Here is a 55,500-nt window from a genome sequence, read left to right on the forward strand (position 1 = left end):
GTTCTGGGCGCCTCGCGAAGCCGGGGTACGGGAGTCCGGAGACGTACCCCGTGCGTCCGCGGTGCCGGATGGCGAGGACGTGCCCTGTGTGTCCGGCACGCCCGCTCCCGACGTCGCCTCCGCCTCGGCCGTCGCCTTGGCCTCCGCCTCGGCCCCGGCCTCCGGAACGTCGGGTTCCGGTGTGCCCCGTACTCCTCGCACGAGCGCCGTGAGCTCGGGGATCCGGTCGGCCAGTTCCGCGAGCGGGTCGGCTCCCGGGACGAGCTGGAGTACGTCCCGTGCCGCGCCGTTCTCGTCGCCGAGCGCGCCCTCGCGCAGCGCGGGCACCAGGCCGGCGCTCAGCAGTGAGGACTTGCCCGCGCCCGAGGCGCCCACCAGCATCACCAGGCCGCCGGTGCGTCCCGCGGCGCGCAACTGGGCGACCAGGGCGTCGGTGCTGCGCTCCCGGCCGAAGAACCAGCGGGCGTCCTGCCGGCGGTAGGAGGCCAGACCCCGGTAGGGGCACACGCCACCGGGGACGGCGGCCTCGGCCGGAGGCTGCTCCTTCTCCGTCTCCTCGGCGGTCGCGGCGCCCTCACCGGCCGCGACCGGGTCGGCCAGCGCGCGCTCCCAGAGGCGCTGCCACTGGGGCATGTCGTACAGGCCGGGGGAGACCGGGGCGGGCCGGGCGCGCCGTGCCTCGGGGATCAGGACGTGGAGGACGGCGGCGAGCGCGGCGAACTGGGCGGGTACGTTCCTGGCCCGGCGCCAGTCGCTGATCCGCTGGGCGGACACCCGCACCTGGCGCCCGCGCTCGTCGACCCGCTGCAGTCGGGCGACCGCCTCGGACACACGCTTGAGGGGAGGGTTGCCGGCCTCCTTGTACAGCAGCGCGAGGCGCTCGGCGAAGGCTGTGCGTGCCCCTGAGTCGAGACTCAAGGTCTCCACCCCTTTACTTCCCGCGCACCTGGAATCCGGACCGGAAAACTCACTTTATACGGCTGACCTGCGGCAACGGCGAGGACCGGATGTCGGTACCCTCCTCGCCGCGCACCGCAGCTGGCAGGATCCAGGGCACAGCCCGACGTCACCCGCACCGTTCGGCAGCGGTCCGCACGAGGGGAGGGACCGGTGCCGAACGGTGTGGCGTGCGCGATGGCATGTGCAGTGCGCACCGGTCACGTTCCGCTCCTCGGTTCCCGAACCGGGTTGAGCTACCCCGGGCCCGTCGCCCTCACGCATCGATCCACCATCGGGGCCACTTCCCGATCACCTTTGGCCGGGACTAGTCGCCGGGCGGCCCCGCGCCGCGGCACGGCAGGCCGCCGGACTCTGGTTAGCTGACGGTCCGTCAGTTATGGTCACCCTGCCGTGCCGACACGGAAGGGAAGGCGAGCGCCATGGAGACCCGACAGACCGGTCAGGCCCGTCCCCGGAGCCCGCAGCCCCCGGGGGCTCCCCGCTGGGTCGCGATGTTCCACGACCCGTCCGCACAGTCCTGGCGGGCCGCCGCGGAATCGCCCGACCGGGTGCCCGTGCTGTACGCGTTGGGCGAGATGACCCAGGTCACGCGAGCGCGGGGGGAGGACGTGACGGTCGATCTGTGGGGCCCGAAGGACGGCGCGTGGCACCGCTACGACACCTCCCCCGCTCCCGTGGCCGCCTCCGAGGCGCCCGAGCCGCCGTCTTCCGGCGGAGCCCTCGCACCGACCAGGCTCGCGGAACGCATGGAGGACCGCCGCCACCAGGTCCTCATGGCGGGCCTGAGCAAGGCCGGTCTCTACGACCTCACCCCGGACGACGTCACGGCCGTCCGCGCCCTCGTGGACGGGGCCGACGAGACGACCCTGCGGCGGGTCGCCCACTGGCTGACCGTCGCCGCGGGCCAGCCGACGGCCGAGTAGGGCCTGCCTGGCGGTGGCAGGCCAGGCCGGCCGAGCAGGCCAGGGCCGACGGATCAGCCGAGGCCGGCCGAGCAGGCCAGGCCGCTCGATCAGGCCGGTCCGGCGGGACAGGCATGTCCGGCGGGTCGGCCGAGGCCGGTGGATCAAGTCAGGCCAGGCCGGCTGATCGAGCGAGGTCAGGCCGGCGGGACAGGCGTGTCCGGCGGAACAGGATGTTCAATGGGTCCGGATGTCCGATGGGTCCGGATGTCCGATGGGTGCGGATGTCTGATGGGTCAGGTCTGTCCGGTGTCGACGACGATCGCGGAGGAGCCTTCGGGGTACCCCCAGCCGAAGGACGCGAGGGCCCTGGCCCTGGCCTCCACGACCGCCATCCGCGCCTCCCGCTCGACGGGGTCGACGTGGGCGGCCTGGCCGGTGGCCTGCCCGGCCCACTTGCGGTAGAGCAGGCCGGCCTCCGGGGTGAACCAGCCCCGGCTCACCGCGTTGAGCGCGAGCAGCAGACCGGTGTCCTCGGACGCGGGCAGCGCCATCCAGCCGCCGAGGGCCGCCAGCAGGTCCCGGCGGACGAAGAGGGAGGCCGGGTGGACCTGGGCGAGGAAGCCGTTCGCCTTCCAGTGGTCGAGCACGGCGCCCCGCTCGATCGGCCCGCCCGCGGGATCGCCCGGGAAGCCGACCGTGGAACCGTCCGGCAGCAGGTCCAGGACCCGGGAGGTCGCCCAGCCGAGGCCCGGATCGCCCTCCAGGGCGGCCAGGTCGCGGGCGAGGGCGCCGGGCGTGAGCCGGTCGTCGGCGTCCAGGATCTTCACGTACGCGCCCTCGGCGTGCGCGAGCGCGACGGTACGGGCGACGCCGGGACCGCCGGGGCGCCCCTGGCGGAAGGTCACCCGCGGGTCGTCGGGGACGTACGGGGCGACGGCGTCGGTCGTGCCGTCCTCCTGGATCACCCAGTGCCACTCCCAGCCCTCGGGCAGTTCCTGCTCGCGCAGCGATGTCCACGCCTCGGGCAGATACCGGGCCGAGGGGGCGTGGACCGCTGTGACGACGACGATGCGCCGGTTCACGGCGGCGTCGGCCGCGTTCCGTGTCGTCATGTCGGGCTCACCACCTCTCCAGACAGGTGGTGAACAGCAGCTCCGTGCGGTCGGCGGGCAGTGTCACGTCGGCGATGTTCACGACCCGGTCATCGACGTCGTACGACGTCTTGCGCAGCAGGATCACCGGTGCGCCGGGCGGCAGCTCCAGCTCCCGGGCCTCCGCGGGGTGCGGTGCGCGGGCGGTGAGGCGTTCCTCGACACGGTCCACCTCGATGCCGACGGTGTGCAGCTGGCTCTGCGTGCCGCCGGGCCAGGGCTCGTTCGTCTCGTCCAGCAGCTCGGGGTTGGCGGCGATCATCTCGCGGACCAGATAGGAGGTGACCAGCGCGAAGGGCGCGCTCTCGGCGTCGTACCGGGTCCGGTAGGAACGTTCCAGGAGCACGGTGCCCGCCGGGACGCCGAATGCCTCCGCCAGCGCTCGCGGCGCCGCGAGGTCGCGGTATCGCGCGTGAAAGACCAGGTCAGGAGAGTCCAGGCCGGTGTCGTGCTCGGTCGCACCGGTTGTGGCGCGCACGGTTCTCGGCGCGCGTGCGCGGTCCTTCTCCCACTGGTGCCGGCCGTTGTCGCGGACGACCGGGGTCCGTTCGCAGTTCTGGGGCACGAGGTCAGGTTAATGCGGGGGTGTCGTACGTACGGCGAAGGCCCGGGCGCTCCGGGGAGTCGCCGGGCCTGCATCGCGCGGTCGGTACGCAAGTCGCCGTCACGTCGTGCGGTGTGCTGAGCTGGTTTTCCTCAAGTCGGTGCTGCCAGGCGCCGCCTGGTGATGCCGGGTGAAGTTCCGTCTGTTCGTCACGTCCGTGCTGCTCCGGATGGGGGTGCGGCGGGCTGGGCTCAGCGCTGCAGCGGGATGGAGGGCTCGTCCGGTTCCGCGAGGTCGCAGGCGATGGTGTCCTCGGCCGCTTCCGCGTCGGAGAGGGGACGGTGGCGGCAGCTGGGGGACTTGCCGTGGGCCTCGGCGAGGATGCGCTGCTTCATCGTGGGGGGCAGGGACCGGGTGGAGAACCAGTCCCAGGAGGAGGTCGCCGGCCAGTTCGTCGCCGATGCGCTCCCGGTGGGCGGTCTGCCGGCGGTGCTCTCGCCGCGGGTGGCGGCGGCACCGACGTCGCTCCCGCCGCCGGCGTTTCCCACGTGACGGGCGGTGCTCTCACCGACTCCGCTCGTGGGGCGGGCGCCGGCCTCACCGGCCCTGGTCTCACCGGCCGTGCTCTCACCGGCCGTGCTCTCACCCGCCCTGCTCTCGCCGGCCTTGTTCTCGCTGCCGCCGGTGGTGCCGCCACCGGTGTGCGTCGGTCCGGTCTGCGCCGTCGCGGTCGTGGCGGTCGACGTGATGAAGCCGAGCGCCGTGCACAGCGCGAGGAAGGCGGTGACGATGGCGGTCCACAGCTTCTTGACCCGGTTCTCGGTCATGCCCCTCACTTTCGGGTTGGGCGATTTGCGTACTTTGCTCATGATGTGTATGGGGGCCGGGAAGAGGGGGACCGACGCACACGACGGGGCGATGTTCCGATGAACACCACTCGGACGGGTGCACGTGCGACGACGGTTCATCGGGCTGCCGAAGGCGGGAGTTGAGAGGCCGACGCAGGTCACCGATCGATATCGGTCGGTGTGTATAGTCGGGCGCCAGAGGTCCCTTACGTCAAGGAAAGACGAGGTCGCGCGGTGAAGAAGCTTCTCCTGGTCGCACTGGCCGCCATCGGCGGGCTCCTCGTGTACCGCCAGATCCAGGCGGATCGCGCCGAGCAGGATCTGTGGACGGAGGCGACTGACTCCGTGCCCACGGGTTCGTGAGTACCGACACCAGAGACTGAGATCCAGCCAGACCCCGGCCGCCGCAGCGGTCGGGGTTTTGTGTTTCCGGTTGCGGACTCCCCGGCCCGGGGATAGAGGAGGGCGTTTCGGACGCTCGTACGGAATGCGGGGGTGGAGGCCGGGGCGGCGGGGCAGGATGGGCCACGTTCGGACCAAGGCGAGGGGGCGGGTTTGATGGCCCGGCGGGCGGGGCGGGCGGCGGCTGGGCTGTGCGCCGTGGTCATGGGCGTGCTTCTGGCGGCGACGGTCCCGGCGCCCGGTGCCGTCGCCGCGCCGGAGGTCCCGTCGTACGCCTTCGCCGACGACGTCCGTGACGCCCGCGCCGCGACCGGCACCTCGCAGGCCGCGCGCCTGGAGTCCGGGGAGACGTACAAGAGCGAGCTTCCGGCCGGTGAGAAGGCCTACTACCGCCTCGATCTCGACGCCACCTCGACCGCGTACGTCTCCGTCACCGCGATCCCCCGCCCCGGCAGCACGCCCGCCGTCGGCGACGGCGTCTCGGTCTCCGTCCAGGACGCTCGCGGCGCGAACTGCTCCTACGAGTCGGCCACGATCGGCGCCGCGCGCAGCCCGCAGCCGGTGACGGCCTGGGGCGCGCGGGAGATCAGGCCCGGGAAGGGGCTCTGCCAGAAGGCGGGCACGTACTACGTGGTCGTCGAGCGGACGGACACCGGCACCGGCGAGGGTGTGGACGACCCCTGGCAACTGGAGCTCGCGCCCGTCTCCGAGCCGCCGCTCGTGCGGGACGACGCCACGAGCGTGCCCGAGGCGTGGGACTCCGCGACACCCGCGGCGCCCTCCGGGGAGCCGGTGGTGCGTTCCGGCGGCGCGGGCTTCACCGCGGCGACCGCCGTCGAGCAGGGCGTCTGGCGCGACGAGGTGGTTCCCGGCGAGACCGTCTTCTACAAGGTGCCGGTCGACTGGGGGCAGCAGCTGTACGCCGAGGCCCATCTGTCCGGCGGCACCGCGTCCGGGGCCGACTCCGCGTCCGCGTACGTGGTCGACGCGCTGGAGCTGACCCTCTACAACCCGGTGCGGGCCAAGGTCGAGGCCCGGGGCACCGGCTACGGCGGCAGTGAGAAGTCGGCCTCCCTGGACCCCGTCCCGCCCGTCCGGTACGCCAACCGGTACGCCCCCACCGACCCCGTGAGCAGCCTGCGGTTCGCCGGCTCGTACTACCTCGTCGTCCATCTCGCCGCCCAGGTCGCCGAGCGGTTCGGCGACGGGCCCTACGAGGTGACGCTGCGCGTCCGTCTCGGCGGTGCCGCGCAGGCCGGTCCCGGATACGCGTGGCGGCCGGTGCCGAGCGGGGTGTTCGGCGCCGACACGGGGCTGGGCCCGGCCGGGGGGTCCACCGAAGGTGGGGGCGACCCCGTGATGACGGCGGTCGCGGTGGCCGGCCTCGGCACCGGAAGCGCGCTGCTGCTGTTCCTCGGCGGGTGGACCCTGACCGCCCGCCGGGCTTCCGCCCGGACCCGCGCCGGTCAGATACGGGCCAACGCCCAGAACCCCACGGCGTAACAGGCCAGCGCGAGGAGCAGCAGTGGCACCGCGACCTTGACGGGGGGTCCCGGCCGGCTCCGGCGCACGGCCCGGTGCCCCCGGCGCTGCGGGGCCGCCGGTACCGGGTCCTGAGCGGTGTAGGAGGCGGTGACCGCCTCGCCGTGGCGCCCGGCGGAGGCGGGCAGGGCGTAGGCGGGGTCGCGGGGAGCGGTGGAGAGGTACGGCTGCGGTGTGGGTGTGGGTGTGGCGGTGACCGTCGGCAGCGGGGGCGGCAGGTGGAAGCTGCCGGTGTCCGACATGGAGGGGGTCGGGGTGGGCGTCGGCGTGGGGGTGACCGTGGGGGGATGTGCCGGGAAGCGCGGCGCGCTCGGTGCGGAATGCGGCTCGGGCAGGCGGCCGGCGGTCCACGGTACGGCCCCTGCCCCGGACTGGCCGGCCATGGACCCGCCCCCGGCGGCAGCCGACGGGGCGGCGCCGTGGCCGGCCCAGGCGGAGTGCGGGGTGCTGCCGGGAGGGGCCGGGTGGGGAGCGGCGGCCGGGGTGTGAAGGGGGTGAGGTGTCTGAGGGGACGTTTCGCCCGGGCCTGCCGCGCCGGGGGGTGTGGCGGGCTGCGCGGGCAGGGAATCCGTGCCCGGACGGACCGGGCCGGGGGGAGTGTCCGGCCGGAAGGGAAGCGCCCCTCCGCCGGGGTGGGCCGTCCCGGGGGGCGTGTTCGGCTGGACCGGCGGGAGTCCCGCAGCCGAGTGGCCCGCGGGGGTGGCGGCGCCGGGGTGGGCCGCGGCGGGCGGTGCCGTCGGCCGCGCGGGCGGAGTGCCCTCGGCGGGATGACCCGAGGGAGGAAAGGGGACCGGGCGCGCGGGGTCGGCGGCCGTACCGAGGTGGCCGGGGGCGGGTGTCGTACCGGGGTGGTCGGGGGGCGGTGTCGTACCGGGGTGGCCAGGGGTGGGGGGCGTACCGAGGTGGCTGGGGGTGGACGTCGTACCCGTATGGCCGGGCACCGGAGTCATACCCGTATGGCCGGGCACCGGAGTCGTACCCGCGTTGCCGGGCACCGGAGTTGTTCCTGCGGGGCCGGGTGCCGGGCCCATGGGCGGATGGTCCGGATGGAGTGGGGTTCCCGGGGGGACGGAGAGGGGAGCGGAGTCCGGGTGGGGCGGCGGCGGTGCTCCGCCCGGAGGCGTGGAGGGGGCCGTCCTCCGCAGTGGCTTCAGGGGGCCGTCGGGGGAGAAGCCCTTGGGGAGCGGGCCGAGTTGGTCGAAGATCTCGATGAGTTCGTCGTCGGGGCCGGGCTCGGGGAGGAGTTCGGCGGCGGCCGCCAGCGCCTTGCGCGCACCCGTGGCCGTACGGAAGCGGGCTTCGGGATCGGGCTGCAGCAGCATGGCGACGACCTGCCACAGCGGTTCGGGAATCCCCTTGGGAGCGCCCGGAGTTCCGTGCTCGGTGAAGTACTGGACGAGCGCCTTGGTGTCCGGCTTGGCTCCTTCCAGGAGGTACAGCGCGACCAGGCCGACGGCGAACAGGTCGGCGGGGAAGGCGGGATCGGCGCCCATCATCTGCTCGGGAGCGAGGTAACCGGGCGTCCCCACCACGAGGTTGGTCTCGGTCAGGCGCGGTTCGCCCAGTCGCATCGCGATGCCGAAGTCGGAGAGCCGCAGCCGGGGACGGGCGGTGCCGGTGGCCTCCAGCAGCACGTTGGCCGGTTTGACGTCCCGGTGGACCACGCCCTCCGCGTGCACCGCCGCGAGCCCGGACAGCAGCTGGTCGAGCAGGGTGCAGACGAACGCCGGCGGCAGCGGACCGTAGTCGCCGACGAGATGGACCAGCGAACCCCCGGCCACCAGGTCCATGGTGAACAGGACCTTGTCGTCGTCGGCGGCCCAGCTGGCGGGCGCGAGCACATGCGGGTGGTCGATCCTGAGCGCCTGTTCGCGGACGAACCGCAGCAGGGAGTGGGCGTCCCGCTGCTGGAGCACCTTGGCGGCCACATAACGGCGACGGCGGTGGTCCCAGGCGCGCCAGACCGCGCCGACCCCTCCGCGCCCGATCGGGTCGGCCAGTTCGTACCGTCCGGCGAAGACCTCACCCATGGCAGTGCGTCGCTCCTCCCCCTCAGGTGTCCCCCCTGCTACCCCCTCGCTACCCCCGCGACGAGCGATACGACCCCCGTGTCCCCCTGGTCCTCGGGGCGAGTACCCAGGACCCCTCTGGTATGTCCCCCGTGCCCCCGTATGTGTCCCCCGTGGACCCCCGTGCTCGTCCCCCGTGGACCCCCGTACGTGTCCCCCGTCGGCCGGGCCGCGTGTCTCCACGCCCCTCTGGCCGCGTCCTTCCCGCTGTCCCCGCGTCCGGCGCCGAACCCCCTTCGGACGACCGGACCGGCGGATCAGTTCTGGTGGGACTGGTAGTGCGTGACCGCGTCCGAGGTGCGGCCGGCGCCGTACACCCGGAGGAACTCTGCCAGTTCCGGGTGGGTCGGGGCGAGAGTGTCGGCGGCGTCGATGATGTCGCCCGCGGCGGCGACCGAGCGCAGCAGCGACTGGATCTCGCGGACCACCCGCTTGACCGTGGGCGCGCCCGAACTGCTCGTCGTGGCGGTGGTGTTGCTGAGCACGGAGCCCCCTTGCGACTGCTTGATCTCGTCCATCCGCTCGGTCGCCTCGGCGGCGCTGACGCTGCCGTCCGCGACCTGTCCGGCCAGTTCCTGGAGCAGCTGCACGCGCTGCACCACGGCCGGGTTTCCGATCTTCGCCCGCTGACCGCTCATCAGCTGGGACAGCATCGGTGCGGACAGTCCCAGGACTCCCGCGAGACGAGCCTGGTTGAGGCCAAGATCGTCGATGAGCTTACGGAAGAGCGCCCCCAGCGGCTCCCCGTACCAGTTCCGCTGCAGTTCCCGCGCTCTCGCGGTCGCTTCCTGCTGTGCGGCGTCCATTGCGTCTCCCCATCGCTTCCCCAGAACATCCACGGTTCGCTGTAGCGAACCACGTCGAGCATCTTACGGAGAGTGGTCATGCACGGGGACCCCCAATCTTTTTGCGAGATACCCCCGGTGACCCGGTACTCTGGTCTGCGGCGGCCGCCGGGACGGGTTCCCGGCCGGACGTCCCTTCCGGGGCCTTAGCTCAGTTGGTAGAGCGCTGTCTTTGCATGGCAGATGTCAGGGGTTCGACTCCCCTAGGCTCCACATCCGGAAAGCCCCTCTGACCTGTGGAAACACAGGACAGGGGGGGCTTTTTCGACAGCCTGACGGGGCAGCGTCGGCCGCCTGGCGGGTCCCCGAACCGTGTCCGTGGGGACGGGGGATCCCGGCCCGCCGCGCAGGACGGCGGCCGCGGCGCATGCCGGAGCCACGCCAGGACCGAGGACGCCGCGCGGGAGCCGGCCCGCGGTCGAACCCCTCGACCCGCGGGGCGATTTGGCTCCCCCGCCGGGCGCACGGCGAAGGGGCGGGAGACGTGGGAGTCTCCCGCCCCGGTGCGTGCCGTCGGTGGTGGGGCCGGTCAGCCGCGGTCGTCGCGGTCGGCCTCGTCCTCGGCCTGCTTCGCCTGGACCTCGGGGTCCAGGACGGAGGTGTCACCGCTGCCGTCCACCGAGGTCAGACCGCCGGCGGGGGGGACCTCCGTGGGTGCGGGCGGTTCGACCAGCCAGTCGGGGTTGGCCTGCTTGTCCCACCACTTCCAGGCCGCGAAGGCGCCTCCGGCGACCGCGCCGGCCACGGCCAGGGCCTTGGCGAGCTTGCCGGCCCGCGCCCGCCGCCGGTGCCTGCGCACGAGTTTCTCGATCTCCTTCGGTGTCACCTGGCCGCGCAGCGCGGCCAGTGCGGCGATGCCGCGGGCGGCGGCCTCGTCCTTCACGGGCAGGGCCGCGGCCACCGCCTGCTCGATCCTCGGCCGGGAGTACTCCGCGGCCTGGCGCGAGTACTCGGCGGCCTGCCGTGCGGCCAGGCGGGTGCGGGCTGCCGCTTCCTGCGCGGCCTGGTCGACCTTCGGTGGTACATGCGTCCGCGCCTGTTCCAGCCGGGGCGCGACATGGGTGCCGTACTGCGTTCGGGCCTGCTCGGCGGCCAGCGACACCTTGGGCGCGAGTCGTACACGGGCCTCGTGCGCGTACTGCGAGGCCCTTTCCTTGGCCGTGTCGGCGTAGGGCGCCACCACTTCCGCGGCGTGCAGCACGCTGTCCTTCGCCGAGCCGGTCGCGGCGCGCACGCTGTCGATGCGGGTCACGGGTTCCTCCTCCTCGGTGGCGTACGGTATTTCGACTTTCCACCCTTTTACGGATCATGCCTGTCGAACGCCGACGGGGCACGTGCGGTCGGGCATCCGGGTGCCGGGGCACGTGCGACTGGGGCGAATTCGGGCAACGGGGCCTTGTCGTCGACAATGCCACGGATCGGCTCCGGCCGCTCCCGTCCGTGCGAGGATCGGGGGATCACACGAGCACAACGGAAGGCACGATCGTGGCCGAGCAGCTCTACGCCACTCTCAGGACCGACAGGGGCGACATCGAGATCCGGCTCTTCCGGGACTTCGCCCCGAGGACGGTCGACAACTTCGTCGAGCTGGCCACCGGCGCGCGCGAGTGGGTCCACCCCGCCACCGGTGAGCGGACCACCGCCCCCCTCTACGACGGCACGGTCTTCCACCGGGTGATGAGCGGGTTCATGATCCAGGGCGGTGACCCGCTGGGCAACGGCACCGGCGACCCCGGTTACCAGTTCGCCGACGAGTTCCACCCGGAGCTGCGCTTCGACCGGCCGTATCTGCTGGCCATGGCCAACGCCGGCCCGGGCACCAACGGCTCCCAGTTCTTCATCACCGTCGCCCCGACGGCCTGGCTCAACCGCAAGCACACCATCTTCGGCGAGGTCGTCGACAAGGCGAGCCAGAAGGTCGTGGAGGACATCGCGGCCTCCGAGACCAACCCCCGCACCAACCGGCCCCTCAACGACGTGGTCATCGAGTCGGTCGTCGTGGAGAAACGCTAGGGATGTCCGGGGCAGGAACCATCCGCCTCGCTCGTCCGTAAGGATGAGCAGGGCAGAGTCCCGCACGACGACCACCTAGGGGAGCCCATGGACCAGGCGCCAGGCAGCCGGCCGGACGACACCGACAGCGGCCTGCCCTCCTGCTACCGGCACCCGGGCCGGGAGACCGGGGTCCGCTGCACCCGCTGCGAGCGGCCGATCTGCCCTGAGTGCATGGTCAGCGCCTCCGTCGGGTTCCAGTGCCCCGAGTGTGTGCGGGCGGGCACGGGCACCGGGCAGCCGCCGGCGGCCTCCCGCCCCCGCACCCTCGCGGGCGGCACGGTCGCGGACGATCCCCGTCTGGTCACCAAGATCCTGATCGGGCTGTGCCTCGCGGTCTACCTGGTCCAGTTGGCCGTGGGCGACGATTTCACCGTCCGCTTCGAGCTGCTCGGCCGGGCGTACGTGCCCGCCCTCGGGGATGTCGAGGGCATCGCGGAGGGCCAGTGGTACCGCCTGCTGACCCCGATGTTCCTGCACGGCGGTGTCGTCCACATCCTGTTCAACATGCTCAGCCTCTGGTGGCTCGGCGGCCCTCTCGAACAGGCTCTCGGCCGCGCCCGCTACCTGGCGCTCTACTTCGTCTCAGGCCTGGCGGGCAGCGCGCTGACGTATCTGCTCGCCGAACCGAACCAGCCCTCGCTCGGCGCCTCCGGTGCCATCTTCGGCCTGTTCGGTGCCACGGCCGTCCTGATGCGCCGGATGCGCTACGACATGCGGCCGATCGTCACCCTGCTGGTGATCAACCTGATCTTCACCTTCGGGTGGAGCAACATCGCCTGGCAGGCCCACATCGGCGGACTGGTCGCGGGCGTGCTCATCGGGTACGGCATGGTCCACGCCCCTCGCGGACACCGTGCCCTGGTCCAGTACGGGACCTGTGCGCTGGTGCTGGCTGCCGTGGTCGTGGTGACCCTCCTGAGGACCACCCAGCTCAGCTGAGCGCACTGTTGTCCACAGTGTGTGGCGAATCTTGTGCACAACGTGCGGGAACGCCGACGCCCCCGGTCGCAGGCCTACGTTTACGCAGGTCAGACAGGGGGCGAACGGGTTTTCGAAGGGTGGTGACTGCCGGTAGTTACGTCGTACCGGCGTCAACGTCCAGTGAGTTATCCACAGATCGTCGTTTCTTTTCCCCACTCTGTGGAAAGCAACCTCGGGCCTGTGGATAACTCAGCGAACAGCCCTGGGGAGAGCTACTTCCACTGGGTGGAGACGCCGAAGCCCGCCGCGATGAACCCGAAGCCGACGACGATGTTCCAGTTGTCCAGGCTGTCGATGGGCAGCGAACCGTCGGTCACGTAGAAGACCACGATCCAGGCCAGCCCGATCAGGAACATGGCCAGCATCACGGGTGCGACCCAGGCCCGGCTGTTCAGCTTGATCGCGGTCGCCTGCTTGGCCGGCGGCGGCGTGTAATCGGCCTTCTTGCGGATACGTGACTTCGGCACGAGGGTCTCTCCTGTCGATGCGCTGCGTGGCCGCGCAGGTACTGGTCGGGCTCGGGGGCTGCGTACTAGGGGACTGAAGGGCTTCCCCGGGCGTCCGTTAGCGTAGTGCTTCTACGGCGCCGAAGGAGATAAGGGTACGTTGAGCAATTCTGCCGACTCCCCCGGGAAGGGTTCAACGCCCCGCTTCCGTCCCGTGCGGATGCTCACCGCGGGCGTCTTCGCCCTCGCCGGTCTCCTCTTCATCACCAGCTTCAACACGGCCAAGGGCACCAACCTCCGCACGGACGCGTCCCTGCTGAAGCTCTCCGACCTGATCCAGGAACGCAGCCACAAGAACGGCGAGCTCGACGAGTCCAACGCCGCCCTCCGCGACGACGTGGAGTCGCTGGCCGAGGCCGACGACGGCAGCACCAGCGCCGAGGACGAGAAGCTCGCGGGCCTGGAGAAGAAGGCCGGCACCCAGAAGCTCAGGGGCAAGGCCGTCACGGTCACCCTCAACGACGCCCCGCCGAACGCCACCGCCAAGCTCCCCGGCTACCCCGAGCCCCAGCCCGACTACCTCGTCATCCACCAGCAGGACCTCCAGGCGGTGGTGAACGCCCTGTGGAAGGGCGGCGCCGAGGGGATCAAGGTCATGGACCAGCGGCTGATCTCCACCAGCGCCGTGCGCTGCGTCGGCAACACCCTGATCCTCCAGGGCCGGGTCTACTCACCGCCGTACAAGATCCAGGCGGTCGGTGACCCGGAGAAGCTGCAGAAGGCGCTCGCGGACTCGCCCGCGATCCAGAACTACATGGTCTACGTCAACGTCTACGGGCTCGGCTGGAAAGTCACCGAGGACGGGACGGTGACTCTGCCGGGCTACTCGGGCACAGTGGATCTGCACTACGCGAAGCCTGTGGAGTAACGAGTCCCTGTCGGAGCCGCCGGTGCGGGTGATCGTCAGAACGTTCAGCGAGCTGTGCATCACCGTCGGCGCCGTCATCGTGCTCTTCGTCGCCTACGCGCTGTTCTGGACCGGTGTGCGGGCCGACCGCGCCATGGGCGACCAGATCGACGCGCTGCACGCGCAGTGGGACCGGCACCCGGCCGCCGGCTCCAGCCCGGCCGCCGGCGCCCCCTCGCCCGCGCCGACGCCGTACAGGGACGGAAAGCCCTTCGCGGTGATGTACATCCCGCGTCTTGGTTTCACGTGGAACAAGCCGGTCCTCGAAGGCACCTCGACCGGCACCCTGAAGAAGGGGCTCGGGCACTACACCGGAACGGCCCGGCTCGGGGCCACCGGGAACTTCTCCGTCGCAGGTCACCGGCGTACGTACGGCGACCCCTTCAAGGACTTCCCGAAGCTCGGACGCGGGGACGCGGTGGTGCTGACCGACGGGACCACCTGGTTCACGTATCGGATCGACAAAGGGCCCTACAAAACCGTGCCCTCGGACGTCGAGGTGATCGAGGCTGTGCCACGTAAGTCGGGGTATACGCGTCCGGGCCGGTATCTGACGCTGACCACGTGCGATCCGGAATGGGGGCACAGTCACCGGCTGATCGTCTGGGCGCACCTCGACTCCACACAGCCCGTGGAGGCAGGCGAACCGAAGGCCCTGCGCCGTTAGTCTGGTGGCGTACGGCGTGAGTCAGGTGCCGTGGTGCGACGGAAGGGACGGCATGTACGGCTGGATCTGGCGGCATCTGCCGGGAAACGCCTGGGTGAAGGCGTTGATCTCCATCGTGCTGGCGCTGGCTGTCGTGTATGTCCTTTTTCAGTACGTCTTCCCGTGGGCCGAACCGCTGCTTCCCTTCAACGATGTGACGGTGGACAACCAGTGAGCGCGCGCATTCTCGTCGTCGACAACTACGACAGTTTCGTCTTCAACCTGGTCCAGTACCTGTACCAGCTGGGCGCCGAGTGCGAGGTCCTGCGCAACGACGAGGTCTCCACCTCCCACGCCCAGGACGGCTTCGACGGCGTCCTGCTGTCCCCCGGTCCGGGCACCCCCGAAGAGGCCGGCGTCTGCGTCGAGATGGTCCGCCACTGCGCGGACACCGGCGTCCCCGTCTTCGGCGTCTGCCTGGGCATGCAGTCCATGCAGGTCGCCTACGGCGGTGTCGTGGACCGGGCGCCCGAGCTGCTGCATGGAAAGACCTCGCTGGTGGACCACGAGGGCAAGGGTGTCTTCGCCGGACTGCCCACCCCCTTCACCGCGACCCGCTACCACTCCCTGGCCGCCGAACCGGCGACCGTCCCGGCCGAGCTGGAGGTCACCGCCCGCACCCACGACGGGATCATCATGGGCCTGCGCCACCGTGAACTGCCCGTCGAGGGGGTGCAGTTCCATCCGGAGTCGGTGCTGACCGAGCACGGCCACCGGATGCTGGCCAACTGGCTGGTGGAGTGCGGCGACCAGGGTGCGGTGGCGAGGTCGGCGGGGCTCGCCCCGGTGGTGGGCAGGGCCACGGCGTGACCGCGCTGCGCCCCGAGCGCGAGGACTCGTACGGCACCGCGCCGTACGAGTCCTTCGGCGGTGACGCGTACGGCGGCCCACGGGGGGACGTGTACGCCGGTGAGGCGTTCACGCAGCAGCTTCCGCCCATCGACGAGGAGACGGTGGCGCTGCGGATCCCGGAGCCGCCCCCGTCCGGGTTCGGCGGCGAGGCCCTGTCGGCCTCTGGCGCCACAGCAGCCTCTCCTGCCACCGGAACCACTCCCGGCGGCCGGGCGGCCCGCAGAAAGGCCGCCAAGGGCCGCCGTGGCCGTCACGGCGGCCCGCCCTCGGGCCCCTCGGACACCTCCGACCCCTCCCTCGCGCCGTCACAGGACGAGCGGCCGCTGTCGCGGATGGAGGCCCGCCGGCGGGCCAAGGCACGCAAGCCCAGCCCGGCGGTGGTGGCGAGCCGGGCGGTCGGCGAGGTGTTTATCACCACGGGCGTGCTGATGCTGCTCTTCGTCAGCTACCAGCTGTGGTGGACGAACGTGCGGGCGCACGCGCAGGCCAGCAGGGAGGCGGACAGCCTCCAGGACGACTGGGCGAGCGGCAAGCGCAACCCGGGCACCTTCTCCCCCGGGCAGGGCTTCGCGATCCTGCACATCCCCAAGCTGGACGTGGTGGTGCCGATAGCGGAGGGCGTCAGCAACAAGAAGGTGCTCGACAAGGGCATGGTCGGGCACTACGGCGAGGGTGCGCTCACCACGGCCATGCCCGGGGACAAGACCGGCAACTTCGGGCTGGCGGGACACCGCAACACGCACGGCGAACCCTTCCGGTACATCAACAGGCTCGAGGCGGGCGACGACATCGTCGTGGAGACGCAGGACGAGTACTTCGTCTACAAGATGGCGTCCCTGCTGCCGGTCACCTCGCCCGGCAACACCAGTGTCCTCGACCCCGTGCCGCCGCAGTCCGGGTTCACCGGACCGGGCCGCTACATCACCCTCACCACCTGTACGCCGGAGTTCACCAGCAAGTACCGGTTGATCGTCTGGGGCAAGATGGTCGAGGAACGGCCGCGCAGCAAGGGCAAGCCGGATGCGCTCGTCCAGTAGGAGCCTTGGGTAAGGGCCCTGCGACAGGGCTTCGAGTAAGGGCAGAGGAACGTGGCAGCCACCACCGGCGACACCGAGCACGCACAGGACACGGACACGCCCGCGACGTCGCGGGGGCCGGGGCGCCGACGGGGCGGGAAGACCGCCCTCGCCGTCAGCTTCTTCGGCGAACTCCTCATCACGGCGGGCCTGGTCCTGGGCCTGTTCGTCGTCTACTCCCTCTGGTGGACGAACGTCGTCGCCGACCGGCACGCCGACCGGCAGGCCGACAAGGTGCGCGACAACTGGTCCCAGGCGGACACCGGGCCGGGCGCGCTCGACACCAAGGACGGCATCGGCTTCCTGCACGTGCCCGCCATGAAGAACGGCGAGGTCCTGGTCGAGAAGGGCACGTCGGCGGAGGTCCTCAACGAGGGCGTCGCCGGCTACTACGTCGACCCGGTCAAGGCCACGCTCCCCGGCGGCAGGAACGGCAACTTCACCCTCGCGGCCCACCGCGACGGCCACGGCGCGAAGTTCCACAACATCGACAAGCTCGAGAAGGGCGACCCGATCGTCTTCGAGACGCGGGACAACTGGTACGTCTACAAGGTCTTCGCCGTCCTGCCCGAGACCTCGAAGTACAACGTCGAGGTCCTCGGCGCGGTCCCCAAGGAGTCCGGCAAGAAGAAGGCCGGCCACTACATCACGCTGACCACCTGCACACCGGTCTACACCTCGCGCTACCGGTACGTGGTCTGGGGCGAGCTGGAACGGGTGGAGAAGGTGGACGCGGACCGGACGCCGCCGGAGGAACTGCGCGACTGACACGGCTCCTTCGACGGCGGGAGGCATCCCCCGGCGGCCGCTACTTCGGCTGGTAGTCCGAACAGGTGTAGAAGCGGTCCCCCGGCTTGCTGGTGGCCTGCATGGTCACGATCCGCAGGCCGTGGGAGTTCTGCAGGGTGCTGGCCGTGTGCGTGACGACGTTGCGGCCCTCACCGCCCACGTGCCAGGGGTAGGTGGTGCTGCTGCCGTCGTAGTTGGCGGACACCAGCCGCAGCTTCGGCGCCCGGCCGTCGCTGCTCTTGTCGACGAGCTGGATGTCCACGTCGTACATGGCCTTCGGCTTGCCGCTGCCGTCCAGCGTGACGTGCGCCTTGAAGGTGTTGTTCGGGTCGGTGCAGCTGAACTTGATCGCCACGCTGGCCGCCGCCTCCGGAGCGGCCAGGCTGACCGCGCCGCCGGTGAGCGCGAGGGTGGTGACGATGGACGTGGTGATGCGGCGTGCAGCGGAACGCTTCACGGGTCTTCCCCCTGATTGATCAGGAAAATCGGTCGCCCCCATCCGACACGTTCCGGTCGGCATTTTGCAAACGAGAATACGAGCGGGGCCCGGCACTCTTCCGAGTGCCGGGCCCCCGCCCGTCGTCCCGCGAGGTCAGCGGCTAGTTGTTCCCGCCGATGAGTCCACCGCCGTTGTTCCCGCCGTTGCCGCCGTCGAAGGCGACCAGGTTGACCGTCGTGCCCCTGTTCACCGTGCTGCCGGGGCTCGGGTCCGAGCTGAAGACGGTGGCGTTGTCGTCCTGGGAACCGGTGATGTTGCCGACCGTCAGACCCGCGTCCTGGATCGCCTTCTTGGCGTCCTTCAGCTTCATGCCCTGGAGATTGGACGGCACTTGGGTCTGGGTGCTCTTGCCGATCTGGATCGTGACCGTGGTGCCCTTGTCGACCTGGGAGCCGATCTGGGGGCTGGTCGAGATGACCTTGCCGACCTGGTTCTGGTCCTGGGTGTCGACCTCGACGCAGTTGCCCGTCAGGTTGTTGGCCTGCATCTGGGCCTTCGCCGCGTCACAGCTCTGACCGGAGACGTCGGGGACGGTGGACTTCTCCTCGGCCTTGGCGATGGTGAGGGTGATCGTGGTGCCCTTCTCCACCTCGTCGCCGAGACCCGGATCCTGCTTCAGGACGGTGCCCGCCTTCTCGGTGGACGTCTCTTCCTTCGTCTCCACCGTGAACTGGTACTTGTCGTCCTCGAGGATCGACTTGGCCTCGTCCAGGGACTTGCCGAGGACACTCGGCACCACGACCTTCGGCGCGCCCGTCGACACCACGAGGTTGACCGTGGAGTTCTTCTTGACCTTGACCTTGGGGTCGGGGTCCTGGTCGCAGATCTGGCCCTTGGGCTGGTCCTCGCAGGCCTTCTGCGTGACCTCACCGACCTTGAGGTCGACGTTGGTCAGCTGCTGCCGGGCATTGGCCTCGGTCTGCCCGATCAGGCTGGGCACGGGCACGGACTCGTTGTTCGTGTTGTTGCCGTCGAACGCCCACTTGCCGATCAGGATCGCGCCGACCAGCACCAGGACCGCGGCCACGATCAGCAGGATCGTCGAGGTGTTCGACTTCTTCTGGCGGCGCCGGTCCGGGCGGTCGTCGTAGCCGCCGTAGCCGTAGCCGCCGTCGTCCGGGTTCATGGGCGGCAGCATCGACGTGGCGCCTGCGTCCGCGGAGCGCATCGCCGTGGTGGCCTGGTCGTCGCCGTAGCCGTAGCCGACCGAGCCCATCGCCGCCGTGGCCGCGACCGGCTGGCCGTCGAGGCAGGCCTCGATGTCGGCGCGCATCTCGTCGGCGGACTGGTAGCGGTAGTTCGGGTCCTTGACCAGCGCCCGCAGGACGATCGCGTCCATCTCGGGGGTGATCTCGGGGTCGAAGACGCTCGGCGGCTGCGGCTCCTCGCGGACGTGCTGGTAGGCCACCGCCACCGGGGAGTCGCCCACGAAGGGCGGGCGGACCGTCAGCAGCTCGTACAGGAGGCAGCCCGTCGAGTAGAGGTCCGAGCGGGCGTCCACCTGCTCGCCCTTCGCCTGCTCCGGCGAGAGGTACTGGGCGGTGCCGATGACCGCCGCGGTCTGCGTCATCGTCATGCCGGAGTCGCCCATGGCGCGGGCGATGCCGAAGTCCATCACCTTGACCTGGCCGTTGCGCGTCAGCATGACGTTCGCCGGCTTGATGTCACGGTGCACGATGCCGCTTCGGTGCGCGTACTCCAGGCCCTGAAGGATGCCGATGGTCATCTCCATCGCACGCTCGGGCAGGAGTTTGCGGCCGCTGTGCAGCAGCTCACGGAGCGTGGAGCCGTCCACGTACTCCATGACGATGTACGGGATCGAGACCCCGTCGATGTAGTCCTCGCCCGTGTCGTAGACCGCGACGATCGCGGGGTGGTTGAGCGAGGCGGCCGACTGGGCCTCCCGGCGGAACCGGGCCTGGAAGGAAGGATCGCGCGCGAGGTCCGCGCGCAGCGTCTTCACCGCCACGGTGCGGCCGAGGCGGGTGTCATGCGCGAGGTAGACCTCCGCCATGCCACCACGACCGAGCACATGGCCCAGCTCGTACCGGCCGCCGAGGCGACGCGGCTCTTCCATAGCTACCTACCAGCCCTCTCCGTCGGTCCCGACCGGCACACGTGTGCGGCCGGAGGCTGCCGTCCGGGCATACCGTACCCGGACGGCGCTGTGTGACCTGGCCAAGCCCGTCACCCGATGCAGGACCGGTATCGCAACGTGCACCGATGTGCAGGCAACGTGATGGGGGTCACTTCTTGCTGTCGATGACTGCCTTCATCACGCTCCTCGCGATCGGGCCGGCCAGACCACCGCCGGTGATGTCGCCGCGGTTGGCGGCGCCGTCCTCGACGACGACCGCGACGGCCACCGGCGCGCTGCCGTCGGACAGCTTCGCGTACGAGATGAACCAGGCGTACGGCTTCTCGCTGTTGTTGAGGCCGTGCTGGGCGGTACCGGTCTTGCCGCCCACGGTGACGCCGTCGATCTGCGCCTTGCCGCCGGTGCCCTGCGGGTCGTTGACGACCGTCTCCATCATCTTCTGCAGCTTCTGCGCGGTCTCCGAGGAGACGGCCTGCGACAGCTCCTGCGGCTTGGTCGCCTCCAGGGTGTCCAGGTTCGGGGCCTTGAGCTCGTCGACCATGTACGGCTTCATCAGCTTGCCGTCGTTGGCGACCGCCGAGGCGACCATGGCCATCTGGAGCGGGGTGGCGCGGTTGGAGCCCTGGCCGATGCCGTCCAGCGAGTTCTGCGGCCGGTTGTCCTCGGGGTAGATGGACTCCGCGGCGCGGACCGGGGTGTCCAGCTCCGCCTCGTTGAAGCCGAACTTCTCCGCCTGCTCGATCATCTTGTCGTTGCCGACGTTGTCGGCCATCTTCGCGAAGACGGTGTTGCAGGAGACCATGAGCGCGTACCGCAGGGAGGCGTTCTCGCACTCGCCGTGCTCGTTGGTGAGCTTGGTGGTGGACAGCGGCAGCGGGAACGGGTCCGGGGTGTCGGTCTTGTCGTCGACGTCCGAGACCTCGCCGTTCTCCAGCGCCGCCGCGGCCGTGACCACCTTGAACGTGGAGCCCGGCGGGTAGGTCTCGCGCAGCGCGCGGTTGAGCATCGGGTCGTCGGGGTCGTTCTTCTTCTGGACCTTGTTCCACGCCTTGGCGTCCGTGTCGGAGGACCCGGCGAACTTCGACGGGTCGTACGACGGCGTGGAGACCAGCGCGAGGATCTTGCCGGTGGACGGCTCGATCGCGGCGACGGCGCCCTTCTTGTCGCCCAGGCCCTGGTACGCGGCCTTCTGCGCGGCGGCGTTGAGGGTCGTGACGACGCTGCCGCCCTCCTTCTCCTTGCCCGTGATCATGTCCAGGGTGTTGCGGAAGAAGAGCCGGTCGTCGTTGCCGGAGAGGATGCCGTCCTCCAGCCTCTCCAGCTGGTTGGCGCCGAAGGCCTGCGAGGAGTAGCCGGTGACCGGCGCCCACATGGCGCCGTTGGTCCAGGTGCGCTTGTACTTGTAGTCGCCGCTGGTCTCGACCGAGCCGGTGATGGCCTTGCCGTCGACGATGATGTCGCCGCGCGGGGTGGAGTAGCGCGTGATGTTGACGCGGCGGTTCTTGGTGTCGCTGGCGAGGCTGTCGGCCTTGACGTACTGCAGGTAGTTGTCGCGCAGCAGCAGGGTGAGGATCAGGAGGCCGCAGAAGATCGCGATCCGGCGCAGGGGCTTGTTCATGACGGGCGGACCACCTGGGTCATCTCGGCGTCGGGGTTGGAGGCGGGGGCCGGGGCCGGGCGGCGTGCCGTGTCGCTGATCCGGATCAGGATGCCGATCAGTGCCCAGTTGGCGATGACGGAGGAACCGCCGTACGCGAGGAAGGGCATCGTCATACCGGTGAGCGGGATGAGGCCCATCACACCGCCGGCGACGACGAACACCTGGAGGGCGAAGGCGCCGGAGAGGCCGATGGCGAGCAGCTTGCCGAACGGGTCGCGGGCGGCGAGGGCGGTGCGCACGCCGCGCTCCACGATCAGGCCGTACAGCAGCAGCAGTGCCATGAGGCCGGCCAGACCCAGCTCCTCGCCGAAGGTGGCGAGGATGAAGTCGGAGTTGGCGGCGAACTTGATCAGTTCGGAGTGGCCCTGGCCCCAGCCGGTGCCCAGGGTGCCACCGGAGCCGAACGCCCACAGCGCCTGCATGGCCTGTTCGGAGTGGCCGATGACGCCCTGCTGGGAGAGCGTGTACTCCTTCATCGGGTCGAGCCAGGCCTGGACACGCTGCTGGACGTGGCTCTCGAAGCTGGCCACGCCGACCGCGCCGACCGAGGACATCAGCAGACCGAAGACGATCCAGCTGGTCCGCTCGGTGGCGACGTACAGCATGATGACGAACATTCCGAAGAACAGCAGCGAGGTGCCGAGGTCCGTCTCGAAGACCAGGATCAGGATCGAGATGATCCACACGACGATGATCGGGCCGAGGTCGCGGCCGCGCGGAAGGTACAGGCCGAGCACGCGCCGGCTGGCGAGCGCGAGCGCGTCACGCTTCACCATCAGATAGCCGGCGAAGAAGATCGCCAGGACGATCTTGGCGAACTCACCGGGCTGGATGGAAAAGCCGGCGACGGAGATCCAGATCTTGGCGCCGTAGATGTTCTGGCCGAGGCCGGGGACGAGCGGGAGCAGCAGCAGGAAGAGCGCCCCGACCATGGAGATGTAGGTGTAGCGCTGCAGGACGCGGTGGTCCTTGAGGAAGATCAGCACCACGACGAAGAGGGCGATGCCCATCGCCGTGTACAGCAGCTGCCGCGGCGCGGCGGTGCCGGCCTGCTTGATCTGCTGGAGCAGCTTCGACTGGTCCAGCCGCCAGATGGCGACCAGTCCGAGGCCGTTGAGCAGCGTGGCCAGCGGCAGCAGCAGCGGGTCCGCGTACGGCGCGAACTTGCGTACGACGAGATGGGCGACGCCGGCGAGCAGGCCGAGGCCCAGCCCGTAGCTCAGCAGACCGGACGGCACCTGGTCGTTGATCGCGAGGCCCACGTTGGCGTAGGCGAACACCGGGATGACCACGGCGAACACCAGGAGCGCGAGCTCGGTGTTGCGCCGGCTCGGGGTGCCGATCGAGCCGATCGTGGACGTGTGGTGTGTCGGCGAATTGGTAGTACTGCTCATGGCGTGACAGGGCCTCTCACGGCTTGCCTACTGCTCACCGCACCGCGAGACGACCTTCTGCTCTTCCTCCGAGAGAGTGGGGCCGGGGCTGGGAGTGGCGGTCGCGGACGGGGACGGGGACGACGAACCCGACGGCTTGCTCGGGTTCGGGGTCGGGCTCGGTGATGCCTTGGACGTGAGGGACACGGGAGTGGTTCCCGTGCCGCCGGAGGCCTGGCCGGAGCCGGTCTTCGTACCGGCCGTGGTCTTGGCCGAGCCGGACTGCGCCTGCTTCTTGCACGCGGACGCCTGCACCGACAGTTCGTCGATCTTCTTCTGGGCGCTGTTCAGGCTGCCCTCGGGGATCGTCGCCTCGACCTGCTTCTGCTGGTACTCCGGGAGGTACTTGAGTTCGATCTCGGGGTGGTCCTTCTCCACCTTCGAGAGCGAGACCCAGGCCAGGTCCTGGCTGATGCCCCGGTACAGCGCGAGGTGCTCGCCGTTGGTGCCGACGTAGTACTGCGTCTGCGTCCACCGCCAGCCGCCGTAGAGGCCGCCGCCGATGACGGCGAGGGTGAGGACGCTGTAGAAGGATCTCTTCAGCCACCTGCGGCCCTTGCGGGGCTTGACGAAGTCCTCGTCGGTGTAGTCCCCGAAGCCGTCGGTGGGGATGAAACCGGTCACGTCGCCGGAGCCGGGCGGGCCGAAGCCGCCCCCGCCGCCCTGGCCGTGGGAGCGCCTGCCGAGGCCGGAGGCGCGGCCGGCCGGGGTCTGCATGATCCCGTTGTCGTGCAGCTGGTGCTGGTTCTCGGCGACCGCTCCGACCACCACCGGGGTGTCGGAGAGCTGTCCGGCGAGGGTGTCGCCGGTGTCCAGGTCGAGGACGTCGGCGACGATCACGGTGATGTTGTCCGGGCCGCCGCCGCGCAGCGCGAGCTGGATGAGCTCCTGCACGGTCTCCTGCGGGCCCTGGTAGCTGGCGAGGGTGTCCTCGAGGGTCTGGTGCGACACCACGCCGGACAGGCCGTCGGAGCAGATCAGGTAGCGGTCGCCGGCCCGGACCTCGCGGATCGACAGATCGGGCTCGACGTGCTCACCGCTGCCCAACGCCCGCATCAGCAGGGAGCGTTGCGGGTGGGTGGTGGCCTCTTCCTCGGTGATGCGGCCCTCGTCGACCAGACGCTGCACCCAGGTGTGGTCCTGGGTGATCTGGGTGAGGACGCCGTCGCGCAGGAGGTAGGCGCGGGAGTCGCCGACGTGGACCAGGCCGAGGCGCTGGCCGGTCCACAGCAGGGCGGTCAGGGTGGTCCCCATGCCTTCGAGCTGGGGGTCCTCCTCGACCAGGGAGCGCAGCTGGTCGTTGGCGCGCTGGACGGCGGTGCCGAGCGAGGTGAGGACGTCGGAGCCGGGGACGTCGTCGTCGAGGGCGACGATGGTGGAGATGGCCTCGGAGGAGGCGACTTCACCGGCCGCGGCGCCGCCCATGCCGTCGGCGATGGCGAGCAGGCGGGGACCGGCGTACCCGGAGTCCTCGTTGCCCTCCCGGATCATGCCCTTGTGCGATCCGGCGGCGAAACGCAGTGACAGACTCATGCGCACCTCGCCCGTCGGCCCCGGGTACAGCCGGTCGTGTCGAGCCACACTGCCCACCCTCCGGTCGGGAGCGCGCCGGGGGCCAGGGTGCCGGCCGCCGTGGCGTGCTCGCTCCGCTCGCACTCAGTCATGATGTAGCACTACTTCCGCAGCTCGATGACGGTCTTGCCGATACGGATCGGTGCGCCCAGCGGGATCGGCGTGGGGGTCGTCAGCCGCGTTCGGTCGAGGTACGTGCCGTTGGTGGAGCCCAGGTCCTCGACGATCCACTGGCCGTCGCGGTCCGGGTAGATCCTGGCATGGCGGCTGGAGGCGTAGTCGTCGTCCAGCACGATCGTGCTGTCGTGCGCGCGGCCCAGGGTGATGGTCTGGCCCTGCAGTGCGACCGTCGTGCCGGTGAGGGTGCCCTCGGACACGACGAGCTTCGTCGGGGCGTTACGGCCCCTGCGGCCGCCGGAGGCGGGCTGCTGGCGCTGCTGCGGGGGCGCCTGCTGGCGCTGTGCCTGCTGCGGTCGTCCCGCTTCCCGGCGCGAGCCGCGCTGAGTGACGCGCGTTCCGAACAGGTCGCTGCGGATGACCTGCACGGCCACGATCACGAACAGCCACAGTACGGCCAGGAAACCCAGCCGCATGACCGTGAGGGTCAGCTCTGACATTGCCCCCGCTTCACCCTTCGGCTTGCCTATAGATAACGGTGGTGCTGCCCACGACGATCCGCGAGCCGTCGCGGAGCGTAGCGCGGGTGGTGTGCTGCCCGTCCACCACGATGCCGTTGGTGGAACCGAGATCCTGGATCGTCGAGGGCGAACCGGTCCGGATCTCACAGTGCCGGCGGGATACGCCGGGGTCGTCGATCCGCACGTCGGCCTCGGTGGAGCGGCCCAGCACGAGCGTGGCACGGGAGATCTGGTGGCGGGTGCCGTTGATCTCGATCCAGTGCCGGGTGCGCGCCCCGGGCGCCGGAGCGCCGGCGAGTCCGCCGCCCGCGGCGCCGGGGCGCTGGGCACCGGCGGCGGGCGGGTAGCCGTAGCCCCCGGGGCGGCCGGCGCCGGGCGGCGGCGCGGCGGGCATGGGGGGTGCGGCGGGGGCCCCGGCGGGCGGGTAGCCGTAGCCGCCGGCCCGCTGGCCGCCGCCGGCCGGCGCGGGCGCCTGCTGGCTGCTGGAGGAGGCGAGCGTACGGCTGCGCACCCGGTACAGGCCGGTGTCGAGGTCGTCCGCCTTCTCCAGGTTGACCTTGATCGGCCCCATGAAGGTGTAGCGCTGCTGCTTGGCGTAGTCGCGCACCATGCCGGCGAGCTCGTCGCCGAGCTGGCCGGAGTAGGGGCTGAGGCGCTCGTAGTCCGGCGCGCTCAGCTCCACGATGAAGTCGTTGGGGACGACGGTCCGGTCGCGGTTCCAGATCGTCGCGTTGTTGTCGCACTCGCGCTGCAGCGCTCCCGCGATCTCCACGGGCTGGACCTCGGACTTGAAGACCTTGGCGAAGGTGCCGTTGACCAGACCCTCGAGACGCTGCTCGAACTTCTTCAGGACTCCCATGGGGCACCTCCTCCGTCGTGACTTGCGTCCCGCGTCCTGCTGCTTACCTGGTACTGCTTACTGATCGTATCCACGCGCCGGTGAATCGGCTGGTTCCCCCTGTCGGCCCCGTCGACGCGGCGTCGACACCTCTTCCGCACCTGCTTCCGTACCTGTTTTCTGCCCAGGATCGTAGAGGTGGCCGACGACCAGTGTCCCGCACCTGACTGTGGACCTCGTCCGGCTCCCGGGGAGACGGCCGCCATAGGTACGAGGTTGATACGTGAACCAGTCACCGCCGAGACGTAGGAGGTTGCCGGCGGCCTCCCCACGTGAACCTGTGCCCCGGATAAGGGATGTGAACGCACCCTGCCCAGCGTGCTAATGTTCTGCGTGTCGGAAGGCGGCGGGACGCAGAGCCCGGAGCCCGAGGACACACCCAATGCGCGGGTGGCGGAATAGGCAGACGCGCTGGATTCAGGTTCCAGTGCCCGCAAGGGCGTGGGGGTTCAACTCCCCCCTCGCGCACCAGGAAGCATCGATGTCAGGTGCTTCTGCGAAGTGACAGAACGGTCCCCATCGTGATCACGATGGGGACCGTTCTTTTTGGTGTCGTGGTGGGGAGTGGGATCAGCGGTGCGGGTGCGACTCCGGTTGGCCGGAGGCTCTGGGGCGCCGGCTGAGCTGTTCGCTGTGTGATTTTCCCGTTGGTGTGAGGTCTCTCTCACTAAGGGTGAGGTGGCCTGTGAGGGTTCAGCTGCCGAGAGGCTTGGTCGCTCGGCGGCGGGTGGCTGACCAGGGTGCTCCGTCCCCGGTGGGCGGCGCGGGCCGCGGGGTGGCTGGTTTCACGTGAAACATCGCGCGGTGGCTCAAGGTGCCGCTGTGCCGTCTTCTTGTCGGCGGGGATTCCACCGGGGATCCCGTCGGAGTTGTCCACAACCCCCGAGTTGTCCACAGGGGCTGACGCGATTCGGCCGTCGAGCGGTACGGTCGGCTCGAATTGATCGACGCGGATGGATGCGCGGGGGAGGCGGTCGCCATGGCCGAGACCGAGGCCGGGACAGTCGGAGGCGGTGCGCGGAGGCTGCCTCACGTGCGCGGATTCGCCCAGCGGTCCACGACGGGGGGCGAGGCGGTCTCGCCGAAGGAGCGGGGCAAGGCGCTGCGCGAGCGGGTGCCGCGGTCGGCGCACGCGCGGCTCGATCCGGACGCCTCCCGTCCTGACGCGGTGACGGCGGTCGAGGAGTCCAACCAGGGCCGGATCCCGGAGCTGACGCCGATACGGGTCGGCCGGATGGCGGCCACCCCGTTCGCCTTCCTGCGCGGCTCGGCCGGTCTCATGGCCCACGACCTCGCCCGCACGCCGATGACCCGCGTCCGCGCCCAGATCTGCGGTGACGCCCACGCGGCCAACTTCGGCCTGTACGGCGACGCCCGCGGCGGCCTGGTCATCGACCTGAACGACTTCGACGAGACGGTGCACGGCCCCTGGGAGTGGGACCTCAAGCGGCTCGCCGCCTCCCTGGTGCTCGCGGGCCGCGAGGCCGGCGCCGACGAGGACACCTGCCGCAAGGCGGCCCACGACGCGGCAGGGGCCTACCGGCGCACCATGCGTCTGCTGTCCGGGCTTCCGGTGCTCGACGCGTGGAACGCGATCGCCGACGAGGAGCTCGTCTCCCACACCGACGCCCACGACCTGGTGGGCACGCTGGAGCGGGTCTCGGAGAAGGCGCGGGCCAACACCAGCGGGCGGTTCGCGGCGAAGTCGACCGCGCCGACCGGGGACGGCGGCCGCGCCTTCGTCGACGCCCCGCCGGTGCTGCGCCGGACCCCGGACGCGGAGGCCGCGGCGGTGGCGGCGTCCCTGGAGCCGTATCTGGCGACCCTCTCCGAGGACCGCCACCCCCTGCTGGCCCGGCACGCGGTGCACGACGTCGCCTTCCGGGTCGTCGGCACGGGCAGCGTGGGCACACGCTCGTACGTCGTCCTGCTTCTGGACCACCGGGGCGAGCCGCTGATCCTCCAGGTGAAGGAGGCGCGCGCCTCCGCCCTGGTGCCGCATCTGCTGACGGCCGGCTTCGAGACGCCCGCCGAGGACCACGAGGGCCGCCGGGTGGTCCTCGGCCAGAAGCGGATGCAGGTCGTCAGCGACATCCTGCTGGGCTGGACGACGGTCGACGGCCGGCCGTTCCAGGTGCGGCAGTTCCGCAACCGCAAGGGCAGCGTCGACCCGGCCGCGCTCGCCGCCGACCAGGTAGACGACTACGGCCGGATGACCGGCGCCCTGCTGGCCCGTGCCCACTCGCACAGCGCCGACCCGCGCCTGATCGCCGGCTACTGCGGCAAGAACGAGGAGCTCGACGAGGCGATCGCCGCCTTCGCGGTCACCTATGCCGACCGCACCGAGGCGGACCACACGGACCTGGTGACGGCGGTCCGGGCGGGACGGATCGCGGCGGAGACGGGGGTGTGAGGGCGGGGCCGCTCCAGGTGGGGCACGGGAGTCTCGGGGAGGAGCCCCCTTGGCCTAGGCTGGTCGGGTGACGACCCCCGAAGCTGAGCAGCCGCGGCCCGAGGAGCGGCTGGAACAGGCCGTGCGGGCCGCCGAACAGGCGTTGATCGAGTTCGAGATCGCGGTGGAGACCTTCCGCGTCGAGGTCGAGAACTTCTCGCGGCTCCACCACCAGAAACTCGGCCCGATGTACGCCCGGCTCGACGAACTGGACGCGCAGATCGCCGAGGCGAGGGCCGCCCGCACCGGCGACCCCGAGGATCTGCGCACGGCGCGGGAGGCGCGGGCCCGGGTGCAGCCGATTCCCGGGGTCGAGGAGCTGTTCCACGGCTGGATGGACGGGCAGGGCCTGTTCCCGGAGGCCGTGGCGATGCTCACGGACCAGTCGGTGCGCCCGCCGGAGAGGGTGCGGCCCAGCGAGGAGGCCCGCAAGCTCTACCGCGAGCTGGCCCGCAAGGCCCACCCCGACCTGGCGCAGGAGGACGAGGAGCGGGCGCGGCGCGAGGAGTTCATCACCCGCGTCAACGCCGCCTACGCCCGCGGCGACGAGGCCGTGCTGCGGGAGCTGGCCGAGGAGTGGGCGGCCGGCCCGGCGCCCGCCGAACGCCGCCCGACCCCCAGCGAGGAGCTCTACGCCCGGCTGGAGTGGCTCGCCGAGCGCAAGGAACTGCTCACGACGGTCGCCCGCAACCTGGAGGACAGCGCCATCGGCTCCATGCTGCGGATGGCCCCGGACGACCCCGACCGTCTCCTGGACGAGATCGCGGAGCAGCTGCTGGCCGACGTCGCCGCGAAGGAGGCGGAGCTGGCGCAACTGGTGGGGTAGCCGGGACCGTCGTGCCGGGCGGCGTTTCGGGTAGCGTCGGGGCCATGAGTTTCGGAGCTGGTGTGCCCACGGTCGAGGTCGGCGAGGTCAGGGACGGCGACTTCCTGGTGGACGTGCGTGAGGACGACGAGTGGCAGGCGGGTCACGCCGAAGGCGCGCTGCACATTCCCCTCAGCGAGTTCGTCGCCCGCTACGGCGAGCTGACCGAGGCGGCCCCGCAGGACGGGCGGGTCCATGTGATCTGCCGCTCCGGCGGCCGCTCGGCCCAGGTCACCATGTACCTCGTCCAGCAGGGGATCGACGCCGTGAACGTCGACGGCGGGATGCAGATCTGGCACGCCCTCGGCCGTCCCGTCGTGACCGACGGCGGACAGCCGGGGTCCGTCCTGTAAGGCGCCTCGGCCCTCAACCGAGGGGGTGGGCGGCCAGCAGGTCGCCCAGGGCCTCCTCGTGCGCCGCCGCGGGCCCGAGCGACAGCTCCAGGTGTTTGGCCCAGGCGTGGTACCGGTGCAGCGGGTAGTCGACGTCGGCGCCGAACCCGCCGTGCAGATGCTGTCCCGTCTGCACGATCCGCCGCACCCCTTCGGAGGCCCAGATCTTGGCCACGGCGACATCGCCGGAGGCGGGCAGCGCACCCGGCGCCCCGGAGGCGGTCCGCCACGCGGCCTGCCACAGGGTGACCTCCATCGCGCGCAGGTCGATGAAGCGGTCGGCGGTCTGCACGGCGACGGCCTGGAAGCTGGCGATCGGGTGCCCGAACTGTTCCCGCTTGCTCGCGTAGTCGCTGGTCATTTCGAGGACACGGTCCCCCAGGCCGAGCGCCAGCGCGCAGGTCCCGGTGGCCAGCAGCGCCCGCAGCCACTCCCAGGCGCCGTCGGCGGTGATGACGTCGCGGGCCGGGATCCGGGCGGACTCCAGCCGCAGTTCGCCGAGCCGCTCGCCGCTCGTGGAGATCTGCTCGGCCAGCGTGGTCCCCTCCTGTCCGCGCGCGACCACGGCGAGGACGCTCCGGTCGTCGCCGGTGTGCGCCGGCACGAGGACGAAGTCCGCCTCGTACGCCCACGGCACCGCCGTCTGCACCCCGTCCAGCACCCAGTCGCCGCCCCCGCCCGTGTCACGGCCGCCGTCCTGCCGGGCGGTCACGGCGAGTTCGGCCGCGTCGTGCCCGGTGCGGCCGTTCGCGGCGACGGTCAGCGCGATCTCGCCCCGCCCGGCCCGCGCGAGCAGCGCGGACCTCAACTCCGGTCCGCCGTAGGCCTGTACGGCCGCGGCGGCCGCACTGGTCTCCAGCAGCGGGACCCGGGCCAGCACCTTCCCGGCCTCGCGCAGCACCAGGCACAGCGCGACGGCGTCCAGGCCGGCCCCGCCGGACTCCTCGTCGAGCAGCAGGCTCAGCAGGTCCGCCGCGGCGAGCCTGGCCCACAGCGCCCGGTCGAGGTCGTCGGCGACGGGGCGGCCCTGGGTGAGCGCGGGGCTCGGCACGCCGTCGGGCGCGACGCCGGCGAACACCCCTCGCGCCGCCTCGGCCGCCGCCTGCTGCTCCTCGGTGAAGGTGAAGTCCACGGCCTGTCCTCCCGGCGGGTCAGCTGATCTGACGGAGCGTCAAGATAGAACAGGTTCTAGAAGAAGGGAACGTCCAGGACGCCCACGGAACGCCCGGGGCGCCGGCGCCCCAGGGAAGGGCCGCCCCCCCGGGCGAGGGGGCCGCCTGGCATGCCGGCACGGCCCCTCAGCGGTCGAAGTCCACCTCCACCGCCTCCGTCAGCGGATGCGACTGGCAGGCCAGCACATACCCGGCCTCCGTCTCCTCCGGCTCCAGCGCGAAGTTGCGGTCCATGCGGACCTCGCCCGAGACCAGGAAGGCCCGGCAGGTGCCGCACACGCCGCCCTTGCAGGCGTAGGGCGCGTCGGGCCGGTTGCGCAGGACCGTGTCCAGGACGGACTCGCCGTCCCGCACGGGCCAGCTGCCGCCCCGGCCGTCGAGCCGGGCGGTCACGGTGCTGTGGGCGGGCGCCGCCGTGGGTGTGGGGTGTGCCGCGCCGTCCACGTGGAAGATCTCCTCGTGGATCCGGGAGCGGGCGACCCCGAGCTCCCGCAGGGCCCGCTCGGCGCCCTGCACCAGCCCGAACGGCCCGCACAGGAACCAGCCCGCCACCTCCGCCACCGGCAGCAGCGCCGGCAGCAGCCCGGTCAGCCGCTCCTGGTCCAGCCGCCCGGACGGCAGCCCCGCCTGCTGCTCCTCCCGGGACAGCACGGTGACCAGCTGCAGCCGCTCGGGATAGCGGTCCTTGAGGTCGGCGACCTCCTCCAGGAACATCGTCGAGGCCGCCGTACGGTCGCCGCGGATCAGGCAGAACCGGGCGCCGGGCTCGCGGGCCAGCAGGGTGGAGACGATCGACAGCACCGGTGTGATCCCGCTTCCGCCGACGACCGCCGCGTACAGACCGGGCGCCGGGTCGAGCGTGAACCGTCCCGCCGGGGTCATCACCTCCAGCTCGTCACCGACGGCGATCTCCTTCAGCGCGTACGTCGAGAACGCGCCGCCCTCGACCAGCCGCACGCCCACCCGCAGGGTGCGCGGGCCCTCGCCGGAGGGGTCGGGGGCGGGTGAGCAGATCGAGTACGTCCGCCGGATCTCGGTGCCGTCGGCGACGCGCCGCAGGGCGAGGTGCTGGCCGGCCCGGTGCCGGTACTCCTCGCGCAGTTCCTCGGGGACGGTGAGGGTGAGGGCGACGGAGTCGTCGGTGAGCCGGTCCACCGCGGCCACCGGGAGCGGGTGGAAGCGGGCCATCACAACTCCTTGAAGTGGTCGAAGGGCTCACGGCAGTCCAGACACCGGCGCAGCGCCTTGCAGGCGGTGGACGAGAACCGGCTGAGCAGTTCGGTGTCGGCGGAGCCGCAGTGCGGACAGCGGACCGGGTCCGGGTCGGCGCCGAGGGTCCGCGTCGGCCCGAGTGCCAGCGGCACGGGGCCCGGCTCGCGCACGGCGCGGGGCGGCGCTATGCCGAACTCCCGCAGTTTGCGGCGCCCTTCGGCGGTGATGTCGTCGGTCGACCAGGCGGGCCGCAGCACCGTGCGGACCGTGACCTCCCGCATGCCCCGCTGCCGCAGCGCCTGCTCTATGTCCCGCGCCATCGTCTCCAGCGCCGGGCAGCCGGTGTACGTCGGGGTCAGCTCGACCTCGACCGCGTCGGCGCCGCGCAGGTGCACCGCGCGCACGACGCCCAGCTCCAGGAGGGAGAGCACCGGCAGCTCGGGGTCGGGGACCGCACCGGCGATCTCGAGGAGTTCCGTCTCCAGCGCGGTGGCCGTCACCATGACGCCCCCGGATGGCTGCGGTGCAGATGCTGCATCTCGGCGAGCATCCGCCCGAAGGGCTCGGTGTGCAGGCCCTGGCGGCCCGCCCCGGCGGTCCAGGCTCCGGACCGCGGGCCTTCCGGCAGCGCCAGTCCGGCCCGGCGAAGCACTGCCCCGACCGACTCCAGCCAGGGCGTCTCGATTCCGGACGGGTCGGTGTCCAGGCCGTCCACGGGGCGGAACATCTCGCCGGTGAACCGCCACAGGGACGCGCACGCCCGCCGCATCCGCTCATGGCTGGTCCGCGTGCCGTCGCCGAGCCGCAGGGTCCACTGCTCGGCGTGGTCGCGGTGGTAGGCGACCTCCTTGACGGCCTTCGCGGCGAGGCCGGCGAACGGCCCGTCCCCGGCGGCCAGTTCGGCATACAGGAGGTGCTGGTAGGTGGAGAAGTACAGCTGGCGGGCGATGGTGTGCGCGAAGTCGCCGTTGGGCTGTTCGACCAGCTGGAGGTTGCGGAAGGCGCGTTCCTCCCGCAGATAGGCCAGTGCGTCCTCGTCGCCGGCCATGGACAGCAGGACGCGGGCCTGGCCGAGCAGGTCGAGCGCGATGTTGGCGAGGGCGACCTCCTCCTCCAGCACGGGCGCGTGGCCCATCCACTCCCCGAGCCGGTGGGAGAGCACCAGGGCGTCGTCGCCGAGGGCGAGCGCGGCGGCGTCGAGCCGGGCGGTCGTGGTCACAGGTGCTTCACCCCTTCCGGGATCTCGTAGAACGTCGGGTGCCGGTACGGCTTGTCGGCGGACGGCTCGAAGAACGGGTCCTTCTCGTCCGGTGAGGAGGCCGTGACCGCCGCGGACGGCACCACCCAGATCGAGACGCCCTCACCGCGCCGGGTGTACAGGTCGCGGGCGTTGCGCAGGGCGAACTCCGCGTCGGGCGCGTGCAGGCTCCCGGCGTGGGTGTGGGAGAGGCCGCGCCGGGAGCGCACGAAGACCTCCCACAGCGGCCAGTCGGTGTTCGTCATACCTGTCCCACGCCCTTCTCGTCCATGTGCTTGGCCGCGTAGGCGGCGGCCGCCTCCCGTACCCAGGCGCCCTCTTCGTGGGCCCGCCTGCGCTGGGTGATCCGCTGTTCGTTGCACGGGCCGTTGCCCTTGAGGACCTCCTTGAACTCCGTCCAGTCGATCGGACCGAAGTCGTGGTGGCCCCGCTCCTCGTTCCACCTGAGGTCCGGGTCGGGCAGGGTGAGGCCGAGGGACCGCGCCTGGGGGACGCAGATGTCGACGAAGCGCTGGCGCAGCTCGTCGTTCGAGTGGCGCTTGATCTTCCAGGCCGTCGACTGCGCGGAGTGCGCGGACTCGTCGTCGGGCGGGCCGAACATCATCAGGGAGGGCCACCACCAGCGGTCCACGGCGTCCTGTGCCATGGCGTGCTGCTCGGGGGTGCCCTGGCTGAGGGCCAGCAGCAGCTCGTACCCCTGGCGTTGGTGGAAGGACTCCTCCTTGCAGACGCGGACCATCGCGCGCGCGTACGGGCCGTAGGAGCAGCGGCACAGGGGGACCTGGTTGGTGATCGCGGCGCCGTCCACGAGCCAGCCGATCGCGCCGACGTCCGCCCAGGTCAGGGTGGGGTAGTTGAAGATCGAGGAGTACTTCTGGCGGCCGGAGTGCAGCTTGTCCAGCAGCTCGTCGCGGCCGACGCCGAGAGTCTCGGCCGCGCTGTACAGGTAGAGCCCGTGGCCGGCCTCGTCCTGGACCTTCGCCATCAGGATGGCCTTGCGGCGCAGGGAGGGCGCGCGCGTGATCCAGTTGGCCTCCGGCTGCATGCCGATGATCTCGGAGTGGGCGTGCTGGGCGATCTGCCGCACCAGCGTCGCGCGGTAGGCGTCGGGCATCCAGTCGCGGGGCTCGATGCGCTCGTCGGCGGCCACGGCGGCGTCGAAGGCGCGCTGGTGGGCCTCGTCGCCTGTGCCGGTCCCGCCCGCGCCGCTTCCGGCGGCGTGCGGCCGTGCGGCGGCCGTCTGGTGGGCGGCTGCTGTCGCCATGCGGTCCCCCTTGATCGCTTCCTGTCGCTCCCGACCGATCGTTCGGTCCGTTCGGATCCATGGTGGGACGGCCGTCGTAGGGTGTCAACCGCTGTGGATAACCTGCGGGCAGGGAGGGGCTGCGCCGCACGGGTGGGGCTGAGTACCGTTCGCGATTGCGCGACGCAGCAGGAACGGGAAGTCGACCGGAATCGGGGATCGGGGCGGAATGGACGCGTACGACGGAGGGCCCGAGGCCCCCCGCGGAGGCAGAGACGCCTCAGGGGGGCCGACGACGCCGGAGGAGCCGGAGGCACGGACTCCGGCCGTGAGCGGCGACGCCCCCGCCCCCGGGAACCCCGCACCCCGCACCGGCGTGGCCGCGCTCTCCCCGCGCTACCAGATAGCCGCCGCCCTCGCGCTCGCCGTGGTCGCGGTCACCGTCTGTGTGCACCTGGGAATGGTGTTCCTGCACGTCGCCCCGTCGAACACGGTCACCAAGGCACACGGCGAGGCGATCGACGACTGGGTCTACCCGGAGTTCGAGCAGAACTGGAAGCTGTTCGCGCCCAACCCGCTGCAGCAGAACATCGCCGTCCAGGTCCGCGCCCGGATCCACACCGCGGACGGCGGCACGCGCACCACCGGCTGGTACGACCTGTCCGCACAGGACGGGCGGGCCATCGACGGCAACATCGTGCCCAGCCACACCCAGCAGAACGAGCTGCGCCGGGCCTGGGACTTCTTCACCGCCACCCACGGCACCGACAACCGCCCCGTCGGCCTGCGCGGCGCCCTGTCCGAGACCTATCTGCGCCGCATCGTCGTGCTGCGCATGGACCGCGGCGGCGCGGCCGGCGCCGGGGAGAGGGTCGCGCAGGTCCAGGTCCGCTCCAGCACCACCAACGTGACTCCGCCGAAGTGGAGCACCGAGAAGGTGTCGACGAAGCCGGCGTACCGGGTGCTGCCCTGGTGGTCGGTGCCGGACGCCGAGGCCGAGGGAGGCGTGCGGTGAACCGGTTCACCCTGTCGGTGTCCGCCGCCATCGCGCGGGTCACCGAGTCCGCGCACGGCCCGTACCAGAGCGCCGTGGTCCGGATCGGCTTCAGCGCGACCTGGCTGATGTTCCTGCTGCGCGAGTTCCCCCACCGCGAGGAGCTCTACGGCCCCGACAGCCCCTGGAGCTGGATCCTGGCCCGGCAGCTGATCGGCAGCAACGGCGCGTTCACGGCCCTGATGTGGTCGGACGGGCGGGTGTGGTTCGAGATCGTCTACGCGCTCGCCGTGCTCGCGAGCGCCCTGCTGCTGGTGGGCTGGCGCACCCGCACGATGTCGGTGCTGTTCATGGTCGGCGTGCTGTCGCTGCAGAACCGCAGCGTCTTCATGGGGGACGGCGGCGACAACGTCCTGCACCTGATGGCGATCTACCTGGTGTTCACGCGCTGCGGCCGGGTGTGGTCGCTGGACGCCCGCCGCGCGGCCCGCGCCGAGGAGGCGCACGCGCGGGGCGAGCGGGTCTCCGACCGGGTCGGACCGGCCCTGTGGCTCGTCTCCGGGTTCGCGCTGAGCACCGTGACGGCGGCGGGCCGGTTCCACAGCCACTGGACCGTGCCGGTGCTGCTGTGGACGGTGTGGGCAGCGCACGCCCTGTGGTGGATCGTGGGCCGCCGGACGCGGTCCGCGGAGCCGCGGATCCTGCTCGACGTGATCGCCAACATCCTGCACAACGCCGCCCTGGTCGTGATCATGGCCGAGGCCTGTCTGATCTACGCGACGGCCGGCTGGTACAAGGTCCAGGGCCTGCGCTGGCAGGACGGCACCGCCGTGTACTACCCCCTGCACCTGGACTACTTCTCGCCCTGGCCCGCGCTCGGCGATCTGCTCTCCGGCAGCGGCACCATGGTCATGCTGGTGACGTACGGCACCGTGATCGTCCAGGTCGCCTTCCCGTTCACGCTGTTCAACCGGCGGGTGAAGAACGTGCTGCTGGCGGTGATGATCACCGAGCACGCCGCGATCGCCGTGATCCTCGGCCTGCCCTTCTTCTCCCTGGCGATGATCGCCGCGGACGCGATCTTCCTGCCCACGCCGTTCCTGCGCCGGCTCGGCGGCTGGGCGGTCCGCGCGCGCACGCTGGTGTTCTCGCGCGACGGCGGTACGCCGGTGCCGGAGCAGCGGGCACCCGAGAACCCCGAGCCCAGCCACGTAGGCTCCCCGTCATGACCGACCCCGTGAGCGAGTGGCACCGTCTGGCCGGCTCGCACGTCCTGCTGGACGGTTTCCACGCCCTCAAGCACGCCGTGCGCTTCGGGGCCGAGGTGCCGGTCGCGGTCACCGCCGACCGGGCGGCGGCGCTCGCCCTCGCCGACGAGCTCGCCCCCGACGTACGCGGGACGCTGGACGCCCTCCTCACGGAGGTCCCGGAGACGACGTACGCCTCGCTGGTGCCGCGCCCGCACCCCACGGCCGTGGCCGCGCTGGCCGTACGGCCCGCCCGCGAGACCCAGCTGGCGAGGCTGGCGCACACGCCCCGCACCGCGCCCGTCGTGGTCCTCGACGACCCGCGCAACCTCGGCAACGCGGGGGCCGTGATCCGGCTGGCCGCCGGCTTCGGCGCGACCGGCGTGGTCACCACCGGCACGCTCGACCCCTGGCACCCGACCGTGGTGCGCGGCGGGGCGGGCCTGCACTTCGCGACCGCCGTGGAGCGGCTGGCCGTGGCCGAGCTGCCCGCCGGGCCGGTGTTCGCCCTGGACCCGGAGGGCGACGACCTGCGGGGCGTCGAACTCCCGGACGACGCCCTGCTGGCCTTCGGCTCGGAACGCCGCGGCCTCTCCGCCGGATTGCGCGCGCGTGCCGACCATCTGCTGTCGCTGCCGATGCGGCCCCAGGTCTCCAGCTACAACCTGGCGACCAGTGTGGCGATGACGCTGTACCACTGGAGCTGCGGAGCGCACGGCGCTCCCTGAGGGGCGCGGGTGCCGTGCCGCCGTGTCCCGGTGCGGCTCCGCCGCGCGAGCGCGACCGCCGCGCCGAACCGGGGGCCGCGCGGTTCACCCGGCCCCCGGGTCTCTCAGGCGTCCCGACGCACCTCGACGACCCGGAACCGGTTGGCGACGAACGCGCCGTCGCACAGCGCGGCGTTCGCCGCCGGGTTGCCGCCGGAGCCGTGGAAGTCGGAGAAGGCGGCCGTCTGGTTGACGTACACCCCGCCGGTGAGGTTGAGGGACAGCTGGGCGGCCTCCTCCAGGCAGACCTCCTCGACCTCCCGCTCGATCTCGGCGTCCGTGGTGTACGCGCCGACCGTCATCGCGCCCTTCTCACGCACCGTGCGCCGCAGCAGGGCGAGGGCGTCGGCGGCGGAGTCGACGGCGACGGCGAAGGAGACCGGGCCGAAGCACTCGCTCATGTACGCGGCCTCGTCGTCCGGCTTGGCCCCGTCCAGCTTCACGATCACCGGGGTGCGCACGACCGCGTCCGGGAACTCGGGGTTGGTCACCTCACGGGAGGCGAGGGCGACCTCGCCGAGGCCGGCCGCGGCCTCCAGACGGGCCTTGACGTCCGGGTTGACGATCGCGCCCAGCAGGGCGTTCGCGCGCGCGTCGTCGCCCAGGAGGCCGTCGACGGCGCGGGCGAGGTCGGCGACCACCTCGTCGTAGGTCTTCGGGCCCTCGTCCGTGCGGATGCCGTCGCGGGGGATCAGCAGGTTCTGCGGGGTGGTGCACATCTGGCCGCTGTACAGGGACAGGGAGAACGCCAGGTTGGCGAGCATGCCCTTGTAGTGCGCGGTCGACTCCACGAGCACCGTGTTGACGCCGGCCTTCTCGGTGTAGACCTGCGCCTGGCGGGCGTTGGCCTCCAGCCAGTCGCCGAAGGCGGTCGAGCCCGTGTAGTCGATGATCTTGATGTCGGGGTGGGTCGCCAGGGTCTTGGCGATGCCCTCGCCCGGGCGCTCGGCGGCCAGCGCGACCAGGTCGGGGTCGAAGCCGGCGCCGGCCAGCACCTCGCGGGCGACCTGCACGGTCAGCGCGAGCGGCAGCACCGCGCGCGGGTGGGGCTTGACCAGGACCGCGTTGCCGGTGGCGAGGGAGGCGAACAGGCCCGGGTAGCCGTTCCACGTCGGGAAGGTGTTGCAGCCGATGAGCAGGGCGATCCCGCGCGGCACCGGCGTGAAGGTCTTCGTCATGGCGAGCGGGTCGCGCTTGCCCTGGGGCTTGCTCCACTCGGCCGTGCCGGGGGTGCGGACCTGCTCCGCGTACGCGTACGCCACCGCCTCCAGGCCGCGGTCCTGCGCATGCGGGCCGCCCGCCTGGAAGGCCATCATGAACGCCTGGCCGGAGGTGTGCATGACCGCGTGCGCGAACTCGTGCGTCCGGTCGCTGATCCGCTTGAGGATCTCCAGGCAGACCACCGCGCGGACCTCCGCGCCCGCGTCCCGCCAGCGGCGCTGCCCGGCTCGCATGGCGGGCAGCAGCACGTCCACGTCCGCGTGCGGGTAGGTCACGCCGAGGGCGAAGCCGTACGGGGAGACCTCGTCGCCCACCCAGCCGTCGGTGCCGGGCTGGCCGAGGTCGAGCCGGGTGTTCAGGAGGGCGTCGAAGGCGGCCTCGCCGGCCGCCGCGTCCAGACTGCCGTTCTCCCCGTAGGCCTTCGGGTGCTCCGGGTGCGGGGACCAGTACGCGCGGGTGCGGATCGCTTCCAGGGCCTGGTCGAGGGTGGGCCGGTGCTGGGCGATCAGTTCGTGCGCGGTCGGTTCGGCGGCGGCCATGCGGGACCAACTCCTCGTCTTGAGAACTCTCCGTCGAGCTCATGACCTGGCGGAAACATGGGCAGGAACAGCCAGTCAGGGCTAGAGTAACCGAACGATCGGTCGGGACAAGGGGGCCTGCCGCATCTGTGGAAAACCCCGTGCGGGAGGATCGCGCACATGACAGCACTCGACCTCAGCAGCCCCGTGGCCGTCGTCGGCACCGGCACCATGGGCCAGGGCATCGCCCAGGTCGCGCTGGTCGCGGGCCACCCCGTACGGCTGTACGACGCCGTCCCCGGCCGGGCCCGGGAAGCGGCCGCCGCGATCGGCGCCCGCCTCGACCGGCTCGTCGAGAAGAACCGTCTCGCCGGCGCCGACCGGGACATCGCGCGCGCCCGTCTGCGGCCCGCCGAGAGCCTCGCCGACCTCGCGGACTGCGCTCTGGTCGTCGAGGCCGTCCTGGAGCAGCTGGACGTCAAACAGGACCTCTTCCGCCGTCTGGAGGAGGTCGTCGGCGAGGACTGTCTGCTCGCCACCAACACCTCCTCCCTGTCGGTGACGGCCGTCGGCGGCGCCCTGCGCAACCCGGGCCGCTTCGTGGGCCTGCACTTCTTCAACCCGGCGCCGGTGCTGCCGCTGGTCGAGGTCGTCTCCGGGTACGCCACCGACGTCACGTCCGCCACGCGCGCGTACGAGACGGCACGCTCCTGGGGCAAGACGCCGGTCGCCTGCGCCGACACCCCCGGCTTCATCGTCAACCGCATCGCGCGGCCGTTCTACGCCGAGGCGTTCGCCGTCTACGAGGCGCAGGGCGCCGACCCGGCCACCATCGACGCGATCCTGCGCGAGTCCGGCGGCTTCCGGATGGGCGCTTTCGAGCTGACCGACCTGATCGGCCAGGACGTCAACGAGTCGGTCACGCACTCCGTGTGGCAGTCCTTCTTCCAGGACGTGCGCTTCACCCCCTCGCTCGCCCAGCGCCGCCTGGTGGAGTCCGGCCGTCTGGGCCGCAAGACCGGCCAGGGCTGGTACGACTACGGCGACGGGAGCGGCACCGCCGAGCGCGCCGAGCCGCACACCGCCGAGAAGCAGCAGGCGCCCGCCTACGTCGTCGCCGAGGGGGACCTGGGCCCCGCCTCGGAACTGCTCGCGCTGATCCGCGAGGCGGGCATCCAGGTCCGCGAGGACGAGGAGGACCACGGCACCCGGCTGGTGCTGCCCGGCGGCGGCCAGCTCGCCCTCGCCGACGGCCAGACCTCGGTGGAGTTCCGCGACGTCGTGTACTTCGACCTGGCCCTGGACTACCGCAAGGCCACCCGCATCGCCCTGTCCGCCTCCCAGGACACCTCCCAGCAGACCCTGTCCGAGGCGGTCGGCCTGTTCCAGGCGCTCGGCAAGGACGTCAGCGTCATCGGCGACGTCCCCGGCATGATCGTCGCCCGCACGGTCGCCCGGATCGTCGACCTCGCGCACGACGCCGTCGCCAAGGGCGTCGCCACCGAGGAGGACATCGACACCGCGATGCGCCTCGGGGTGAACTACCCCCTCGGCCCCTTCGAGTGGAGCCGCAGGCTGGGCCGCATGTGGGCCTTCTCCCTCCTGGACGACCTGCACGAGCGCGACCCCTCCGGCCGCTACGCGCCGTCCCTCGCCCTCTACCGGCACTCCTTCGCCACCGAGAAGCGGGAGGGCGCCTCGTGACCACCGTCAAGCGCGACACGTACACCCCGGAGACCCTGCTCTCCGTGGCGGTCCAGGTGTTCAACGAGCGCGGCTACGACGGCACCTCGATGGAGCACCTCTCCAAGGCGGCGGGCATCTCCAAGTCGTCGATCTACCACCACGTGGCCGGCAAGGAGGAACTGCTGCGCCGGGCCGTCAGCCGCGCCCTGGACGGTCTGTTCGGGATCCTCGACGAGGAGCACGCGTGCGTGGGGCGCGCCGCGGAGCGTCTGGAGTACGTCGTGCGGCGCATGGTCGAGGTGCTCATCGGCGAACTGCCCTACGTCACGCTGCTGCTGCGCGTGCGCGGCAACACCGGCACCGAGCGGTGGGCCCTGGAGCGCCGCCGCGACTTCGACCACAGGGTCGCCGAGCTGCTGAAGGCGGCCGCCGCCGACGGGGACCTCCGGGTCGACGTGGAGGTGCGGCTCGCCACCCGGCTGGTCTTCGGAATGATCAACTCGATCGTCGAGTGGTACCGGCCGGGCGGCCGCGGGATGGCCGAGGGCGACGTGGCCGACGCGGTGGTGCGGCTGGTCTTCGGCGGCCTGCGCACCGAGCGCTAGCCCTCAGCCCTGCGGCTCCAGGTCCTCCTCCTCGAACACCAGCAGCGTTCGGGTGCTGAGCACCTCGGGGATGGCCTGGAGCCGGGTCAGCACCACCTCGCGCAGCGCCCTGTTGTCGGACGTGTGCACCAGCAGCAGGACGTCGAAGTCCCCGCCCACCAGGGCGATGTGGGAGGCGCCGGGCAGCTGTCTGAGCTGCTCGCGCACGGTCCGCCAGGTGTTCTGCACGATCTTCAGCGTGATGTACGCGCTCGTCCCCTGACCCGCGCGCTCATGGTCGACCCGGGCGCCGAAGCCGCGGATCACCCCGTCCTCGACGAGCCGGTTGATCCGTGCGTAGGCGTTGGCGCGGGACACGTGCACGCGCTCGGCCACCGACCGTATCGACGCGCGTCCGTCCGCCTGGAGCATCTGCAGGATGTCCCGGTCGATGGCGTCGAGCGGCCGTGCCGGGGGAAGCTCCTCCCCGCCCTCCGGGCCCTCGGCCATTTGTTCAGCTGCCATGTCCCCCCGCCTCTCCGCCATGGACGTCCTGCGTCCATCTCAGGCTGTGGAGAACCGTTTGTCCACAGCCTCGGGGCCCCTGTAGCCAAAATGTGCCGGCGACCGAACAATCGGTAGGTGAGGCGGGTCACAAGCCGACACGCCTCCCGTAGCCGCTCCCACGAGGAGGTGCCGTCATGACGGTCATGGAGCAGCGGGGCGCGTACCGGCCGACCCCGCCGCCCGCCTGGCAGCCCCGCACAGATCCCGCGCCGCTGCTGCCCGACGCCGAGCCCTGTCGCGTCCTCGGCACCGAGAAGGCCGCACAGGCCGACCCGGAGCTGTTGCGGCGGCTGTACGCCGACCTGGTGCGCGGCCGCCGCTACAACACGCAGGCCACCGCCCTGACCAAACAGGGCCGGCTCGCCGTCTACCCCTCCAGCACCGGCCAGGAGGCCTGCGAGGTCGCCGCCGCGCTGGCCCTGGAGGACCGCGACTGGCTCTTCCCGAGCTACCGCGACACCCTCGCGGTCGTCGCCCGCGGCGTGGACCCCGTCGAGGCGCTCACGCTGCTGCGCGGCGACTGGCACACCGGCTACGACCCGTACGAGCACCGCGTGGCCCCCTTGAGCACGCCGCTCGCCACCCAGCTCCCGCACGCCGTCGGTCTCGCGCACGCCGCCCGGCTCAAGGGCGACGACGTGGTCGCGCTCGCCATGGTCGGCGACGGCGGCACCAGCGAGGGCGACTTCCACGAGGCGCTGAACTTCGCCGCCGTCTGGCAGGCCCCGGTCGTCTTCCTGGTCCAGAACAACGGCTTCGCGATCTCCGTGCCGCTCGCCAAGCAGACCGCCGCTCCCTCCCTGGCCCACAAGGCCGTCGGATACGGCATGCCGGGCCGCCTGGTCGACGGCAACGACGCCGCCGCCGTGCACGAGGTCCTCACCGAGGCCGTACGGCACGCCCGCGAGGGCGGCGGCCCGACCCTCGTCGAGGCCGTCACGTACCGCATCGAGGCGCACACCAACGCCGACGACGCGACCCGCTACCGCGGTGACGCCGAGGTCGAGACCTGGCGCGAGCACGACCCGATCCTGCTCCTCGAGCGCGAGCTCACCGCCCGCGGTCTGCTCGACGAGGACACCCGGCAGGCCGCGCGCGACGCCGCCGAGGCGATGGCCGCCGACCTGCGCGCCCGCATGAACCAGGACGCGGCCCTCGACCCCATGGACCTCTTCGCGCACGTGTACGCCGAGGACACCCCCCAGCTGCGGGAACAGCGGGCCCTGCTGCGGGCGGAGCTCGACGCGGAGCACGCCGACCAGGGGAGTGCGCACCGATGACGACCGTCGCCCTCAAGCCCGCCACCATGGCGCAGGCCCTCACGCGCGCGCTGCGCGACGCGATGGCCGCCGACCCGTCCGTGCACGTCCTGGGCGAGGACGTGGGCACCCTCGGCGGTGTCTTCCGGGTCACCGACGGGCTCGCCAAGGAGTTCGGCGAGGACCGCTGCACCGACACCCCGCTCGCCGAGGCCGGCATCCTCGGCACCGCCGTCGGCATGGCCATGTACGGTCTGCGCCCGGTCGTGGAGATGCAGTTCGACGCCTTCGCCTACCCGGCGTTCGAGCAGCTCATCAGCCATGTCGCCCGGATGCGCAACCGCACCCGCGGCCGCATGCCCCTGCCGATCACCGTCCGCGTCCCCTACGGCGGCGGCATCGGCGGCGTCGAGCACCACAGCGACTCCTCCGAGGCGTACTACATGGCGACTCCGGGGCTCCATGTCGTCACGCCCGCCACCGTCGCCGACGCCTACGGTCTGCTGCGCGCCGCGATCGCCTCCGACGACCCGGTGGTCTTCCTCGAGCCCAAGCGGCTGTACTGGTCCAAGGACTCCTGGAACCCGGAGCACCCGACGGACGTCGAACCGATCGGCCGGGCGGTGGTCCGCCGCCCCGGCCGCAGCGCCACCCTCATCACCTACGGCCCGTCGGTCCCGGTCTGCCTCGAAGCCGCCGAGGCGGCCCGTGCCGAGGGCTGGGACCTCGAAGTCGTCGACCTGCGTTCCCTGGTGCCCTTCGACGACGAGACGGTCGCCGCCTCGGTCCGCCGCACCGGCCGCGCCGTCGTCGTCCACGAGTCGGGCTCCTTCGGCGGCCCGGGCGGCGAGATCGCGGCCCGGGTCACGGAGCGCTGCTTCCACCACCTGGAGGCACCGGTCCTGCGGGTCGCCGGCTTCGACATCCCCTACCCGCCGCCGATGCTGGAGCGCCACCACCTGCCCGGCGTCGACCGCATCCTGGACGCCGTGGCACGGCTGCAGTGGGAGGCCGGGAACTGATGGCACAGGTGCTGGAGTTCAAGCTGCCCGACCTCGGTGAGGGCCTCACCGAGGCGGAGATCGTGCGCTGGCTGGTCCAGGTCGGCGACGTGGTCGCCGTCGACCAGCCGGTCGTCGAGGTCGAGACGGCCAAGGCGATGGTCGAGGTGCCCTGCCCCTACGGCGGTGTGGTCACCGCCCGCTTCGGCGAGGAGGGCACCGAACTGCCCGTCGGCGCCCCGCTGATCACGGTCGCCGTCGGCGCACCGGCCTCCGGCGGTGACACCGAGGGCTCGGGCAACGTGCTGGTCGGCTACGGCACCTCGGAGGCGCCCGCGCGACGCAGGCGCGTCCGGCCGGTGCAGCCCGCGCCGGCCGCCCCCGCGCCGGCCGCGGCTCCCGCCGCGTCCACCGGGACGGAGGGGCTTCTCCCGGCGCCCGACGGTCCGGCCGGCGGCCGTGAGCTGCCGGTGCACCCGGAAGGCCCCGTCCCGGTGATCTCGCCCCTCGTCCGCCGGCTCGCGCGCGAGAACGGCCTGGACCTGCGGGAGCTGACGGGCTCCGGACCCGACGGGCTGATCCTGCGGGCGGACGTGGAGAACGCGCTGCGGGCGGCGGCCGCCCGGCCGGCTCGGCAGCACCCTCAGCCGGCGGCCGCGCCGCCCGCGCACGCGGAACCGACACCTGCCCCCGCCTCCTCCGCCCTCACCGGCGGTCACCGCGTCCCCCTCAAGGGCGTCCGCGGTGCCGTCGCCGACAAGCTCTCGCGCAGCCGCCGCGAGATCCCCGACGCCACCTGCTGGGTGGACGCCGACGCGACGGAGCTGATGCGCGCCCGTACGGCGATGAACGCAGCCGGAGGCCCGAAGATCTCCCTCCTCGCCCTCCTGGCCCGCGTCTGCACGGCCGCCCTGGCCCGGTTCCCCGAGCTGAACTCCACCGTCGACCTGGAGGCGAGGGAGATCGTCCGGTTCGACCACGTGCACCTGGGCTTCGCCGCGCAGACCGAGCGGGGGCTGGTCGTCCCCGTCGTCCGGGACGCCCACGCCCGCGACGCCGAGGGGCTCACCGCGGAGTTCGCCCGGCTCACCGAGGCGGCCCGGGACGGCCGCCTCACCCCCGGTGAGCTGACCGGCGGGACCTTCACGCTGAACAACTACGGCGTGTTCGGCGTCGACGGCTCCACGCCGATCATCAACCACCCCGAGGCGGCCATGCTCGGCGTCGGCCGGATCGTCCCCAAGCCGTGGGTGCACGAGGGCGAGCTGGCCGTGCGCCAGGTCGTCCAGCTCTCGCTCACCTTCGACCACCGGGTGTGCGACGGCGGCACGGCCGGCGGCTTCCTGCGGTACGTGGCGGACTGCGTGGAACAGCCGGCGGTGCTGCTGCGCACCCTGTGATCACGGGACACCCGCGTTCCCTGTGATCGAGGAGGCCCGCATACTCAGGGGGTGACCTCGATCGAGCTCTCCGGCACCCCGGCCGGCCGTCCGGCGGGGCGGGCCACCGCCCCGTACGACGCCGTCGTGCTCGCCGGCGGCGGCGCCCGGCGCCTCGGCGGCGCCGACAAGCCCGCCGTGCGCGTGGGCGGGCGGGCGCTGCTCGACCGGGTGCTCGCCGCCTGCGCCGACGCCCGCACCACCGTCGTGGTCGCCGACCCCCGGCCCACCTCCCGGCCGGTGCGCTGGGAGCGCGAGGACCCACCGGGCGCGGGCCCCGTGGCCGCGCTGGACGCCGGTCTGGGCAGCACCACGGCCGACGACGTCCTCGTCCTCTCCGCCGACCTGCCCTTCCTCGCGGCCGGCACCGTACGGCGGCTGCTGGACGCCCTGCGCGCCGGCGCGGCCGAGGGCGCGCTGCTCACCGACGGCGACGGCCGTGACCAGCCGCTCGTCGCCGCCTACCGCACGGCCGCCCTGCGCCGGGAGCTGGCGCTGCTGACCACGGCCCACGGCGGCCTGACGGGGCTGCCCCTGCGCCGGCTGACCGCCGGGCTCGACCTCACTCGCGTCCCCGACCCCGTCGCGTCCTTCGACTGCGACACCTGGGACGACATCGCCACCGCCAGGACACGCATCAGGGAGCATGACCACGTGTTGGACGAATGGATTTCCGCAGTCAAGGACGAACTCGGCGTCGACCTCGACGTCGACACCGGCGTGCTGCTCGACCTCGCCCGGGACGCCGCCCACGGGGTGGCCCGGCCCGCGGCGCCGCTGACCACCTTCCTGGTCGGCTACGCCGCCGCACAGGCCCGGGGAGGCCCCGAGGCCGTCGCCGAGGCGGCCCGCAAGGCCGCCGCCCTGGCCCTGCGCTGGGCGGAGGAGGCGGAGCAGGAGGGCTCCGGCACCGCCGGGCCCGGCGACAAGGGACCGGACGCCGGATGACCCGCCGCGGCATCCGGGAGGGCCGGGACAGGGAGGGCCTCGATGCGGAGGACCTCGACGTCGAGGAGGTGCTCGCCCTCGTGAACGACGGCAAGGGCCCCGCCCGCCCGGCCGGTGACCCCGGACCCGGGCCGGGGGCCGCGCGGGCCGAAGGCGGGGGCACCCGCCCCGCCCCCGGCACCCCTGCTCCGGACCCCGGTCACGGGGCGTCCCCCGCGGCCGGCCGCCATCGGGCCACCGCCTGGCCCGAGGCCCGGACCGTCGCCGCCCGGGCCGCCCGCTTCCACGCCGCCCGCCGCGCCCCCGTCTCCGTGACCCTCGGCGACGCCCTCGGACTCGTCCTCGCCGCCCCCCTGACGGCCCTCACCGACCTGCCCTCCTTCGACACCTCCGCCATGGACGGGTTCGCGGTCGCGGGCCCCGGCCCCTGGCTGGTCCGGGACGAGGGCGTGCTCGCCGGGAGCGCCGCGCCCGCACCCCTCGCCGACGGCGAGGCAGCCCGTATCGCCACCGGCGCCCGGATCCCCCCGGACACCACCGCGGTCCTGCGCAGCGAGCACGGCCGCACCGACGCCCAGGGCCGGCTGCACCCCCTCCGGGACCTGAGCCACGGACAGGACATCCGCCCGCGGGGCCAGGAGTGCCGCAGCGGCGATCAGTTGCTGCCCGCCGGCGCGGTGGTGACCCCGGCCGTGCTCGGCCTCGCGGCGGCCGCCGGGTACGACACGCTGGCCGCCGTACCCCGTCCCCGGGTCGAGGTGCTCGTCCTGGGCGACGAACTGCTCACCGAGGGCCGCCCGCACGACGGTCTCATCCGGGACGCGCTCGGCCCGATGCTGCCGTCCTGGCTGCGGGCCCTGGGCGCCGAGGTCACGGCCGTGCGCCGGCTCGGCGACGACGCGGAGGCCCTGCACCGGGCCGTCACGTCGTCCGCCGCCGACCTGATCGTCACCACCGGTGGCACCGCCTCCGGCCCGGTCGACCACGTCCATCCCGTCCTGCGCCGCGTCGGGGCCGAACTCCTCGTCGACGGCGTCCAGGTGCGTCCCGGCCACCCGATGCTGCTGGCCCGCGTCAGGGACGACCAGCACCTCGTCGGCCTGCCCGGCAACCCCCTCGCGGCCGTCTCCGGGCTGCTCACGCTGGCCGGCCCGCTGCTGGCCACCCTGGCCGCCCGCCCGGCGCCGGAGCCGTACACGCTGCCCTTGCGGGACGAGGCCCACGGGCATCCGTACGACACCCGGCTCGTCCCGGTGGTGCTGCGGGGCGACCATGCCGTGCCGCTGCGCTACAACGGTCCGGCCATGCTGCGGGGCATCGCGGCGGCCGACGCCCTGGCCGTCGTACCGCCGGGTGGTGTCCGGCCGGGCCAGGAGACGGAACTCCTCGACCTGCCGTGGGCGACGGCCGGGGTCGCCGCGTGTTTCACGTGAAACATCGTCAGGTGCGGCGTCCGCGGAAGGACCGTGCCTGATCGGTCCGACCTGGAAGGACCGCCCTGACGGACCCCCCGAACGCGCCACGAAGGGCGGCGCCTCACGCCTGTTCGGGTGCCGGGACGGCGCGGCGGACCGTGATCACGCGGTCCCCCTGCCGCAGCTGTGTGAGCCGGGGGTCGGCGTAGTCGATCAGTTCCCTGCCCCGGACGACCGCCACGACCAGGTCCGCCGAGCTGCGGGGCGGCTGCCCCGTCTCCCCCTCGGTGACCGGGCGTTCGACGATGTCCAGCCCGCTGCCGAGGGTCATCAGGTCCTCCAGGGTCTTCGCCACGGTCGGGCTGACCATCGAGACGCCGAGCAGCCGGCCCGCGGAGGAGGAGCTGGTGACCACGGTGTCCGCCCCGGACTGGCGGAGCAGCGGCACGTTCTCGTCCTCCCGGGCGGCCACGACGATGGTGGCGCGCCGGTTCAGCTGCCGGGCCGTCAGGGTGACCAGGGCGGCCGTGTCGTCCCGCTGCGGGGCCACGATCACCCGGGAGGCGCGCTGGACCTCGGCCCGCCGCAGCACCTCGCTGCGGGTGGCGTCCCCGGTGACCGCCACCAGCCCGTCGTCACCGGCCGCTTCGGCGGCCTTGTGCTGGGCGTCCACGATCACGATCCGGTCCCGGGCGATGCCCTGCCCGACGAGCGTCTTCACCGCGTGCCGGCCCTTCGTGCCGTACCCGACGACCACGACGTGGTCGCGCGTGCGCATCCGCCAGCGATGGATGCGGACCTGCTGCCGGGTGCGCTCGGTGAGCACCTCCAGGGTGGTGCCGACCAGGATGATCAGGAACACCACGCGCAGCGGGGTGATGACGAGGATGTTGACCAGCCGCGCGGTGTCGCTGACCGGGGTGATGTCGCCGTAGCCGGTCGTGGAGAGGGTGACCGTGGCGTAGTAGGCGGCGTCGAGGAAGTCGACGGAGCCGTCGGAGTTGTCGTGGTAGCCCTCGTGGTCGGCGTAGACGATCAGCGTGGTCAGGGCCAACACCATCAGGGCGAGGGCGAGGCGGCGCAGCACCTGCAGGAGCGGCGGCGCGCCCACGTTCACCGGCATCGTGATGGAACGCCCCGCCTCGGCGTCGTCGCGCGCCTCCGTCCGGGAGCGGTACCACAGGGACCTGAAGAGGGAGAGCCGCATCGGGCCGGCGCTCTGTCGTTCCTGGTCCTTCATCGTGCGCCCCCTGTGGCCGTGATCCGATCGACGGGCACCATGGTTCCCGGCGGGCCGGTGCCCGTCAGGAAGCAACACGGTCCATGAGTCCGCATCCGTTCCCGTTCCGGAGGTCCCCTTTGCGCGACCACATTGTCGTCGTCGGATTCGGTACGAAGGGACGGTCCGCGATCCGGACGGCCTGTGCGTCGGGGCTGCGCAAGGACCAGGTCGTGGTGATCGACCCCGGCGCGAAGGTGATCGACGCGGCGACCGCCGAGGGCTACGAGGGCGTGGTCGGGGACGCCACCCGCAGCGAGGTGCTGCGGCAGGCCGAGGTGCAGCGGGCGGGGCGGATCATCATCGCGACCCAGCGCGACGACACGGCCGTTCTCGTGGCGCTGACGGCCCGCCAGCTCAACCCGGCCGCGAAGATCGTGGCCGCGGTGCGGGAGGAGGAGAACGCGCCGCTGCTCAAGCAGTCCGGCGCCGACGAGGTCATCACCAGTGCCGGAGCGGCCGGCCGGCTGCTGGGACTGTCGGTGCTCAGCCCCTCGGCCGGTCTGGTCATGGAGGACCTGATACAGCAGGGCAGCGGGCTGGACCTCGTCGAACGGACCGTCACCAAGGCGGAGGCGGGCCGCGGCCCCCGCGAGACGGCCGACCTGGTGGTCAGCGTCGTCCGCGGGCACCGGGTCCTCGCCTACGACGATCCGGCCATCGGCGCCCTGCAACTGACGGACCGGCTGATCACGATCGTCCGCGTCGACTAGGCGGGGTGCCGGGGGTGTCGGCGAGGCCGTCCCCCGGATCGCTCGTCCTACCCGGATTTCCCGGAGGAGCCCCGGCCGGGGCCGAGGAGTAGCGTCCCTCCCATGCATGCGATCACGATTCCCGAACCTGGTGGTCCCGAGGCGCTGGTGTGGGACGAGGTCCCCGATCCCGTACCCGGCGAGGGCGAGGTCCTGGTCGAGGTGGTGGCCAGCGCCGTCAACCGCGCCGACATCCTGCAGCGGCAGGGCTTCTACGACCCGCCGCCCGGCGCCTCCCCCCACCCCGGCCTGGAGTGCTCGGGGCGGGTCGCCGCGCTCGGCCCGGGGGTCTCCGGCTGGACCGTCGGCGACGAGGTGTGCGGGCTGCTCTCGGGCGGTGGCTACGCCGAGAAGGCCGTCGTGCCGGCCGGCCAGCTGCTGTCCGTCCCCGAGGGCGTCGGCCTCCGGCAGGCCGCCGCGCTCCCCGAGGTGACCTGCACGGTCTGGTCGAACGTCTTCATGGTCGCCCACCTGCGCCCCGGCGAGACCCTGCTCGTGCACGGCGGCTCCAGCGGCATCGGCACCATGGCGATCCAGCTCGCCAAGGCGGTCGGCGCGAAGGTCGCGGTCACCGCCGGTACGAAGGAGAAGCTGGACCACTGCGCGGAGCTGGGCGCGGACATCCTGATCAACTACCGCGAGCAGGACTTCGTCGACGAGCTGAAGGCGGCCACCGGTGGCGCCGGTGCCGACGTCATCCTCGACAACATGGGCGCGAAGTACCTGGACCGCAACATCCGCGGCCTGGCCGTCAACGGACGGCTCGCGATCATCGGCATGCAGGGCGGCGCCAAGGGCGAGCTGAACATCGGCGCCCTCCTGGCCAAGCGCGCGGCCATCAGCGCGACCTCGCTGCGAGCCCGTCCGCCGGGCGAGAAGGCGGCCATCGTCGCCGCCGTGCGGGAACACGTCTGGCCCCTGATCGCGGCCGGTCATGTCCGTCCGGTCGTCGACCGCGAGGTCCCGATGAGCGACGCGGCCGCGGCGCACCGGGTCGTCGAGGACAGCGGCCACGTCGGCAAGGTGCTGCTGGTGACGCCGTCGTCGCCGGGGGCGTAGGGGACCCGCGTCAGGGCCGCCGCAGCCGCAGGGCGGCGAGGGCGAGGGCGAGGCCGAGGCCGATGAGGACGAGCCCGCTGCCCAGCGGCAGGATCCGCAGCACGGGTCCGGCCCGCTCCCCTCGCGCGGCGGCCCGTCCCACGCCCTCCCGCGGCGCCGCGGAGTCCACCGGCGCGGCGGCGGCCTCGTCGGGCGACTCCGGCACGGCTTCGGGGTCGGCTCCGGCGGAGGCGCCCGAGTCCTGCGCCTCGTCCTGCGCCGTCCCGTCCTCCCCTGTCTCCTGCTCCGTCTCCTCCTGCTCCGTCTCCTCGTCCTCCGCCACGTCCGGCCGTCCCGGCCGCGCCCGCCCCTCACCGGCCCGGCTCCCGGCCCGGTCGGGCCCGGTGGAGGAGGGCGACGGGCGGGCGGCCACCGGGTCGGCGGCGTACGTCGACACGCTCCCGTACGCCGATACGCCTCCGTACGTCGATACGCTCCCGTACGTCGAAACACCCCCGTACGCCGGCGCGCCCCCGGCCAGCAGGACAGCCGCTCCCACCCCCACCGCACACAACCCCCGCCGCCATGGAGTCACGCCCGTGACCCCCTCCCGGTGTCAGTCGCCAAGGAATGAGGCCACCAGCCTCACCTTCCGGTGATCGGCCCGCATTCCGGACGGGGCCGAACGTGTGCCGGCCGGGACACCGGACGGAAACGGTGGATCACTCCCCGAGGGGGGCACCACGATGACGAGGTGGTGGCGTGCGAGAGAATGGCGGCATGGAGATGCCGAGGAACGAAAGGTCGCCGGAGACCGCCCAGAAGATCCTGGTCGTGGGCCAGGACGGCATGGCGCTGGGCGGCGTCGACGCCGACGAGGACTCCCGTGAGATCCCGGTGACGGAGCAGGTCGAGCAGCCGGCGAAGGTCATGCGGATCGGCAGCATGATCAAGCAGCTGCTGGAGGAGGTGCGTGCGGCTCCCCTGGACGAGGCGAGCCGGGCCCGGCTGAAGGAGATCCACGCCAGCTCGGTGAAGGAGCTGGAGGACGGCCTGGCGCCGGAGCTCGTCGAGGAGCTGGAGCGGCTCTCCCTGCCGTTCAACGAGGACTCCACCCCGAGCGACGCCGAACTGCGCATCGCGCAGGCTCAGCTGGTGGGCTGGCTGGAGGGCCTCTTCCACGGCATCCAGACCACCCTCTTCGCCCAGCAGATGGCCGCCCGCGCGCAGTTGGAGCAGATGCGCCGCGCACTGCCTCCGGGCGTGGTCCACGAGGGCGTCGACGACCCGCGTGCCGGCGGCCGTTCGGGCGGGCCGTACCTGTAGGCACAGCGTGTTCTCACAGCCGTAGACGACTCAAGGGCCCGGCGGGAAGCCGGGCCCTTCTTTTCTTGCCTGTCCTCAGGACGCCGGGTTGCCCGTCGACACGCTCAGCTCGATCTCCGGCATGTCCTCCGGGTCGACGTCCGTCCCGGCGGACGGGAACTGGTCCATGACCGCGCCGTCGCCGTAGGTGTTCTCGTCCACGTACTTGATCTTCATCTTCCAGCCGGCCGCCTGGAAACAGGACTTGACCGACTGGAGGTACTTGAACTTGAAGTCCGGCACCCGGATCTTGTCGGGGTCGTTGTACGACTCCTCCGGCTCGGAGCACTCCGTCGACTCGATGGTCTTGGACGTGTCCGGACCGCGGTAGCCCGCCGCCTTCGTCGTCGACGCGGAGGGGCTGGAGCCGCCGCCACCGCCGCCGGTGTCGTCGTCGCCGTTGAACGCGAGGCTCAGGAGCAGCGAGCCCACCGCCACCACCGCGACCACGGCGGAACCGATGACCACCGTCCTGTTGCCCTTGGCCCCGCCCGGGGACCCCGGGGCCGGGGACTGGGGGGAGAGGTTGTACGCCGGAGGCGTGGGCGGGCCCTGCTGGTGACCGTAGGCCGGGGCCGGCGTCTGGTAACCGCCCTGCTGCGGGTAGCCGTACGACGGGGCCGGCGCCGGGGTGCCGTACGGGTTGTGGGCCGGGGCCGGCTGGTACGGGGTCTGGACGTTGCCCAGGGGCGGCTGGGGGGTGTTCTGGCCGATCGGCGGGAAGACGGCGGAGCCGACGCCCGCGCCGCTCTGCGCGGGGGTGCCCGGGACGATGCTCGGCGGAGCCGCCTGGAAGGAGGCGGCGACGCGCAGGCACTCGTCGCGCATGGCGACGGCGGTCGGGAAACGCTCGTTCGGGTTCTTCTTCAGCGCGCGGGCGACCAGCGCGTCCAGGGCCGGCGGCAGCGACCGGTTGATCGAGGAGGGCGCCACCGGCTCCTCCTGCACATGCGCGTACGCGATCGCCAGCGGCGAGTCCGCGTCGAACGGCAGCCGGCCGGTGACCAGTTGGAACAGCATGATGCCGACCGAGTACAGGTCGGAGCGGGCGTCCACGCCACGGCCCAGCGCCTGCTCGGGCGAGAGGTACTGCGGGGTGCCGACGACCATGCCGGTCTGCGTCATCGAGGTGACGCCGGACTGCATCGCGCGCGCGATGCCGAAGTCCATCACCTTGACGACCCCGCGCTTGGTCATCATCACGTTGCCGGGCTTGATGTCGCGGTGGACCAGGCCCATCTCGTGGCTGATCTCCAGCGCGGCCAGCACGTCCGCGGTGATCTTCAGCGCCTTGTCGGCGGGCATCGCGCCCTGCTGCCGTACGTCCTCGTCGAGCACCGAGCCGAGCGGGCGGCCTTCCACGTACTCCATGACGATGTACGGCGTCGTCAGGCCGCCCACCTCGTCCTCACCGGTGTCGAAGACCGAGACGATGTTGGTGTGCGTGAGCTTGGCCACTGCCTGGGCCTCGCGGCGGAAGCGCTCGCGGAAGGCCTGTTCACGGCCCAGTTCGGTGTGCAGCGTCTTGATCGCGACCTGGCGGTCGAGCACCGAGTCGTAGGCGAGATGCACCGAGGCCATGCCGCCCTGGCCGAGCAAGTCGCGCAGCTGATAGCGGCCGCCGGCGAGCGCCCGCCCCGCGTGCCCGCCCTGTGCGCCGTCCTGGCTCATGTTCCCCGTCCCCCGTAGGCCTTCAGGCGCCGTTGTCTGCCGCTGACCGTCGTCGCTGCCGTTGACTGCCGTTGATCGAAAGTGCTATTCCCGGCCAAGTCTGCCGCAGGGCCCTGACACGTCAAGCTCGGTGCCCGTTCCGTGACCCTACGAGAAACAAGCGTCGCGGAAGCGTTACAGGTGGCTCGCGGCCGGTACACAGGATTTGCACGCCGGCAGGTTGTACAGGTTTCATGACCGGTCCGTCTCGGACCGGCGGCGGAGCTCGTCAGGGGCTCATCCGGGACCGGAGGCTTGCGCGGAGGCTGTAGCGTGGCCGACGGAGACCGTAACAACACCGCGCGCACCGCGGGCAGAAACGACGGCGAGGACTGATGGCACAGCAGCGCGCTCAGGGCCCGTCCGACCCCGAGGCGACTGGCGGCGGTATGTCAGACGCGCCGGAGAACTGGGGCAACGGCGGGCTGGTCGGCGACGGCCGGTACCGGCTGACCCGGAGACTCGGGCGGGGCGGTATGGCCGAGGTGTTCGCGGCCGAGGACGTGCGTCTCGGCCGCACCGTCGCGGTCAAACTGCTGCGCGCCGATCTCGCCGAGGACCCGGTGTCCAAGGCCCGCTTCACGCGCGAGGCCCAGTCGGTGGCCGGTCTCAACCACCACGCGATCGTCGCCGTGTACGACTCCGGCGAGGACTTCGTGGGCGGCCAGAGCGTGCCGTACATCGTGATGGAGATCGTCGAGGGCCGCACCATCCGCGACCTTCTCCTCACCGCCGAGGCGCCCGGCCCCGAGCAGGCCCTGATCATCGTCTCCGGGGTGCTGGAGGCGCTCGCCTACTCGCACCAGCACGGCATCGTGCACCGCGACATCAAGCCGGCGAACGTGATCATCACGCACAACGGCGCCGTCAAGGTGATGGACTTCGGCATCGCCCGCGCCCTGCACGGCGCGTCCACGACGATGACGCAGACCGGCATGGTCATGGGCACCCCGCAGTACCTCTCCCCGGAGCAGGCGCTCGGCAAGGCCGTCGACCACCGTTCCGACCTGTACGCCACGGGCTGCCTGCTGTACGAACTCCTGGCGCTGCGCCCGCCGTTCACCGGAGAGACCCCGCTGTCGGTGGTCTACCAGCACGTCCAGGACATCCCGATGCCGCCGTCGCAGACGTCCGAGGGGACCTGCCCGCCGGAACTCGACGGCCTCGTCATGCGGTCCCT

At 72.0% G+C, this 55,500-nt stretch carries 53 protein-coding genes, 2 tRNA genes and 1 pseudogene (2 of these 56 running past the window's edge); 30 read left to right on the forward strand and 26 right to left on the reverse strand.

Going from position 1 to position 55,500, the window contains the following annotated elements:
• A protein-coding gene (locus tag ACFY30_RS23450; RefSeq protein ID WP_390847101.1) for an AAA family ATPase crosses the window boundary here: on the reverse strand, positions 1-927 show its 5' portion. It extends 3,390 nt beyond the left edge of the window; the window shows 927 of its 4,317 coding nt (coding positions 1-927); the start codon lies at positions 925-927; its stop codon lies off the left edge, out of view.
• Positions 928-1,379: 452 nt separating this feature from the next.
• Here ACFY30_RS23450 and ACFY30_RS23455 point away from each other — a divergent pair, with 452 nt between their 5' ends.
• Positions 1,380-1,883, forward strand: coding sequence for a hypothetical protein (locus tag ACFY30_RS23455; RefSeq protein WP_390847102.1), 504 nt, complete (start codon positions 1,380-1,382; stop codon positions 1,881-1,883).
• A gap of 275 nt (positions 1,884-2,158) precedes the next feature.
• On the opposite strand, the gene ACFY30_RS23460 is transcribed toward ACFY30_RS23455, so the two are convergent.
• From ACFY30_RS23460 to ACFY30_RS23470, 3 genes are all read right to left on the reverse strand, one after another.
• The gene (locus ACFY30_RS23460) at positions 2,159-2,977 is read right to left on the reverse strand and encodes a glycosyltransferase family 2 protein (RefSeq protein WP_390847103.1); all 819 of its coding nucleotides are present in this window, start codon (positions 2,975-2,977) and stop codon (positions 2,159-2,161) included.
• Positions 2,978-2,984: 7 nt separating this feature from the next.
• Positions 2,985-3,581, reverse strand: a complete 597-nt coding sequence (locus ACFY30_RS23465; RefSeq protein WP_390847104.1) for a UTRA domain-containing protein — start codon at positions 3,579-3,581, stop codon at positions 2,985-2,987.
• A 230-nt stretch (positions 3,582-3,811) separates the two neighbouring features.
• Positions 3,812-4,387 (reverse strand): DUF6344 domain-containing protein, encoded by a 576-nt coding sequence (locus ACFY30_RS23470; RefSeq protein WP_390847105.1) that lies wholly within the window; start codon positions 4,385-4,387, stop codon positions 3,812-3,814.
• A gap of 255 nt (positions 4,388-4,642) precedes the next feature.
• On the opposite strand from ACFY30_RS23470, the gene ACFY30_RS23475 reads away from it, so the two are divergent.
• Together ACFY30_RS23475 and ACFY30_RS23480 are read left to right on the forward strand one after the other, a co-directional pair.
• The gene (locus ACFY30_RS23475; protein WP_003999697.1) at positions 4,643-4,771 is read left to right on the forward strand and encodes a DLW-39 family protein; all 129 of its coding nucleotides are present in this window, start codon (positions 4,643-4,645) and stop codon (positions 4,769-4,771) included.
• 243 nt (positions 4,772-5,014) lie between these two features.
• Positions 5,015-6,313, forward strand: coding sequence for a hypothetical protein (locus ACFY30_RS23480; protein ID WP_390847106.1), 1,299 nt, complete (start codon positions 5,015-5,017; stop codon positions 6,311-6,313).
• Here ACFY30_RS23480 and ACFY30_RS23485 read toward each other — a convergent pair.
• Both ACFY30_RS23485 and ACFY30_RS23490 read right to left on the reverse strand, forming a co-directional pair.
• The gene (locus tag ACFY30_RS23485) at positions 6,277-8,382 is read right to left on the reverse strand and encodes a protein kinase (protein WP_390847107.1); all 2,106 of its coding nucleotides are present in this window, start codon (positions 8,380-8,382) and stop codon (positions 6,277-6,279) included. The genes ACFY30_RS23480 and ACFY30_RS23485 overlap by 37 nt on opposite strands.
• Before the next feature lie 296 nt (positions 8,383-8,678).
• On the reverse strand, positions 8,679-9,227 hold the full coding sequence (locus ACFY30_RS23490; RefSeq protein WP_390659768.1) for a helix-turn-helix domain-containing protein: 549 nt from the start codon (positions 9,225-9,227) through the stop codon (positions 8,679-8,681).
• A gap of 179 nt (positions 9,228-9,406) precedes the next feature.
• Between ACFY30_RS23490 and ACFY30_RS23495 the strand changes: the two genes are divergently transcribed.
• Positions 9,407-9,479, forward strand: a tRNA-Ala gene (locus ACFY30_RS23495).
• Between the two features lie 316 nt (positions 9,480-9,795).
• Here ACFY30_RS23495 and ACFY30_RS23500 read toward each other — a convergent pair.
• Entirely contained in the window at positions 9,796-10,518 is a 723-nt protein-coding gene (locus ACFY30_RS23500) for a DUF5324 family protein (RefSeq protein ID WP_390847108.1), read from the reverse strand.
• Positions 10,519-10,751: 233 nt separating this feature from the next.
• On the opposite strand from ACFY30_RS23500, the gene ACFY30_RS23505 reads away from it, so the two are divergent.
• Positions 10,752-11,279, forward strand: a complete 528-nt coding sequence (locus ACFY30_RS23505; RefSeq protein ID WP_390847109.1) for a peptidylprolyl isomerase — start codon at positions 10,752-10,754, stop codon at positions 11,277-11,279.
• Positions 11,280-11,366: 87 nt separating this feature from the next.
• Positions 11,367-12,260 (forward strand): rhomboid family intramembrane serine protease, encoded by an 894-nt coding sequence (locus tag ACFY30_RS23510; protein ID WP_390847110.1) that lies wholly within the window; start codon positions 11,367-11,369, stop codon positions 12,258-12,260.
• A gap of 254 nt (positions 12,261-12,514) precedes the next feature.
• On the opposite strand, the gene crgA is transcribed toward ACFY30_RS23510, so the two are convergent.
• Positions 12,515-12,769: a cell division protein CrgA gene (gene crgA / locus ACFY30_RS23515; RefSeq protein WP_046727637.1), complete on the reverse strand. Its 255-nt coding sequence runs from the start codon at positions 12,767-12,769 to the stop codon at positions 12,515-12,517.
• Positions 12,770-12,908: 139 nt separating this feature from the next.
• Between crgA and ACFY30_RS23520 the strand changes: the two genes are divergently transcribed.
• Genes ACFY30_RS23520 through ACFY30_RS23545 form a run of 6 tightly spaced genes read left to right on the forward strand, consistent with a single transcriptional unit; the run spans position 12,909 to position 17,117 of the window.
• Positions 12,909-13,676 carry a DUF881 domain-containing protein gene (locus ACFY30_RS23520; RefSeq protein WP_390847111.1) on the forward strand — a complete coding sequence of 256 codons (768 nt, stop codon included), beginning with the start codon at positions 12,909-12,911 and terminating at the stop codon, positions 13,674-13,676.
• A gap of 22 nt (positions 13,677-13,698) precedes the next feature.
• On the forward strand, positions 13,699-14,382 hold the full coding sequence (locus ACFY30_RS23525) for a class E sortase (RefSeq protein ID WP_390847112.1): 684 nt from the start codon (positions 13,699-13,701) through the stop codon (positions 14,380-14,382).
• A gap of 52 nt (positions 14,383-14,434) precedes the next feature.
• Positions 14,435-14,596 (forward strand): hypothetical protein, encoded by a 162-nt coding sequence (locus tag ACFY30_RS23530; protein WP_390659762.1) that lies wholly within the window; start codon positions 14,435-14,437, stop codon positions 14,594-14,596.
• The gene (locus ACFY30_RS23535) at positions 14,593-15,231 is read left to right on the forward strand and encodes an aminodeoxychorismate/anthranilate synthase component II (protein WP_390659761.1); all 639 of its coding nucleotides are present in this window, start codon (positions 14,593-14,595) and stop codon (positions 15,229-15,231) included. The genes ACFY30_RS23530 and ACFY30_RS23535 overlap by 4 nt, the downstream gene beginning before the upstream one ends.
• A complete protein-coding gene (locus tag ACFY30_RS23540; protein WP_390847113.1) occupies positions 15,228-16,310 on the forward strand; it encodes a class E sortase in 1,083 nt (360 codons plus the stop codon). Before ACFY30_RS23535 ends, ACFY30_RS23540 begins: the two co-directional genes overlap by 4 nt.
• A gap of 51 nt (positions 16,311-16,361) precedes the next feature.
• Positions 16,362-17,117, forward strand: coding sequence for a class E sortase (locus tag ACFY30_RS23545; RefSeq protein ID WP_390847114.1), 756 nt, complete (start codon positions 16,362-16,364; stop codon positions 17,115-17,117).
• A 40-nt stretch (positions 17,118-17,157) separates the two neighbouring features.
• Here the strand turns inward: ACFY30_RS23545 and ACFY30_RS23550 are convergent, their stop codons facing one another.
• The 7 genes from ACFY30_RS23550 to ACFY30_RS23580 all read right to left on the reverse strand — a co-directional run bounded on the left by ACFY30_RS23550 (position 17,158) and on the right by ACFY30_RS23580 (position 25,897).
• Entirely contained in the window at positions 17,158-17,595 is a 438-nt protein-coding gene (locus ACFY30_RS23550) for a hypothetical protein (protein ID WP_390847115.1), read from the reverse strand.
• Between the two features lie 142 nt (positions 17,596-17,737).
• The gene (pknB, locus tag ACFY30_RS23555) at positions 17,738-19,714 is read right to left on the reverse strand and encodes a Stk1 family PASTA domain-containing Ser/Thr kinase (protein WP_390847116.1); all 1,977 of its coding nucleotides are present in this window, start codon (positions 19,712-19,714) and stop codon (positions 17,738-17,740) included.
• Positions 19,715-19,883: 169 nt separating this feature from the next.
• A complete protein-coding gene (locus tag ACFY30_RS23560; RefSeq protein ID WP_390847117.1) occupies positions 19,884-21,353 on the reverse strand; it encodes a peptidoglycan D,D-transpeptidase FtsI family protein in 1,470 nt (489 codons plus the stop codon).
• On the reverse strand, positions 21,350-22,789 hold the full coding sequence (locus ACFY30_RS23565) for an FtsW/RodA/SpoVE family cell cycle protein (RefSeq protein ID WP_390659755.1): 1,440 nt from the start codon (positions 22,787-22,789) through the stop codon (positions 21,350-21,352). The genes ACFY30_RS23560 and ACFY30_RS23565 overlap by 4 nt, the downstream gene beginning before the upstream one ends.
• A 27-nt stretch (positions 22,790-22,816) precedes the next feature.
• Entirely contained in the window at positions 22,817-24,361 is a 1,545-nt protein-coding gene (locus ACFY30_RS23570) for a Stp1/IreP family PP2C-type Ser/Thr phosphatase (RefSeq protein ID WP_390847118.1), read from the reverse strand.
• A 140-nt stretch (positions 24,362-24,501) separates the two neighbouring features.
• The gene (locus ACFY30_RS23575; protein ID WP_390659753.1) at positions 24,502-25,017 is read right to left on the reverse strand and encodes an FHA domain-containing protein; all 516 of its coding nucleotides are present in this window, start codon (positions 25,015-25,017) and stop codon (positions 24,502-24,504) included.
• A gap of 10 nt (positions 25,018-25,027) precedes the next feature.
• Complete coding sequence (locus ACFY30_RS23580; protein WP_390847119.1) at positions 25,028-25,897, reverse strand: FhaA domain-containing protein; 870 nt, start codon at positions 25,895-25,897, stop codon at positions 25,028-25,030.
• A gap of 423 nt (positions 25,898-26,320) precedes the next feature.
• On the opposite strand from ACFY30_RS23580, the gene ACFY30_RS23585 reads away from it, so the two are divergent.
• The 4 genes from ACFY30_RS23585 to ACFY30_RS23600 all read left to right on the forward strand — a co-directional run bounded on the left by ACFY30_RS23585 (position 26,321) and on the right by ACFY30_RS23600 (position 29,606).
• Positions 26,321-26,407: transfer RNA gene (locus ACFY30_RS23585), tRNA-Leu, on the forward strand.
• 508 nt (positions 26,408-26,915) lie between these two features.
• On the forward strand, positions 26,916-28,349 hold the full coding sequence (locus tag ACFY30_RS23590) for a DUF2252 domain-containing protein (RefSeq protein WP_390847120.1): 1,434 nt from the start codon (positions 26,916-26,918) through the stop codon (positions 28,347-28,349).
• 67 nt (positions 28,350-28,416) lie between these two features.
• Positions 28,417-29,214, forward strand: a complete 798-nt coding sequence (locus ACFY30_RS23595; protein ID WP_390847121.1) for a hypothetical protein — start codon at positions 28,417-28,419, stop codon at positions 29,212-29,214.
• A gap of 62 nt (positions 29,215-29,276) precedes the next feature.
• A complete protein-coding gene (locus tag ACFY30_RS23600) occupies positions 29,277-29,606 on the forward strand; it encodes a rhodanese-like domain-containing protein (RefSeq protein ID WP_390847177.1) in 330 nt (109 codons plus the stop codon).
• A 13-nt stretch (positions 29,607-29,619) separates the two neighbouring features.
• Here ACFY30_RS23600 and ACFY30_RS23605 read toward each other — a convergent pair whose 3' ends face one another.
• The 6 genes from ACFY30_RS23605 to paaA all read right to left on the reverse strand — a co-directional run bounded on the left by ACFY30_RS23605 (position 29,620) and on the right by paaA (position 34,551).
• Entirely contained in the window at positions 29,620-30,777 is a 1,158-nt protein-coding gene (locus ACFY30_RS23605; protein ID WP_390847122.1) for an acyl-CoA dehydrogenase family protein, read from the reverse strand.
• A 166-nt stretch (positions 30,778-30,943) separates the two neighbouring features.
• Positions 30,944-32,005, reverse strand: coding sequence for a 2Fe-2S iron-sulfur cluster-binding protein (locus tag ACFY30_RS23610; RefSeq protein WP_390847123.1), 1,062 nt, complete (start codon positions 32,003-32,005; stop codon positions 30,944-30,946).
• Positions 32,005-32,532 (reverse strand): 1,2-phenylacetyl-CoA epoxidase subunit PaaD, encoded by a 528-nt coding sequence (gene paaD / locus ACFY30_RS23615; protein WP_390847124.1) that lies wholly within the window; start codon positions 32,530-32,532, stop codon positions 32,005-32,007. The genes ACFY30_RS23610 and paaD overlap by 1 nt, the downstream gene beginning before the upstream one ends.
• Positions 32,526-33,248 (reverse strand): 1,2-phenylacetyl-CoA epoxidase subunit PaaC, encoded by a 723-nt coding sequence (gene paaC / locus ACFY30_RS23620; RefSeq protein ID WP_390847125.1) that lies wholly within the window; start codon positions 33,246-33,248, stop codon positions 32,526-32,528. The genes paaD and paaC overlap by 7 nt, the downstream gene beginning before the upstream one ends.
• Positions 33,245-33,532 carry a 1,2-phenylacetyl-CoA epoxidase subunit PaaB gene (paaB, locus tag ACFY30_RS23625; protein ID WP_390659696.1) on the reverse strand — a complete coding sequence of 96 codons (288 nt, stop codon included), beginning with the start codon at positions 33,530-33,532 and terminating at the stop codon, positions 33,245-33,247. The genes paaC and paaB overlap by 4 nt, the downstream gene beginning before the upstream one ends.
• Entirely contained in the window at positions 33,529-34,551 is a 1,023-nt protein-coding gene (gene paaA / locus ACFY30_RS23630) for a 1,2-phenylacetyl-CoA epoxidase subunit PaaA (protein ID WP_390847126.1), read from the reverse strand. Before paaA ends, paaB begins: the two co-directional genes overlap by 4 nt.
• A 208-nt stretch (positions 34,552-34,759) precedes the next feature.
• Here paaA and ACFY30_RS23635 point away from each other — a divergent pair, with 208 nt between their 5' ends.
• From ACFY30_RS23635 to ACFY30_RS23645, 3 genes are read left to right on the forward strand one after another with little or no spacing between them, the layout of a single operon-like run.
• The gene (locus ACFY30_RS23635) at positions 34,760-35,545 is read left to right on the forward strand and encodes a DUF5819 family protein (RefSeq protein ID WP_390847127.1); all 786 of its coding nucleotides are present in this window, start codon (positions 34,760-34,762) and stop codon (positions 35,543-35,545) included.
• Positions 35,542-36,753 (forward strand): HTTM domain-containing protein, encoded by a 1,212-nt coding sequence (locus ACFY30_RS23640; RefSeq protein ID WP_390847128.1) that lies wholly within the window; start codon positions 35,542-35,544, stop codon positions 36,751-36,753. Before ACFY30_RS23635 ends, ACFY30_RS23640 begins: the two co-directional genes overlap by 4 nt.
• A complete protein-coding gene (locus ACFY30_RS23645) occupies positions 36,750-37,499 on the forward strand; it encodes a TrmH family RNA methyltransferase (RefSeq protein ID WP_390847129.1) in 750 nt (249 codons plus the stop codon). Before ACFY30_RS23640 ends, ACFY30_RS23645 begins: the two co-directional genes overlap by 4 nt.
• A 104-nt stretch (positions 37,500-37,603) precedes the next feature.
• On the opposite strand, the gene paaN is transcribed toward ACFY30_RS23645, so the two are convergent.
• Positions 37,604-39,298, reverse strand: a complete 1,695-nt coding sequence (paaN, locus tag ACFY30_RS23650; RefSeq protein ID WP_390847130.1) for a phenylacetic acid degradation protein PaaN — start codon at positions 39,296-39,298, stop codon at positions 37,604-37,606.
• 159 nt (positions 39,299-39,457) lie between these two features.
• Here paaN and ACFY30_RS23655 point away from each other — a divergent pair, with 159 nt between their 5' ends.
• Together ACFY30_RS23655 and ACFY30_RS23660 are read left to right on the forward strand one after the other, a co-directional pair.
• On the forward strand, positions 39,458-40,981 hold the full coding sequence (locus ACFY30_RS23655; protein WP_390847131.1) for a 3-hydroxyacyl-CoA dehydrogenase: 1,524 nt from the start codon (positions 39,458-39,460) through the stop codon (positions 40,979-40,981).
• Positions 40,978-41,568, forward strand: a complete 591-nt coding sequence (locus ACFY30_RS23660; protein ID WP_390847132.1) for a TetR/AcrR family transcriptional regulator — start codon at positions 40,978-40,980, stop codon at positions 41,566-41,568. The genes ACFY30_RS23655 and ACFY30_RS23660 overlap by 4 nt, the downstream gene beginning before the upstream one ends.
• A 3-nt stretch (positions 41,569-41,571) precedes the next feature.
• Here the strand turns inward: ACFY30_RS23660 and ACFY30_RS23665 are convergent, their stop codons facing one another.
• Positions 41,572-42,057, reverse strand: a complete 486-nt coding sequence (locus ACFY30_RS23665) for an Lrp/AsnC family transcriptional regulator (protein ID WP_390847178.1) — start codon at positions 42,055-42,057, stop codon at positions 41,572-41,574.
• A gap of 191 nt (positions 42,058-42,248) precedes the next feature.
• Between ACFY30_RS23665 and pdhA the strand changes: the two genes are divergently transcribed.
• Genes pdhA through ACFY30_RS23690 form a run of 5 tightly spaced genes read left to right on the forward strand, consistent with a single transcriptional unit; the run spans position 42,249 to position 48,194 of the window.
• On the forward strand, positions 42,249-43,394 hold the full coding sequence (gene pdhA, locus ACFY30_RS23670) for a pyruvate dehydrogenase (acetyl-transferring) E1 component subunit alpha (protein WP_390847133.1): 1,146 nt from the start codon (positions 42,249-42,251) through the stop codon (positions 43,392-43,394).
• A complete protein-coding gene (locus tag ACFY30_RS23675; protein WP_390847134.1) occupies positions 43,391-44,395 on the forward strand; it encodes an alpha-ketoacid dehydrogenase subunit beta in 1,005 nt (334 codons plus the stop codon). The genes pdhA and ACFY30_RS23675 overlap by 4 nt, the downstream gene beginning before the upstream one ends.
• On the forward strand, positions 44,395-45,774 hold the full coding sequence (locus ACFY30_RS23680) for a dihydrolipoamide acetyltransferase family protein (protein ID WP_390847135.1): 1,380 nt from the start codon (positions 44,395-44,397) through the stop codon (positions 45,772-45,774). The genes ACFY30_RS23675 and ACFY30_RS23680 overlap by 1 nt, the downstream gene beginning before the upstream one ends.
• Positions 45,775-45,834: 60 nt before the next feature.
• On the forward strand, positions 45,835-46,761 hold the full coding sequence (locus ACFY30_RS23685) for an NTP transferase domain-containing protein (RefSeq protein WP_390847179.1): 927 nt from the start codon (positions 45,835-45,837) through the stop codon (positions 46,759-46,761).
• Positions 46,758-48,194 carry a molybdopterin molybdotransferase MoeA gene (locus ACFY30_RS23690; protein WP_390847136.1) on the forward strand — a complete coding sequence of 479 codons (1,437 nt, stop codon included), beginning with the start codon at positions 46,758-46,760 and terminating at the stop codon, positions 48,192-48,194. The genes ACFY30_RS23685 and ACFY30_RS23690 overlap by 4 nt, the downstream gene beginning before the upstream one ends.
• A 103-nt stretch (positions 48,195-48,297) precedes the next feature.
• Here ACFY30_RS23690 and ACFY30_RS23695 read toward each other — a convergent pair whose 3' ends face one another.
• A complete protein-coding gene (locus tag ACFY30_RS23695; RefSeq protein ID WP_390847137.1) occupies positions 48,298-49,416 on the reverse strand; it encodes a potassium channel family protein in 1,119 nt (372 codons plus the stop codon).
• A 110-nt stretch (positions 49,417-49,526) separates the two neighbouring features.
• On the opposite strand from ACFY30_RS23695, the pseudogene ACFY30_RS23700 reads away from it, so the two are divergent.
• Positions 49,527-50,168: pseudogene (locus tag ACFY30_RS23700) on the forward strand (potassium channel family protein); the annotation flags it as partial.
• A gap of 102 nt (positions 50,169-50,270) precedes the next feature.
• Positions 50,271-51,266, forward strand: coding sequence for an NAD(P)H-quinone oxidoreductase (locus ACFY30_RS23705; protein WP_390847138.1), 996 nt, complete (start codon positions 50,271-50,273; stop codon positions 51,264-51,266).
• Positions 51,267-51,276: 10 nt separating this feature from the next.
• On the opposite strand, the gene ACFY30_RS23710 is transcribed toward ACFY30_RS23705, so the two are convergent.
• A complete protein-coding gene (locus ACFY30_RS23710; RefSeq protein WP_390847139.1) occupies positions 51,277-51,702 on the reverse strand; it encodes a hypothetical protein in 426 nt (141 codons plus the stop codon).
• Between the two features lie 323 nt (positions 51,703-52,025).
• Between ACFY30_RS23710 and ACFY30_RS23715 the strand changes: the two genes are divergently transcribed.
• On the forward strand, positions 52,026-52,571 hold the full coding sequence (locus ACFY30_RS23715; RefSeq protein ID WP_390659909.1) for a bacterial proteasome activator family protein: 546 nt from the start codon (positions 52,026-52,028) through the stop codon (positions 52,569-52,571).
• Positions 52,572-52,646: 75 nt separating this feature from the next.
• Here ACFY30_RS23715 and ACFY30_RS23720 read toward each other — a convergent pair whose 3' ends face one another.
• Entirely contained in the window at positions 52,647-54,281 is a 1,635-nt protein-coding gene (locus tag ACFY30_RS23720; protein WP_390847140.1) for a protein kinase, read from the reverse strand.
• A gap of 428 nt (positions 54,282-54,709) precedes the next feature.
• Here ACFY30_RS23720 and ACFY30_RS23725 point away from each other — a divergent pair, with 428 nt between their 5' ends.
• Positions 54,710-55,500, forward strand: partial view of a protein kinase gene (locus tag ACFY30_RS23725; protein WP_390847141.1) — the 5' portion only. Its footprint extends 754 nt past the window's final position; only the first 791 of its 1,545 coding nucleotides appear in the window; it begins with the start codon at positions 54,710-54,712; the stop codon falls past the right edge of the window.

The sequence above is a fragment of the Streptomyces sp. NPDC000345 genome (assembly GCF_042898825.1).
Classification (GTDB): domain Bacteria; phylum Actinomycetota; class Actinomycetes; order Streptomycetales; family Streptomycetaceae; genus Streptomyces.

What these genes read in the sequence shown, in the direction of transcription:
- ACFY30_RS23695 (WP_390847137.1), bottom strand. Translation starts at nt 49,416, where the DNA reads ATGAAGGACCAGGAACGACAGAGCGCCGGCCCGATGCGGCTCTCCCTC.
- ACFY30_RS23485 (WP_390847107.1), bottom strand. Translation starts at nt 8,382, where the DNA reads ATGGGTGAGGTCTTCGCCGGACGGTACGAACTGGCCGACCCGATCGGG.
- ACFY30_RS23610 (WP_390847123.1), bottom strand. Translation starts at nt 32,005, where the DNA reads ATGGCCCGCTTCCACCCGCTCCCGGTGGCCGCGGTGGACCGGCTCACC.
- ACFY30_RS23705 (WP_390847138.1), top strand. Translation starts at nt 50,271, where the DNA reads ATGCATGCGATCACGATTCCCGAACCTGGTGGTCCCGAGGCGCTGGTG.
- ACFY30_RS23565 (WP_390659755.1), bottom strand. Translation starts at nt 22,789, where the DNA reads ATGAGCAGTACTACCAATTCGCCGACACACCACACGTCCACGATCGGC.
- ACFY30_RS23570 (WP_390847118.1), bottom strand. Translation starts at nt 24,361, where the DNA reads ATGAGTCTGTCACTGCGTTTCGCCGCCGGATCGCACAAGGGCATGATC.
- paaD (WP_390847124.1), bottom strand. Translation starts at nt 32,532, where the DNA reads ATGGTGACGGCCACCGCGCTGGAGACGGAACTCCTCGAGATCGCCGGT.
- ACFY30_RS23470 (WP_390847105.1), bottom strand. Translation starts at nt 4,387, where the DNA reads ATGACCGAGAACCGGGTCAAGAAGCTGTGGACCGCCATCGTCACCGCC.
- ACFY30_RS23720 (WP_390847140.1), bottom strand. Translation starts at nt 54,281, where the DNA reads ATGAGCCAGGACGGCGCACAGGGCGGGCACGCGGGGCGGGCGCTCGCC.
- ACFY30_RS23510 (WP_390847110.1), top strand. Translation starts at nt 11,367, where the DNA reads ATGGACCAGGCGCCAGGCAGCCGGCCGGACGACACCGACAGCGGCCTG.
- ACFY30_RS23690 (WP_390847136.1), top strand. Translation starts at nt 46,758, where the DNA reads ATGACCCGCCGCGGCATCCGGGAGGGCCGGGACAGGGAGGGCCTCGAT.
- ACFY30_RS23645 (WP_390847129.1), top strand. Translation starts at nt 36,750, where the DNA reads ATGACCGACCCCGTGAGCGAGTGGCACCGTCTGGCCGGCTCGCACGTC.
- paaB (WP_390659696.1), bottom strand. Translation starts at nt 33,532, where the DNA reads ATGACGAACACCGACTGGCCGCTGTGGGAGGTCTTCGTGCGCTCCCGG.
- paaA (WP_390847126.1), bottom strand. Translation starts at nt 34,551, where the DNA reads ATGGCGACAGCAGCCGCCCACCAGACGGCCGCCGCACGGCCGCACGCC.
- ACFY30_RS23635 (WP_390847127.1), top strand. Translation starts at nt 34,760, where the DNA reads ATGGACGCGTACGACGGAGGGCCCGAGGCCCCCCGCGGAGGCAGAGAC.
- ACFY30_RS23580 (WP_390847119.1), bottom strand. Translation starts at nt 25,897, where the DNA reads ATGGGAGTCCTGAAGAAGTTCGAGCAGCGTCTCGAGGGTCTGGTCAAC.
- ACFY30_RS23530 (WP_390659762.1), top strand. Translation starts at nt 14,435, where the DNA reads ATGTACGGCTGGATCTGGCGGCATCTGCCGGGAAACGCCTGGGTGAAG.
- ACFY30_RS23575 (WP_390659753.1), bottom strand. Translation starts at nt 25,017, where the DNA reads ATGTCAGAGCTGACCCTCACGGTCATGCGGCTGGGTTTCCTGGCCGTA.
- ACFY30_RS23665 (WP_390847178.1), bottom strand. Translation starts at nt 42,057, where the DNA reads ATGGCCGAGGGCCCGGAGGGCGGGGAGGAGCTTCCCCCGGCACGGCCG.
- pknB (WP_390847116.1), bottom strand. Translation starts at nt 19,714, where the DNA reads ATGGAAGAGCCGCGTCGCCTCGGCGGCCGGTACGAGCTGGGCCATGTG.
- ACFY30_RS23680 (WP_390847135.1), top strand. Translation starts at nt 44,395, where the DNA reads ATGGCACAGGTGCTGGAGTTCAAGCTGCCCGACCTCGGTGAGGGCCTC.
- ACFY30_RS23560 (WP_390847117.1), bottom strand. Translation starts at nt 21,353, where the DNA reads ATGAACAAGCCCCTGCGCCGGATCGCGATCTTCTGCGGCCTCCTGATC.
- ACFY30_RS23590 (WP_390847120.1), top strand. Translation starts at nt 26,916, where the DNA reads ATGGCCGAGACCGAGGCCGGGACAGTCGGAGGCGGTGCGCGGAGGCTG.
- ACFY30_RS23715 (WP_390659909.1), top strand. Translation starts at nt 52,026, where the DNA reads ATGGAGATGCCGAGGAACGAAAGGTCGCCGGAGACCGCCCAGAAGATC.
- ACFY30_RS23480 (WP_390847106.1), top strand. Translation starts at nt 5,015, where the DNA reads ATGGGCGTGCTTCTGGCGGCGACGGTCCCGGCGCCCGGTGCCGTCGCC.
- ACFY30_RS23490 (WP_390659768.1), bottom strand. Translation starts at nt 9,227, where the DNA reads ATGGACGCCGCACAGCAGGAAGCGACCGCGAGAGCGCGGGAACTGCAG.
- paaN (WP_390847130.1), bottom strand. Translation starts at nt 39,298, where the DNA reads ATGGCCGCCGCCGAACCGACCGCGCACGAACTGATCGCCCAGCACCGG.
- ACFY30_RS23675 (WP_390847134.1), top strand. Translation starts at nt 43,391, where the DNA reads ATGACGACCGTCGCCCTCAAGCCCGCCACCATGGCGCAGGCCCTCACG.
- pdhA (WP_390847133.1), top strand. Translation starts at nt 42,249, where the DNA reads ATGACGGTCATGGAGCAGCGGGGCGCGTACCGGCCGACCCCGCCGCCC.
- ACFY30_RS23455 (WP_390847102.1), top strand. Translation starts at nt 1,380, where the DNA reads ATGGAGACCCGACAGACCGGTCAGGCCCGTCCCCGGAGCCCGCAGCCC.
- ACFY30_RS23655 (WP_390847131.1), top strand. Translation starts at nt 39,458, where the DNA reads ATGACAGCACTCGACCTCAGCAGCCCCGTGGCCGTCGTCGGCACCGGC.
- ACFY30_RS23460 (WP_390847103.1), bottom strand. Translation starts at nt 2,977, where the DNA reads ATGACGACACGGAACGCGGCCGACGCCGCCGTGAACCGGCGCATCGTC.